The sequence below is a fragment of the Curtobacterium sp. MCLR17_034 genome, assembly GCF_003234485.1.
Lineage (GTDB): Bacteria > Actinomycetota > Actinomycetes > Actinomycetales > Microbacteriaceae > Curtobacterium > Curtobacterium flaccumfaciens.
The window spans coordinates 1-57,671 of sequence record NZ_QKTH01000013.1; the positions used below are offsets into that span (position 1 = coordinate 1).

The window sequence follows — 57,671 nt, forward strand, 5'->3', positions numbered from 1 at the left end:
ACCCCCGCCCACCCGCGATCCGTCGACCGCCGGACCGCCGTCCTCGCCGCGCTCACGCTCGTCGCGTTCGGCGTGGCGGCGACCGCCCGGGTGCTGGTGGACGTGACGACCTCTGCCGCAGCGTCGCCCGCCCGGTACGCCACCGCCGCGATCGCCCCCGAGTCGTGGAACGGCTTCGACACCGCGAACGTCATCGCCGCCGTCGGGGCGAGCTGCGCCGGCGCCGGGGTGCTGCTGTTCGGTGCCGCACTGGTGTCGGCGGTGCGGCGTGATCGCGGCCGCCGGCTGGCGCTGGCCCTCGCGGTCGTGACGCTCGCGATGGTGGTCGGCGCCGTGGTCGCCGGGGTGGCCTCCGGCGAGCAGACCGACTTCGACGCGGCTGCTCACTGGGCCATCCTGCGGACCGCACTGGCGGGACTGGCCGCAGCGAGCCTCCCGGCCCTCTGCCTGGCCGCCCTGCGGGCTCGCGCCCGCCGGACCGGCTGACCCGGCGCTACTTCTTCTTCTCTTCGACGTCGCCGGAGAGCGCCGCGATGAAGGCCTCCTGCGGGACCTCGACCCGACCGATGGTCTTCATGCGCTTCTTGCCCTCCTTCTGCTTCTCGAGGAGCTTGCGCTTGCGGGTGATGTCACCGCCGTAGCACTTCGCCAGGACGTCCTTGCGCATCGCGCGGATGCTCTCGCGGGCGATGATGCGGGCGCCGATGGCGGCCTGGATCGGCACCTCGAACTGCTGGCGCGGGATGAGCTTGCGCAGCCGCTCGGTCATGAGCGTGCCGTAGGCGTACGCCTTGTCGCGGTGCACGATCGCGCTGAAGGCGTCGACCTGGTCGCCCTGCAGCAGGATGTCGACCTTGACGAGGTCGGCGGCCTGGTCGCCGGTGGGCTCGTAGTCGAGCGACGCGTAACCCTGGGTCTTGCTCTTCAGCTGGTCGAAGAAGTCGAAGACGATCTCGCCGAGGGGCATCTCGTAGCGGATCTCGACGCGGTCCTCGCCGAGGTACTCCATGCCGAGCAGGGAGCCGCGGCGCTGCTGGCAGAGCTCCATGATCGCGCCGACGTAGTCCTTCGGGGCCAGGATCGCGGCGCGGACCATCGGCTCACGGACCTCGACGATGCGCCCGGTCGGGAACTCCGAGGGGTTCGTGACCTCGGTCACGGCGTTGTCCTCGGTCGTGACCTCGTAGATGACGCTCGGGGCCGTGGTGATGAGGTCGAGGCCGAACTCGCGGGACAGCCGCTCGGTGATGATCTCGAGGTGCAGCAGCCCGAGGAACCCGCAGCGGAACCCGAAGCCGAGCGCGACCGAGGTCTCCGGCTCGTAGACCAGTGCGGCGTCGGAGAGCTTGAGCTTGTCGAGCGCCTCGCGGAGCACCGGGTAGTCGCTGCCGTCGATCGGGTACAGGCCCGAGAACACCATCGGCTTCGGGTCCGTGTAGCCGGGCAGCGCCTGGGTCGCGGGCTTCTGCGCGCTCGTGACGGTGTCGCCGACCTTGGACTGGCGGACGTCCTTCACACCGGTGATCAGGTAGCCCACCTCGCCGACGGACAGCCCCTTCGTGGGCTTCGGCTCCGGGCTCGAGACCCCGATCTCCAGGATCTCGTGCGTCGACTTGGTCGACATCATCTGGACCTTCTCGCGGGGCGAGATGGTGCCGTCGATCATGCGGACGTAGGTGACGACGCCGCGGTAGCTGTCGTAGACCGAGTCGAAGATCATCGCGCGGGGTGCCGCTTCGGCGTCGCCGACGGGGGCCGGAACACGACGGACGACCAGGTCGAGGAGCTCGGGCACCCCGACGCCCGTCTTGCCGGACACCCGAAGGACGTCCTCGGGCTTGCCACCGATGAGCTGTGCGAGCTCGGCGGCGTACTTGTCCGGTTCGGCCGCCGGGAGGTCGATCTTGTTGAGGACCGGGATGATCTCGAGGTCGTTCTCGAGGGCCAGGTACAGGTTCGCGAGCGTCTGCGCCTCGATGCCCTGGGCGGCGTCGACGAGCAGGATCGCGCCCTCGCAGGCGGCCAGGGAGCGCGAGACCTCGTACGAGAAGTCGACGTGCCCGGGGGTGTCGATCATGTTCAGCGCGAAGGTCTCACCGTCGAGTTCCCACGGCATGCGCACGGCCTGCGACTTGATCGTGATGCCGCGCTCGCGCTCGATGTCCATGCGGTCGAGGTACTGCGCACGCATCGCGCGGTCCTCGACGATGCCGGTGATCGACAGCATGCGGTCGGCCAGCGTCGACTTGCCGTGGTCGATGTGCGCGATGATGCAGAAGTTGCGGATCGCGTCGGCCGGGGTCGCTGCGGGCTCCAGCGGTGCGGATGCTTGTGGGCTCACGGTTCCTCAGGTGGGTCGGACGGTCGCAACAGTCTCCCACGCTTCACCCGACCTGGAGGCACGGCGCGCGTCCGCCACGCACGGTGCGCGTCCGGTGCGCGTTCGGTGCGCCCTCGCGCCGGCGTCCTGGACCCCGCACGGTGCGAGGGCGGCGGGGCCGTGCGCAGTTGACCGCCCGGTGACCGGATGCTGCGCGGCACGGGGCGAGCATCCTCGCACCAGGTGGAGGACTGCGCACCGTGCGCTGTCGTGCCGACCGGCACCGGGCCTCCTGGCCGTGTGGACCGCGCGTCAGACGGTCGCGTGCGCCGGAGCCGGCAGGGCACCCAGGCCGCGCCGGAGGTCGTCCGCGGTGGCTGCGAGGCAGACGCGGATCCAGCCCTCGCCGGTGCGGCCGAAGGCGCTGCCCGGTGCGACGGCGACCCGCTCGCGCTGCAGGAACCCGAGCGCCCACTCGGCGATGTCCCCGTCGGAGGCGTGCGACATGTCGACCCACAGGTAGAACGCCCCGCGCGGGTCGAGGTACCGGATGCCGGCGGCGTCGAGCGTCTCCTTCGCGACCTCGAGGTTCGCGCGGTAGTGCTCCCGGGCGTCGCGCACCGCGGAGTGGTCCCCCACGATCGCCGCGAGGGCCGCGTACTGGTCGGGTTCGGCGACACAGCTGATCATGGCCTCCTGCGTGGTCCGCATCGTCGCGCCGAGCCCCTTCGGCGTGACGAGGTAGCCGACGCGGACGCCGGTCATCGCGTACGTCTTGCTGAGCGAGAACGCCGAGAACACGCGGTCGTCCTCGTCGAGCGCCGCCAGGCTGACGTGCCGGGTGCCGTAGGTGAAGTACTCGTAGACCTCGTCGCTGATGACCCAGAGGTCGTGCCGCTTCGCGAAGGCCAGCAGCGCGCGCAGGGTCTCCTCGCCGAAGACCGAGCCGAGCGGGTTCGACGGCGAGTTGACGACGATCACCCGGGTGCGTTCGGTGACGCTCGCCTCGAGGGCCTGCAGGTCGGGTTCGAACCCGTGCTGCGGCTCCAGCCGGTACGGCACCGGGGTCGCCCCGATGATGTGGGCGTTCATCGTGAAGGTCGTGTAGCCGGGGTCCGGCACGAGCACCTCGTCGCCCGGGCTCAGGGTCAGCGTCATCGCCTGGAACAGTGCCTGCGTCGCACCGATCGTCATCCAGATCTGCTCGAGGTCGGCCTCGATCCGGTTCTCACGGCGGAGCTTGTCGCGGACAGCTTCGCGGAGGGGCGCGATCCCGCCGTTCGGGGTGTACCCGGTGCGGTCCTCGGTCCAGGCACGACGGGCTGCCTCACCGATGTGCGGTGCCACCGGGACGTCCGGCTCGCCGATCACGAGCATCGTGACGTCGGTTCCGCTCGACTGCAGCAGGGCTGCCTGCTCGAAGACCCTCCGGATGCCGGAGGCGGGCACGGTGTCGATGCGCGGTGCGAGGGAGGGCATGTCCGTCACGGTATCCGGTGCGTGTTGCCGTGGGGTTTCGGCGCGGTCGGCCGCGGGCTTCCGCCGATCCGGCGGTGTTTCGTGCTTTGGTGGCAGCCCGCTTGCCTGGTAGTGTTGGTGGCTGGCTTCCGCGTTCCCCGCCCACGGGTGGAACGCGATGCGACCAAGGGCCCCTCTACCCTGCGGTCGCGCCCACCCGTACGAGACGAGCAGGAGCAATTCATGGCGAACATCAAGTCGCAGATCAAGCGCATCAAGACCAACCTCAAGGCCACCGAGCGCAACAAGGCGTACAAGTCGGAGCTCAAGACGCACATCCGTCGTGCCAACGACGCCGTCGCCGCCGGCGACAAGGACAAGGCCGTTGCTGCCCTGGCCCTCGCGTCGAAGAAGCTCGACAAGGCCGTGAGCAAGGGTGTCATCCACAAGAACCAGGCCGCGAACCGCAAGTCGGCCATCGCGAAGAAGGTCTCGTCGCTCTGACGTCCTGACCCTTCTGGTCCGAAGGCCCCGCACCGTTGGTGCGGGGCCTTCGTCGTGCGTGGGGCTTTTGGTTTGGTGCGGTGGTCGGCGTGGGGTGCGTTGGGTTCGCTTCGTGAGCAGAAACGGTCGGGTCGCGAGGGCGCACCCGACCGTTTCTGCTCACGAAGTGCCGGCCGACCGGCGCGGGACAGCCGGGAGGCCCGGCTCGCCTCAGCGGGGCTCGCCGCGTCGGGCGATGGTGCGGACCATGACCTCGAGCGCGTAGTGCGCGTCGCGCGAGCCACCCTTCACCGCGGTGTCCGCCTCGGCGATGCTGATGATCGCGTTGGCCAGCCCGGACTCGCTCCAGCCGGCGACGTCACGCTGCGCGCGCTGCACCTGCCACGGCGCCATGCCGAGCGCCGAGGCCGCCTGCCCGCTCGGACCCCGGAAGGCGCTGACCTTCGCCATCGTGCGGATCTTGCTCGCGAACGCGGCGACGATCGGCACGGGTGCCTCGCCGGTGGCCAGGGCATGCCGCAGCTCGACGATCGCCGGTGCCGACCGGCCCGCGAGCGCGATGTCGGCGACCTTGAACGCGTTCGTCTCGACGCGACCGCCGTAGTACTTGTCGACGACCTTGTCGGTGATCTCCTCGGCCTCATCCGCCAGGAGCTGTCGGCACGCGGCGGCGAGTTCGGCGAGGTCGTCGGCGAACGCGGTCACCAGGGTCCGGACGGCGGAGGGCGCGATCCGGCGGCGTGCGGCGCGGAACTCGGCGTTCACGAAGTCGATGCGGTCGGTCTCGCGCTTGAGTTCGTCGCACAGCACCTCGACCCCGCCGCCGACACCGCTGCGGATCGTGTCGAGGAGCTTCTTGCCGCGCACACCACCCCCGTGCCGGAGCACCAGGGTGACGTCGTCGGCGGGGGCTTGCAGGTACGAGATCGTCTCGGTGATGAAGGCGTCGGTGCACTTCTCGACGTTCGTGACCTGCACGAGTCGCGGCTCGCCGAACAGCGACGGGCTGGCGAGGGTCGCGAGGAGCCCGGGGGCGTACTGGTCGGCTTCGAGGTCGTGCACCTCGAGCGCGGGGTCCTCGCCCTGCAGCAGGTCCTTCAGCACCCCGCGGGCGCGGTCGGCGAGGAACGCTTCGGGCCCGGTGATGAGCACGACGGGCGCCGGACGGATCCCCGACCAGGGCACCTGGTCGATCTTCGCTGCGGCGCGCGCGGGCTTCTTGGCGGCCATGTGGTCCTTCCGGTGGTGCCGGCCCGGACGGTGCCGGGTCGAGTGGTGCACCGTAGATCCTACGGGCGGCCGCCGACGACGAGCGCTCCGTCCACACCCGCACCTCGTCGCTGCCGGACCGGGCGAGCACCACGGTGCCGAGCTCGTCGGTGCGGAGCGGCGGTGTGCCCGCGGCCTCGAGCATGCCGAGGGCCGATGCCGTCGGGTGTCCGTAGGTGTTGTCCGCGCCGACCCCGATGAGCCCGACCCGCGCGGCGAGCCCCCGGTAGAGCTGCGGGTCCTGGTCGGCCGAGCCGTGGTGCGCCACCTTCACGACGTCGATCGGCCCCACCGGAAGCTCCCCGGTGTTCCGGAGCCGACGCTGCGACGACTCCCCCAGGTCGCCGAGGAACACCCCGGTCAGGCACGCCGGACAGGAGTCTCCGTCGGCCGGCCCCGTGACCAGCACGATGCTCGCGTCGTTGCCGGCGGCACGGTTGCCGACCAGCGGCCACACCACACGCCAGGCGAGCGGCCCGAGGGTTCCGGAGACCCGGTCTTGAGCCGTCCGGACGTCGACACCGGCACGCCGGAGGTCGTCGACCACCCGCTCGTCCGACGCACGGCCCACGGGTCCGACCAGGGCGGTCTCGACGGTGCCCGCCACAGCGTCCACCGCACCGACGTGGTCGCGGTCGAAGTGCGTCAGGACGAGCAGGTCGATCCGGGAGACCCCGAGCAGGTCCAGGCACGCCCGGAGCCGTTCCTCGTCGTCGCCGGTGTCCACGAGCGCGACGGCGTCGTCACCGCGGAGCAGCACGGCGTCCCCCTGCCCGACGTCGCACGCGGCGACCGACCAGTCGCCCGGTACCGAGCCCCGGACGACGAGCACCGGGACGGTGACCGCGGCGACACCGACCACGACCACCACACCCGCGGCGAGCAGGAGCCGGGAGCCGAACCGCCCCCGGACCAGCACGGCGACCGCGATGCAGCCGCACACGAGCACGGCGGCGGCCACACCGAGCACCCCGGCCGGCCAGGGTGCCGAGGCGTAGGGCAGGGCCGCCGCCCCGTGCGCGATGCCCCCGACCGCGGCGGCCGGGACCCACGCGACGGCCGCGAGCCCCTGCGCGCCCACCGGCCACACGGGAGCGAGGCCACACGCGGCGAGCCCGATCACCGTGACGACCGGCGCGAACGGCTCCGCCAACAGGTTCGCCGGCACCGCGTAGGTCGGGAGCGCTGCCGACAGCGGGATCGTCACCGGCCAGCACGCCACCTGCGCCGCGACGGGGATCGCGAGTGCTGCGGCGACCGGTCGCCACACACGACGAGCCAGGAGCTCGGTGAGCGGCGGGCCGAGCACCACGATCCCGCTCGTGGCGAGCACGGACAGGGCGAACGCGAACGACCGTGCGAACCAGGGGTCCACGACGAGCATGCCGACCGCGGCGAGGGCGACGAGCGGGACGCCCCGCACCGGTCGTCCGGCCAGGTGCACGACGAGCACCACGACCGCCATCACCGTCGCCCGGACGATCGAGGGGTCGGGCCGCACGAGCACGACGAACACCAGGAGCACGCCGACGGCCGCCGCGGCCCGGGGGCCTCTCGGCAGACCACAGGCGCGGCCGAGGACCACGACGAGCCCGACCACCACCGCGCAGTTCGCCCCGGACACCGCCGTCAGGTGCGTCAGCGCCGAGGTCTCCATCGCCGCCTCGGTCGTCGGGTCGAGGCCGGAGCGGTCCCCGATCGCGAGTCCGCGCAGCAGTGCCGCTCCGGGCTGCGGCAGGTCGGCAGTGGCCCGCACGAAGGCCTGTCGCGCGGTGTCGGTGGCGCCGAGCAGTCCGTCGGGCGGCACCGACGACGGCGTCCCGCGCAGGAACGCCACGAACGCGGTCGCCGATCCGGGTTCGTCCGGCTGCACGGCGGCGGTCACGGTGACCCGGGCACCGGCTGCCAGCACGGCTCCCGGTGCAACGCCGTGCTGGTCGGGGACGAGTCGGACCGGCACGCGGAGCCCGTCGAGCTCGTCGGCGCGCACGAGCGTCGCGGTGACGGAGCGGTCACCCGGCACGAGGTCGCGGGTCAGCACCGCCTCGACGTCGACGCGCGCTGCCCCCGGACCGGCGACGAGCGCACGCAGCGGTTCCGGAGCCCGCCGGGACTCCCCCACGGTGACCGACACCGCGAGCAGCGTCGTCAGGGCCCCCGCGACGAGCAGGAGCCCGGCGACGACCGGCACGACCCCGGTGCCCCGTCGCCACCGGAGCACGATCCCGCTGACGCCGGTGAGGAGCGCCGCGGCCCCACCGACCACGGCTGCCACGTCGGGCACGCCGACGAGCAGGGCGGTCGCGATCCAGGCGGCGGCGACGGGCACCGCGACCCGGATGTCGATCGCACTCGGCGCGAGCTGCACCGTCGCCCCTCAGACCCGCACGCGATCACGGAGCTCGGCGAACCGCACGTCGCCGATGCCGCTGACGTCGAGCAGGTCCTCGACCGTGGTGAACCGGCCGTGCTCGTCACGCCAGGCGATGATGCGCCCGGCCAGCCCCGGTCCGATGCCGGGCAGGGTCTCGAGCGCGGTCTGGTCGGCGGTGTTCAGGTCGACGACGGCCGACCCCTCGCCCCCGGTGCCCGCCGAGCCACCGCCGCTCCCGGCCCCGGCAGCGGCAGCGGCAGTCGGCCCGGCGGCAGCACCGTCCGCCACCGGCCCGAGCGCCTCCGGCACCTCCTGTTGCCCGACCCGCGGCACGTACAACCGCTCGCCGTCCGTCAGCACCCGCGCCAGGTTCAGCCGGTCGAGGTCGGCGTCATCGGTGGCCCCACCAGCACGTTCGAGCGCGTCACCGACCCGGCTCGATGCCGGCAACTCGACCACGCCGCTCCGCCGCACCGCCCCGAGCACGTGCACCACGACGCGCCCGGCACCAGGAGCGGACGGAGCAGCACCGGCAGACGCACCAGCCGACGGCGACGGGCCGCCCGACGCCGCACCGGCCGTCGGCGCCCCACGCACGACGACCCCGCCCGTTCCTCCGGCACCCTCGCCACCACCCGACACCAGCGCCCCGACGAGCACCACGAGGACGGCGACCACCACCACGACCGCCGCCAGCACCACGGCTGCCCGCGGTGACAACGCGAGACGGGACCACCAGGGTCCGGGAGACGACGGGGACGACATGCCCGAACGCTACGGAGCCCGGCCGATCGGCCGGGCTCCGCAGTTCGCACCCGTGGACGGGTGCCGCGAACGCCCCTGCTGTGAGGGACGACGCCAGCGACGGTCGCTACCCCTTGATGGCGATGTTCACGAGCTTCGGCGCCCGGACGATCACCTTCACGATCTCGCGGTCACCGATGTACCGCTGCACGTTCGCCGACGACCGTGCGAGCTGCTCGAGCTCGTCCGCCTCGATCGACTTCGACACCTCGAACGAGTCACGCACCTTGCCGTTGACCTGTACGACGGCGGTCAGGGTCTCCTGCACGAGCAGCGTCGGGTCGGCCTTCCGCCAGCCGTACGTGGCGACGGTGGCCTCGTAGCCCAGCCGCTCCCACATCTCCTCGCCGGTGTACGGCGCGAAGACGCTCAGCCCGAGCGCGATGGTCTCGACGGCCTCGCGCACGGCGGGGTCACCGGCACCGGGGCCGCTGTCGATCGCCTTGCGGGTGACGTTGACCAGGTCCATCAGTCGCGCGATCACGACGTTGAACTTGAACGACTCCATCATCCCGGGGGCGTCCGCGAGGAACCGGTGCGTGACCTGGCGGAGAGCCCGGTCGCCGTCGGCCCACACGACGTCGCGTGCGGACGTGACGTCGAGCGCCAGGCGGTACGCCCGCGCCAGGAACCGTGCGGAGGCGGACGGGGAGACGTCCTCCCAGTTGATGTCGTCCTCCGGCGGGCCGGCGAAGCCCATCACCAGGCGGATGGCGTCGACGCCGTTCGCGTCGAGCTCGTCACCGAGCGAGACGCCGCCCTTCGACTTCGACATCTTCGAGCCACCGGACAGCACCATGCCCTGGTTGAGCAGTGCCGAGAACGGCTCGGTGAAGTCGAGGTACCCGAGGTCGAACAGGACCTTCGTGACGAAGCGGGCGTAGAGCAGGTGCAGGATCGCGTGCTCGATGCCGCCGATGTACTGGTCGACCGGAGCCCAGCGGCGCGCGGCTGCCGGGTCGAACGCCTGGGTGTCGTCGTTCGCCGACAGGAACCGCAGGAAGTACCACGACGAGTCGACGAAGGTGTCCATCGTGTCGGTGTCGCGGAGCGCGGGCGTGCCGTCGACGGGGTTCGGGACGTTCACCCAGTCGGTCGCGCCACCGAGCGGGGACGTGCCCTTGGGCTTGAGGTCGAGCCCCTCGGTGTCCGGCAGCACGATCGGCAGCTGGTCCTCGGGCACCGGGTGCTCGGTGCCGTCGGCGCCGTGGATGATCGGGATCGGGGTGCCCCAGAAGCGCTGGCGCGAGATGAGCCAGTCGCGCAGGCGGTAGGTCTTGGCGGCACGGCCGGTGCCGCGCTCCTCGAGCAGCGCGATGGCAGCGGTGATGGCGTGCTGCTTCGACATGCCGTCGAGCGGCCCGGAGTTGATCATCCGGCCCTGACCGGTCAGCGCTTCGCCGGTGGCGACCGGGTCGAGGGTCGGCACGTCGAAGTCGTCGAGCGTCGCGCCCTCGGGGATGACCGGGATCGCGCCGGTGACGGCGGCGTTCGTGTCGACGACCACCTTGACGGGCAGGTCGAACGCCCGCGCGAAGTCGAGGTCGCGCTGGTCGTGTGCGGGCACGGCCATCACGGCGCCGTGGCCGTAGTCGGCGAGCACGTAGTCGGCGGCCCAGATGGGCAGGCGCTCCCCGGTGAGGGGGTGGATCGCCGACCGGCCGAGCGGCACGCCGGTCTTCGGGCGGTCGGCGTTCTGCCGGTCGATCTCGGACGTCTTCTGCGTTGCCGTCAGGTAGGCGTCGAAATCGTCACGGACCGAGGCCGGCACCGACGGGTCGGCGACGAGCTCAGCCGCCAGGTCGGAGTCCGGCGCGACGACCAGGAACGTCGCCCCGTGGATCGTGTCCGGGCGGGTGGTGAAGACCGTGACGGGCTCGTCGCGGCCCTCGATCACGAAGTCGACGTCGGCACCGACCGAGCGGCCGATCCAGTTGCGCTGCTGCGCGATGACCTTCGCCGGCCACCGTCCCTCGAGCTGGTTCAGGTCGTCGAGCAGCCGGTCGGCGTACTCGGTGATCTTGAAGTACCACTGCGTGAGCTTCTTCTTCACGACGACGGCGCCGGAGCGGTCCGAGGTGCCGTCGGCGAGGACCTGCTCGTTCGCGAGCACGGTCTGGTCCACCGGGTCCCAGTTGACCCAGCTGTCCTTGCGGTACGCCAGGCCCTTCTCGTACATCTTCAGGAACAGCCACTGGTTCCACTTGTAGTACTCGGGGTCCGAGGTGTGGATCTCGGTGGTCCAGTCGAACGACGGCGCGTAGCGCTTGAAGGACGCTTTCTGCTGCTCGATGTTCGCGTAGGTCCAGTCCTTCGGGTCCACCCCGCGCTTGATCGCCGCGTTCTCGGCGGGCAGCCCGAAGGAGTCCCAACCGATCGGGTGCAGCACGTTGAAGCCCTGCTGACGCCAGTAGCGCGCGACGAAGTCCCCGAGCGCCCAGTTCTCGGCGTGCCCCATGTGCAGGTCGCCGGACGGGTACGGGAACATCTCGAGGATGTACTTGCGCGGACGGGTGTCGTCGAGGTCGGTGGTGAAGAGCCCGAGCTCTTCCCAGCGGGGCTGCCACTTCTCCTGGATACGACGGAAGTCGTAGGCGTTCGGGTCCTCGGCGTGCTGCTCGGTGGTCACGGTCGTCAACGATACAAGCCGGGAGGCCCGTCCCGCGTCCGCCTGTCGGCTCACCCGGCGAGCAGGCGCCCGTCCCGCATCCGCAGGGTGCGGTCGACCAGGTCCGGCGCCACCGGGACGTGCGACACGATGACGACCGTCCGGCCCGCTGCGCGGGCCGTGGTGACGAGGTCACGCAGCACGGTGTCACCGAGGTCCGGGTCGACGTCGGCGGTCGGTTCGTCGAGCACCAGCACCGGGAACGCGTGCAGCAGTGCGCGGGCGAGCGCGAGCCGGTGCGCCTGGCCGCCGGACACGAGCACGCCGCGTTCCCCGACCGAGGCGTCCAGCCCGCCTCGCCGGACGACCCACTCCCCCAGGCCGACCCGGTCGAGCACGGCGAGCAGTTCGTCGTCGGTCGCGGTCTCACGGGCGAAGAGCAGGTTCTGCCGCACCGACTGGTCGAACACGAACGGGTCCTGTTCGATCAGGCCGACCCGGGCCCGCACCGCGTCGGGGTGCATCGCCTTCGCCTCGACGCCGTCGAGCGTGTAGGAGCCCTCGTGCTCCACGAACCGGACGAGCGCGTCGACCAGGGTCGACTTGCCGGCACCGCTCGGCCCCTGGAGGACGACGACCTCGCCGGGGGCGAGCGTGAACGAGACCCCGTCGACCGCCGGCTCGGCCGCTCCCGGCCAGCGGACGGTCAGGTCCTGCACGGCGAGCGTGACCGGCCCCTCGACCACGAGCGACGCCGGGTCGGCGTCCTCGTCGGGCTCGGGGACGATGCCGACGGGCACCTCGGCGGGCACGACCTGCTCGACCCGTTCGGCCGCAGCACGCACCCGGCGGAGCGTCAGGACGGCGAGCGGGACGGTCCCGACGACCTCGAAGAGCGCCAGCGGCACGAAGACCGCCAGGGCCCAGAGCGGACCGTCGAGCGCACCGGACACCACGGCGGGGGCACCGACGGCGAGGATCCCGATCACCGCACCGCCACCGACCAGACCGACCAGGGCACCGACGAGCGACTCGACCGTGCCACGGCGCCGGACGGCCCGGGTGACACCCGCGTCGAGCCGGGCGATGTGCGCGAGCCGCTCGTCCAGGGTGCCGTAGGCGGCGAAGACGTCGAGCGTCCGGACGGTGTCGAGCACCAGGTCCGCGACGCGACCCCGGTCGGCGGCGGTCTCGCGGTCCGAGCGCTCGGCGATCGCCCGGGTGACGATCGTGCCGACCAGGGCCGCGACCGCCAGCGCGAGGACGAGCACGAGCGCCGCCGGCACCGACACGAGCGCCACGGCGACGACCGACAGCACCGCGACGACCCCGGCGGAGACGAGCGGCCCGACGACGCGGATCGGCAGGTCCTGCAGCCGGTCGGTGTCGGTCACCAGGCGCGTCATGAGGTCGCCGCGTCCGGTCCGCCCGAGCCCCGCGGGCGCGATCGACGCCAGCCGCCGGTACATCTCCGTCCGCACCACGGCCAGTTGCCGGAAGGACGCGTCGTGCCCGGCGAGCCGGTCGACGTACCGCAGCACGGCACGCCCCAGCGCGAACGCGCGCACCCCGACCATCACGAGCGTCAGGTACAGGATCGGCGGGTGCTCGGCGGCACGGGTGATCAGGTAGCCGCTCGCGGCGAGGAGCGCGACGGCGCAGACCGCGCTGAGCGACCCGGCGGCGACCGCCTTCGCCCAACCCGACCCGTGCGGCATCGCGAGCCGCAGGACGGAGCCGCCACGGGCCTCCCGGCTCATGCGCGCACCTCCCCGCGGACCGTCACGGACCCGCCGGCTCGGACGTCCACGCGGACGTCGGCCGCGGCGACGACCGCTGGTCGGTGGCTGGCGACCACGACGACGGCGCCGTCGGCCGCCAGGCCACGGGCGGCCGCGATGACGCGTTCCTCAGCCTCGGCGTCCAGCGCGGACGTCGGCTCGTCGAGCAGTACGAGGGGCGTGGCGGCGCGACGCGCGCGGTACAGCGCGCGGGCGACGGCGACACGCTGGGCCTGGCCGCCGGACAGTCCGCTGCCACCGGCGCCGACCGGGAGGCCCGGGTCGAGTCCCAGCCCCGCGTCGCCCAGGGCGGTGCGCACGTCGGCGTCGTCGGGGGTCGCGCTGAGCGCGACGTTCTCGGCGATCGTCCCGCGGACGAGACGCGGCCGCTGGTCGGCCCACGTGGTGCGCTCGGCGACGGAGGCACCGGCCGGGCCGGGCACGGTGACGGCACCGTCGTGCGGCAGGACGCCGCGGAGTGCGGCGATGATGCTCGACTTGCCGGAACCGCTCGGGCCGGCCAGCACGACGACGGTGCCGGGCTCGGCGTGCAGGTCGAAGGGTCCGATCACGACGTCGGGTCGGCGGACGGTGAGCCCGCGGACGTCCAGCCCCCGGACGTCCACGGCGGTGGCGGGTGCTGCGGGGTCCGTGTCGGTCCCGCTGCCGCCGCTGCGGCCGGTCGCGGACGGTGATGCGGTCTCGTCGTCGGCCAGCACGTCGAGCACCGCGGCCGAGGCCTCGACGCCGTCCTGGGCGGCGTGGAAGTCGGCGCCGACCTGGCGGATGGGGGCGAAGGCCTCCGGTGCCAGCACGAGCACGAACATCGCGGCCCCGAGGCCGAGCGAGCCGTCCACCAGGCGGATGCCGATCGAGACGGCGACCAGTGCGACGGACAGACTCGCCGCGAGCTCGAGCGCGAAGCCGCTCACGAACGACAGCCGGAGCACGCCGATCGTGCCACGGCGGTACTGGTCGGTGACCGCCCCGATGCGACCGACCTGGCGGCGCGCACGGCCGAACACCTTGAGCGTGGCGAGCCCCTCGACGGCCTCGGTGAAGGCGCCACCGAGCTTCGCGAGGGCGTCCGACTGCTTCCGCTGCAGCGACTGCGTGGCCAGGCCGATCAGGATCATGAAGACCGGGATCACCGGCAGGGCGAACAGGATGATCAGCCCGCTGGTCAGGTCGCCCAGGCCGATCGCGACCAGGAGCATCGGCGTCGCGATCGCGGTCAGCGCGAGCTGCGGCAGGTACCGGCCGAAGTAGGCGTCGAGTGCGTCGAGCCCGGGGCCGAGCGTGGTGGCGAAGCCGGCGCTCGACCGGCCGGCGAGCCACGACGGACCGCGCTCGGCGGCGCGGGCGAGCACCGTCGTGCGCATCTCGCTCTTCACCTTCGCCGCAGCGCGTGCCGCCAGGTCGTCGGTCGCCCACGCGGCCACCGCACGCAGCACGAACGCCCCGCCGAGCAGCGCGAGCGCCTGCCCGAACGCCGCCGGCACCGTGCCCTCGCCGACGGCGTCGACCCCGAGGGTGACGGCCGCGGCGATCCCCCACGCGATCGCGATGGTCGCGAGCGTGCGGAGGACACCCGTGCCGGCGGCGGCGACGATGAAGCCGCGCGCCGTACGGGACAACCGCAGGAGTCGGGGGTCGAGGGGCTTCATCGTCGTCCGCCTAGTGCGCGGCCGCGGTGACCTGGGCGCGGGAGACGCGCTTGCGGAACACCCAGTAGGTCCAGGCCTGGTACGCGAAGACCAGGGGCACGAAGATCAGCGCGACCCAGCTCATCACGGTGAGCGTGTACGACCCGGACGAGGCGTTGTACACGTTCAGGCTGTTCGCGACGTCGTTCGAGGCCGGCATGACGTCCGGGAAGATCGCCGTGAACATCGCGAGCACGATCGCGGCGATGGTGACCGCCATCAGGGTGAAGGCACGCCCCTCCTTGCCCCAGGCGTTGCAGAGCACCGCGAGCACCAGGGCCAGGGCGGCGACCACGGAGAGCACCAGCGAGGCCGGGGTGGCCCGGACGAAGGCCATCGACACCAGGAACGCGGCGCCGACGACGATCGTGACGATGCCGGCCCGGGTCGCCAGGCGCTTGGCGCGGACGCGGATGTAGCCCTCGGTCTTCAGCGCGACGAAGACGACCCCGTGGGTGAAGAACACCAGCAGCGTCGCGGCACCGGTCAGCAGCGCGAACGGGTTGAGCAGGTCGAAGATCGTGCCGGTGTAGTTGTGCCCGGCGTCCATCGGGATGCCACGGACGACGTTGCCGAACGCGACGCCCCACAGGAACGACGGCACGGCACTGCCGACGATGATCATCAGGTCGAAGCGGCGCTTCCACTCGAGGTGCTTGTTCTGGTGCCGGTACTCGAACGACACCCCTCGCAGGATGAGTGCAGCGAGGATGAGCAGCAGCGCCAGGTAGAAGCCGGAGAACATCGTGGCGTACCACTCCGGGAACGCCGCGAACAGGCACGCCCCGGCGACGATGACCCAGGTCTCGTTGAGGTCCCAGACCGGGCCGATGGTGTTGATCAGGACCCGACGGTCGGTGTCGTCCTTGCCGAGGAACGGCAGGGACATGCCGACACCGAAGTCGAATCCGTCGAGGACGAAGTAGCCGACGAAGAAGACGCCGACGATCGCGAACCAGAGAACGGGGAGATCCATCAGGCAGCGTCCATTTCTAGTAGACCGTCACTTCGTGCTTGACCTCGCCGGTCTCCTCGTCGACCTCGTCCGGGTCGGCGGGCCCCTCTTGCGCGACCTTCTTGATGAGCTTGAACTCGACGACGGCCAGCGAGCCGTAGATCAGGGTGAAGACCAGCAGCGAGATGAGGACCTCGAGCCCGGTCACGTTCGGCGACACACCGTCCTTCGTCTGGAGCAACCCGAACACGAGCCACGGCTGCCGGCCCATCTCGGTGAAGACCCAGCCGACGATCATCGCGGCCATCGGCAGCGGCACCGTCCAGGTGGCGATGCGCCACACCCAGCGCTGCGTCGGGAACCGGCCCTTGCGGGTCAGCCACAGCCCGACCAGCGAGACCATGACCGCGCCGACACCGAGGGCGATCATCCAGCGGAACGACCAGTAGGTGACCCAGATGATCGGCTTGTAGTCGCCGGGGCCGTACACCTGCGTGTACTGCGCCTGCAGGTCGTTGATGCCCTCGACCGTGCCGTTGAACGTGTGCGTCGACAGGAACGACAGCAGGTACGGCACCCGGATCGAGAACAGCTCGTGCACGCCGTCGGGCGTGCCGAGCGTGAAGATCGAGAACGAGGCGTCCTTGCCGGTCGCGGTGTTGTACAGCGCCTCGGCCGCCGCCATCTTCATCGGCTGCGTGTCGACCATCGTCAGGCCGAGCTGGTCGCCGGTCAGGACGGTCAGCGCGCCGGCAGCGAGCATGGTCCACATGCCGAACTTGAGCGCCGGCAGCATCGTCTCGAGGTTCTGGTTGCGGGCCAGGTGGTAGGCCGCGACCGAGATGATGACCGCCGCGGCGACCATGAAGCAGGCGAAGAGCGTGTGCGGGAACGCGGCCAGGGCGACCTTGTTGCCGAGCACCGCCCAGATGTCGGTGAGCTCCGCACGGCCCTTGGCCTCGTTCATCGCGAAGCCGACCGGGTGCTGCATGAACGCGTTCGCGGCGATGATGAAGTACGCCGACATGATCGTGCCGGCGCTCACGCACCAGATGCTCGCCAGGTGCAGGCCCTTGGGCAGGCGGTCCCAGCCGAAGATCCAGATGCCGATGAAGGCCGCTTCGAAGAAGAACGCCAGGATGCCCTCGAGCGCGAGCGGTGCGCCGAAGACGTCACCGACGAAGCGCGAGTAGTTCGACCAGTTCATGCCGAACTGGAACTCCTGCACGATGCCCGTCACGACACCCATCGCGAAGTTGATCAGGAAGATCCGCCCGAAGAACCGCGTCAGCTGCAGGTAGTGCGCGCGGCCGGTCCGGTACCAGGCGGTCTGGAACACGGCCACAACGGCTGCCATGCCGATCGTCAGCGGGACGAAGAGGAAGTGGTAGATGGTCGTCAGACCGAACTGCCACCGCGACAGGAGGAGCGGATCGAGGAGGTCGTTCATGCGGCGATTCCGAGACGGGTGGCCGCGCGCTGTTCGTGCACGTCAGTTGCTTCCTGTGGAACGGATACATCAGGTGTCACAGCCCTTGGGACACCCCAACGCTATCGCGCTGCATCACACTTCGACAAGTTGTAGAACGACTCCGTGCACAAACGTGCACAGCCCTTGCACGGCACAACCGTGCGGCACGGATGTTCGCGCTGCCTGCTCCACGAACGACGACAGGCGCCGGGTGCACACCCGACGCCTGTCGCTTTGTTCGGAGGGCTGTGGTTACAGCAGACCCTCGGCCTTGAGCCAGTCCTCGGCGATGGTGGACGCCTTCTCCTTGTCGGCCGTGCTCTTGGTGTTGAGCTCGATCAGGGCCTCGGTCGTGAGCTTCTCGTTGACCGAGTCGATCGCGTCCGCAGCCTTCTCGTTGACCTTCTTCGAGACGACCGGCACGACGTTCTGCGGCAGGATCAGGTTCTCCGGGTCCTTCAGCGTGACGAAGCCGTTCGCCTTGATGCTCGGGTCGGCGGTGTAGATGTCGGCCAGCTGGACGGTGTCGTCCTTGAGCGCCTTGACGGTCAGGGCCCCGCCGCCGTCCTCGATCGCCTTGAAGTCGACGTCGACGCCGTAGACCGACTTGAGCCCCTTCGGGCCGTACGGCCGCGTCTGGTTCTCGGAGTTAGCCCCCACGGTGAGCTTCTCGTCGACGTTCTTCAGGTCAGCCAGGCTCGTGACGTCGTTGTCCTCGGAGAACTTCTTCGTGACGGTGTAGCTGTCCTGGTCGGTCGCGTCGGCCTCGTCGAGGACCCGGAGGCCCTTCGGCAGGGCCGTGTCGAGCCCGTCGTCGATCTGGTCGGCGGTCTTCGCGTCCGAGTCCTTGTCGAAGTACTGCAGCAGGTTGCCGCTGTACTCGGGCATGACGTCGATGGCGCCCTTCTCGAGCTGCGGGATGTAGACCTCACGCTGCCCGATGTTGAAGTTGCGCTTCACGTCGAAGCCGTCCTTCTCGAGGACCTGGGCGTACAGCTCGGCGATGATCTCGTTCGAGTAGTACTGCTGCGAACCGACGACGATGGTCTTCGAGTCGGACGAGTCGCTGGAACCGCTGTCGAGCGGGTCGCTCGACGCGCAGCCGGCGAGGGCGGCGACGACGCCGACCGCCATCGCGGCGGCGACACCGGCGCGGATCTTGGGTGCTGTGATCACGAGGGATTTCCTTCCGGGAGTGGATTGCGGGCTCGCTCACGCGACCCCTGACGCTGTCGGGCCGACGGGTCTGCGGTGCCCTTCGGCACCGCCGCCCGCTGCAGCACGGCGAACACGATCTCGAACGCGATCGCGAGGGCGATCACGAGGATGGAGGCGCCGAGCATCTCGGCGTAGTCCTGGGTCTTCAGGCCGAGGAAGAAGTACCCGCCGAGGCCACCGGCCCCGACGTACGCGGCGAGCGTGGCCGTCGCGACGACCTGCAGCACCGCGGCGCGGATGCCACCGATCAGGAGCGGGAGCCCGAGCGGGATCTCGACCTTCCACAGGATCTGCCAGCCGGTCATGCCCTGGGCCTTCGCGGCGTCGACGACCCCCGGGTCGACGGACTCGATGCCGGAGTACGCACCGGCGAGCACCGACGGGATCGCCAGGATGACGAGGGCGAGCAAGGGAGCCTGCAGCCCGATGCCGAGCAGCAGCCCGAACAGCGAGAGCACGCCGAGCGTCGGGAGCGCCCGCACCCCGCCGGACACCGCGATCGAGAAGCCACGAGCGCGGCGGGTGTGGCCGATCGCGTACCCGACCGGCACAGCGATGACCGCGGCGATGAGCACCGCGAGCAGGGTGATCCAGACGTGCTCCCAGAGGCGCGTGGGGATGCCGTTGTACCCGCCGTAGTTCGTGGGGTCGAACACCCACGCGAAGGCCTGACCGATGATCACGAGGAGACCTCCGCTGCTTGCAGGACTCGGCGAGCCTGTCGGCGTGACACCGAGTTCGTCCGGGTCCACGGCATGACCAGGCGCCCGAGCAGCACGAGGAGGCCGTCGAGGGCGAAGGCGAGCACGAGCACCATCACGATGCCGGAGAGGATCTCCTCGTAGATCCCGCGCCCCAGGCCGTCGGTGAACAGCAGGCCGAGACTCGGGATGCCGAGGACCGCGCCGACCGTGGTCAGCGAGATCGTGGAGACCGAGACCACCCGGAGGCCGGCCAGCAGGACCGGACCGGCGAGCGGGAGCTCAACACGGAAGAACCGCTGCGCTGGCGAGTAGCCCATGGCGGTCGACGCGGACTTGGTCTCGGAGTCGACCGAGGTCAGCCCGTCGACCGTGGAACGGACCATCAGAGCGAGGCCGTACAGCGTCAGACCGATGACGACGTTGATCGGGCTCTGCAGGCCGGTGCCGATGATGCTCGGCAGCGCCACGAACAGGGCGAGCGACGGGATGGCGTAGAGCAGACCGGCGAGGGTCACGATGCTGCTGCCCACACCCGAGGCGAAGCGCGACCCACCGGGGCGCTGCAGCCGGACCACCAGCCACCCGATCGGGATCGACAGCAGGAACGCGACGATGATCGGCGGGATCGCGATCGCGAGGTGGGAGACCGTGTTGTCCCAGATCGTGTCGAGGTTCGCCAGCACCCACTTCACCGGGTGCCCCCACCCTGCGCCGGGGCACCCGGTGCGTCGTGGGACGCTCCGGCCTCTGCTGCTCGGGAGTCGGACTGCGGAACGGCCTCGGCGGCGTCGACGACCCCGACGGGGCCCGTCAGCACGCCGGCTGCACGACCTTCGCCGTCGACGACGATCGGACCGGTCGGGGTCTGCTCGACGCGGAGCGCGCGGCGCCCGCGTCCGGCGCCGATGAACGTGGCGACGAAGTCGTCGGCGGGCGCGGCGAGGATCTCGGCCGGTGTCCCCTGCTGGGCGATCTCGCCGCCCTTCTTGAGGATGACGACCTGGTCGCCGAGCTTGAACGCCTCGTCGATGTCGTGCGTCACGAACACGACGGTCTTGCCGAGTTCGCGCTGCAGGCGGATGAGCTCGTCCTGCAGGTCGTTGCGCACCAGGGGGTCGACGGCACCGAACGGCTCGTCCATGAGCAGGATGTTCGGGTCGACGGCCAGCCCGCGGGCCACACCGACGCGCTGCTGCTGGCCGCCGGACAGCTGTGACGGGTAGCGGTCGGCGAAGGCACGGTCGAGTCCGACGGTGTCCATGAGCTCGAGGGCGCGCTTGCGTGCGTCGGCCTTGGAGACGCCGGTCAGCAGCGGGACGGTCGCGATGTTGTCGACGACCTTGCGGTGCGGCAGCAGTCCGGAGTTCTGCATGACGTACCCGATGTGGCGACGGAGCTCGACGGGGTTGATCCCGGCGACGTCCGAGCCGTCGATCTCGACGGTGCCGGAGGTGGGGTCGACCATGCGGTTGATCATGCGGAGCAGCGTGGTCTTGCCACAGCCGCTGGATCCGACGAAGACGGTGGTGGTCCGGGACGGGATGACCAGATCGAAGTGCTCGACCGCAGTCGTGCCGTCCGGGTAGGTCTTGCGCACCGAGCGGAACTCGATCATGGGGTGCCCTTCTGTTCGGAGGTAGCCCGACTCCGGATGAGAGTACCCGGGGGTGCCGACATCGGTTCGCTGTGACGATCCGTGACGGACCCGCGGCGGTGCACCGGTCGGTGGGGATGCCGACGGGCACGACGGGATCGGCGGGGACGACGCCGCCCGCGCCTCGGTGTTCGGAGGCGCGGGCGGATCGGATCGGTCACCGGCGTGTCGCGCCGGCTGAGTGGGTGATCAGGACGCGGCGATCACCGATTCGAGGTGCGCACGGTTCATCCGGCGGTACTCCTCGATCAGCTCCGTGTCGGGGTGCTCGCGGTCGCGGTGCGCCCGTGCCAGCACCGCGTGACCGGACTCGGCGAGGACGACCCACGCGCGGGTGATGTGCTCGTCGTCCGGCAACCCGAAGCGGTCGCGCATGATCTGGCCCACGGTCGCGCCGAGCGCGCCCATGCGGTCCTCGGCGTCGCCCGTGCCGGTGTCCGCCGGGTCGCCGAAGCGGATGGCCCGGAAACCGGGCTCGGTGCGGTACATCTCGGCGGTCATGTCGATGAGCGCGTCGTTGGCGTCCTGCCAGGTCTCGGCGCCACTGGCGTCGAGCGCCTCGACGAAGCGGGAGGCGAGCCGCTGGGTGCAGCGGATCGCGAGTGCCTCGACCACGGCGATGCGGTCCGGGAAGTACCGGTAGACGGTGCCGATCGACGCCCCCGCGCGCTCGGCGACCATGGCGGTCGTGAGCCGTTCGAACCCGATCTCGTCGATCACCGCGGCTGCGGCGTCGAGGAGGCCGGCGAGGCGCGCCGAACTGCGGGCTTGGACCGGCTCGTTCCTGAGCAGTGATGATCCCCCCGGCAGAGCGTTCGTTACCTCGGTGACGAGCACGTGTTCTCCTCTTGCGCTCCAGCGCGGTTGGTTGGTGTGACGGGGACAACTTTCGCAGAACGCACCTGGAACGTGGCTGCGACTCACCAGTTGCGACGCACCAGTTCTGTGCAGCGCGCGGGTTTCGTCAGCCGCCCGTGGGAGGATGACGCCATGCCCGACCCGACGCCCCACGAGCCGTCGTTGGCCGAGCCGCTCCTGCACCGTGCGGCCCGCATCGAGGACGCCGTCCAGGAGTTCCGCGAGCACCGTGCACGCCGTCGCGGACTCGTCCCGACGGTGGTCCCGTACACCGGCTACGGCGCGCCCGGTTGGGTGCGCATCCTCTGCCGTGTGCTCCTCACGCGCCGGGGTCTCGCCTCGGACGTCTCCTACGCCGGAGTCCGCGGCTGGAAGAGCTTCACGAGCGTGGCCGTCGACCACGCCGAGGTCACCGTCACCGCCGGCGGTGTCTCCCACGTGGTGCAGACCGACCGTGGCGGCGTCGTCGACACCATCGTCCCGATCGACCTCGAGCCCGGCTGGCGCACGGTGCGGCTGTCGGCAGGCGGCGGGCGCGACGTCGAGGCCGACGTGTTCGTCGTGCACCCGGACACCCGCTTCGGGCTGCTGTCCGACATCGACGACACCGTCATGGTGACCTCGCTCCCCCGCCCCATGCTCGCCGCCTGGAACTCGTTCGTGCTGACCGAGCACGCCCGCCGCCCGGTGCCGGGCATGTCCGTGCTGTACGAGCGGATCCTCGCGCAGCACCCCGGCTCCCCGACGGTCTACCTGTCGACCGGGGCGTGGAACGTGGCCCCGACGCTGCAGCGCTTCCTGTCCCGCAACATGTACCCGTCCGGCACGCTCCTGCTCACCGACTGGGGTCCCACCCACGACCGGTTCTTCCGCAGCGGCCAGCTGCACAAGCAGGAGAACCTGCGGCGGCTCGCCAAGGACTTCCCGGACATCCGCTGGCTCCTGGTCGGCGACGACGGACAGCACGACGAGAGCCTCTACGGCGACTTCTCGCGGGAGCACCCGGACAACGTCGCGGGCGTCGCCATCCGGCAGCTGTCCACGAGCGAAGCGGTCCTGGCCGGTGGGCGGTCGCGGGCGCAGGAGCGCTCCCGTGACTCGTCGGCGCCCTGGGTGTACGCACCGGACGGCGCCGGCCTGTGGAGCGAGCTCGCACGGGTCGGCATCATCGAGTCCGACGCCTCAGACCCGGCCTGAGCGACCCCTCATCACGATCTCGGCCCGGAGCCCCCGTCGCCGACCGCGGCGCTCGGGCATCGGGTGTTCGATCGGTCCATGAGCACCGAGCCGGCCGCACCGCCCGAAGCCGCACCACACCCAGCCGCACCACACCCAGCCGCGCCGAACACACCGCCGAACCGCATCGAGGACCACGCCCTGATCGGCGACACCGGCACCGCTGCCCTGGTCGGCCGCGACGGGACCATCGACTGGGCGTGCCTGCCGCGCTTCGACAGCTCGTCCACCTTCGCCTCGCTGCTCGGCACCGAGGACCACGGCCACTGGACCCTGCGACCCGTCGACGACGACGCCACCGCCGAGTGGCTATACCACGGCGACACCCTGGTGCTCTCGACCGTGTGGACCACCCGTGACGGCGTGGTCGAGGTCACCGAGTTCATGCCCGTCGGCGCGCACCGCCCCTCGATCGTCCGCCGGGTGCGTGGGCTCCGCGGCACCGTCGAGCTCCGGCAGACGCTCCGGATCCGCTTCGACTACTCGCGCGCCCTGCCCTGGATCCGGCAGATCGGGGACGACGAACCGGCGCTGCTCGCGACGGCGGGCCCGGGCTCGGTGATCGTCCGTGGGCCGCAGTTCCGCGCCGACGACCACCGGCACACCGCCGTCACGACGATCCACGACGGCGACGTGCTCGACACGGTGCTCACCTGGTACCCGTCGCACCGCGAGCCGCCGGAGCAGCTCGACGTCGACGCAGCCCTCGCCCACACCATCTCGTGGTGGACGGCGTGGACCGCCCCCGCGCAGACCACCGGTCGGTACGCCCACGCCGCACGACGGTCGCTGGTGTTCCTCCGCGCGATGACCCACGGCGAGACCGGCGGCGTCGTCGCCGCCGCGACCACGGGCCTGCCGGAGGACCCCGGCGGCGAACGCAACTGGGACTACCGATACGTGTGGCTTCGCGACGCCTCCCTCGCGCTCGCGTCGCTCATCGCCCACGGCTACCGCGACGAGGCCACGCACTGGCGCGGCTGGCTGCTGCGCGCGATCGCCGGCGACCCCGCCGACGTCCAGATCATGTACGGCATCGCCGGCGAACGCGAGCTGCCCGAACGGGAGCTGCCCGAGCTGCCCGGGTACCTCGGGTCGACGCCCGTGCGGGTCGGCAACGGAGCCTCGACGCAGTACCAGGGCGACGTCTTCGGCGAGGTGCTCGCGGCACTGCACGACGCCCGCGAGCTCGGGGTCGAGGAGAACGCCGACTCCTGGGCGCTGCAGCGGGCGCTGCTCGGGTACGTCGAGGAGCACTGGCAGGAGCCGGACAACGGCATCTGGGAGATGCGCGGCCCCCGGCGCAGCTTCACGCACTCGCGGGTGATGATCTGGGCCGCGTTCGACCGTGGTGTCGCCGCGGTCGAGGAGTTCGGCCTCGAGGGCCCCGTCGACCGCTGGCGTACCCTGCGCGACACCGTCCGCGCCGAGATCGAGGAGCACGGCTGGAACGCCGAGCGCGGTTCGTTCCGCCAGCACTACGACACCGACGAGGTCGACGCGAGCCTGCTCGTCCTGCCGCAGGTCGGGTTCTGCCGCGCCGACGACCCCCGGATGACGGGCACGGTGCGCGCCATCGAGGAGGACCTGCGGGTCGGGGACGACGGCCTCGTGCTCCGCTACCGCACGACGGCCGGCTTCGACGGACTGTCCGGCGCCGAGCACCCGTTCCTGGCGTGCTCGTTCTGGCTGGTGGAGCAGTACGCCGCCTCCGGCCGGGTCGAGGACGCGGAGCGCCTGATGGACGTGCTCGTCGGGTACGCCAACGACGTCGGCATGCTCTCCGAGGAGATCGACGTCGCCACCGGGCACCACATCGGCAACACCCCGCAGGTGCTGTCGCACCTGACGCTCGTGTCGGCAGCGGACGCCATCGAGCGCGCCCGTGGCGCGACCGTCGGGCACCGCACGCGGTTGCCCGTCCACGACGGCGGCACCCGGTCGTGGACGGGCGAGGGTGAGCGCGCCGGCTCCCCCGCCTGACGTCCCGCTCTGCCCCCTGAAGACGCCGTCGTCTTCGCGCGACGCCGCCAAGCCGTCGAGACGCCGCCGGATCTGGCGGCGTCTCGATGACACGACGGCGTCTTGCGATGCTCTGCACGCGACCCCACGACGGACGGGAGGCCCGGTGCCAGCTGGCACCGGGCCTCCGTCCGTCAGGGCGTCCGTTCAGGACGTCAGCAGCGCGTCCGTCAGGACGACGACTCCCAGTCCGCCGGGCCGCGCGAACCGGCGCGGTACTCCTCGAGCGGGACCTCGTCGGCCTTCCAGGCGGCAACGACCGGCTCCACGATCTCCCAGCAGCGCTCGGCCACGTCACCGCGGATGGAGAGCAGCGGGTCGTCGTGGAAGATGCCGTTCAGGACCTCGCCGTACGGGGTGAGCTCGCCGTCGCTGAACGACGATGACAGGGTGACCTGGCCCATCTCGAACGGGTTGCCACCGCCGTTGGCCGAAACGGTCAGCTCGATCTCGTCCGGGTTCAGGACGATGCGGAGCGTGTCCGCCTTCGGGCGACCGCTCAGGCCGGAGGGCAGGCGGGTGACCGGCTTGAAGGTGATCAGCACCTCTTTCCGGCTGTTGCCGAGTGCCTTGCCGGAGCGCAGCGTGAACGGAACGCCCTTCCAGCGGGCCGTGTCGACCTCGACCGAGATCTCGGCGAGCGTCTCGGTGCTCCGCGACTTGTCGACGCCGTCCTCGTCCTGGTACGACGGCAGCTCCTTGCCGTCGATCGTGCCGGCCGTGTAGACGGCGCGACGCGACGCGATCTTTGGGTCGCCGCCCTTGAGCTGGGTCGAACGGAGCACCCGGGCCAGGGACGAGCGGAACTCGACCGCGTCGATGTCCGCCGGGGCGTCCATCGTCACGATGCCGAGGATCTGCAGCAGGTGCGACTGGATCATGTCGACCATCGCGCCGGCCTCGTCGTAGTACTGGGCGCGGTTCTCGAGACCGAGGGTCTCGTCGTAGAAGACGTCGACCTTCTCGATGTTGTCGGCGTTCCAGATGGGCTCGAACAGGCGGTTCGCGAAGCGCAGACCGATGATGTTCAGGACCGTGGTGCGGCCGAGGAAGTGGTCGGTGCGGTGCACGCGCTCTTCCGGGACGAGCTTGAGCACCGTCTCGTTGAGGGCCTGGGCGCTGGCGACGTCGGTGCCGAAGGGCTTCTCGAAGGCCAGGGTCGTGCCCTCGGGGAGCTCGACGTGCTCGAGCGCCTCACAGATGTCGGAGGCGATCTGCGGCGGGAGGGCGAAGTAGAGGATCGGCTCGGAGTCGGCCGCGGCCAGGAGCGCCTCGAGGTGCTTCGGGTCGGTGGGGTCGCCCTGGATGAACTGCGTCGACTCGATGGTCGCGTCGACCTCCGGCCCCTTGACGTCCTGCGACGCGAAGGACTGCGTGACGATGTCCTTCCACTTCTCGGGGCTGCGCTCGCTGCGGCCCGTGCCGATCAGCTGCACGGGGACGGCACGGCCGCTCTGCAGGAACGTGCCGAGGCCCGGCAGGAGCAGGCGGGATGCGAGGTCGCCCGTCGCGCCGAAGATGATGAGGGTGCGCTTGTCGGTCACCTGAGGTGACTCCTTTCGCTGTGGTGGGAGGTCCGCTCCAGTCAAGTCGCGGGCGGGCCCGTTTGTTCCGGATCGGGACCGGAGTTCGTCTCCTGGACGCACTTCGGGCGGCACCGTACTGGTGCCGCCCGAAGTGTCAGGTGCGCTGCAGCGCCGGGTCAGTGCCCGAAGTTGCCGCGGTAGTACTCGTAGACCCAGCCGACCAGGGTGATCGCCACGAGGACGAGCCCGATCGGGACGATCCACAGGCCGGCGGCCACGCCGAGGAAGCACACGGCGACCGCCGCGGCCAGCAGGATGGGCCACCAGGACCACGGGCTGAAGTGCCCGAGCTCGGCGTCGCCGTCCTCGATGTTGGCGTCGGGACGGTCCTCGGGCAGGACCCCGCCCTGGGACGACATGACCTTGCCGAGGTAGAAGGCGATGAACGCCGACATCAGGCCGGTCAGGCCGATCGCGACGGTGCCCACCCACTCGGGCTCGCCGTAGTAGATCATCGCCCACGTGGTGTAGGCGGCGTCCGCCAGGATGAAGAACCCGAAGAGGATCCAGAACAGGTTGGTGTTCGCGCGCATGGCGTTACTTCACCTCGCCCTTCGCGGCGTCGTAGGTCGGGGCATCGGGGGCGTCCTTCGCGGGACCCACACCGATCGGCACACCGGCCTCGGGGTGGTTCAGGTCGAAGGCCGGGGACTCCGAACGGATACGCGGGATCGACGTGAAGTTGTGGCGCGGCGGCGGGCAGGAGGTCGCCCACTCGAGCGAGCGGCCGTAGCCCCACGGGTCGTTCACGGCGACCTTCGGTGCGTTCCGGGCGGTCACGTAGACGTTGAAGATGAACGGCAGGAACGAGATCCCGAGGATCATCGAGCCGATCGTCGACAGCTGGTTCATCCAGGTGAAGCCGTCGTTCGGCAGGTAGGTCGCGTAGCGACGCGGCATGCCGATGACGCCCAGCCAGTGCTGGATGAGGAACGTGGTGTGGAACCCGATGAACAGGAGCCAGAAGTGGATCTTGCCGAGACGCTCGTTGAGCATCTTGCCGGTCCACTTCGGCCACCAGAAGTAGAAGCCGGAGAACATCGCGAAGACGACGGTTCCGAAGACCACGTAGTGGAAGTGCGCGACGACGAAGTACGAGTCGGACACGTGGAAGTCGAGCGGCGGCGACGCCAGGATGACACCGGTCAGACCACCGAAGGTGAAGGTGATCAGGAAGCCGAGGGCCCAGAGCAGCGGCGTCTCGAACGTGACCGAACCGCGCCACATCGTGCCGACCCAGTTGAAGATCTTCACGCCGGTCGGTACCGCGATGAGCATCGTCATGAGCGAGAACCACGGGAGCAGGACTCCGCCGGTGACGTACATGTGGTGCGCCCACACCGTGACCGAGAGGGCCGCGATGGAGATGGTCGCGTAGACCAGGGTCTTGTACCCGAAGATCGGCTTGCGGCTGAACACCGGGAAGACCTCGGAGACGATGCCGAAGAACGGCAGCGCGATGATGTAGACCTCGGGGTGCCCGAAGAACCAGAACAGGTGCTGCCAGAGCAGGGCCCCGCCGTTGGCCGGGTTGAAGATCTGTGCGTCGAACACGCGGTCGAGCCCGAGGCCGAAGAGCGCCGTCGCGAGGACCGGGAAGGCCATCAGGACGAGGAGCGCCGTCACGAGGGTGTTCCACGTGAAGATCGACATGCGGAACATGGTCAGACCTGGGGCACGCATCGTGATGATCGTCGTGATGAAGTTCACCGCGCCGAGGATCGTCGAGAAGCCGGTCATGCCGAGCCCGAAGACCCAGAGTGTGCCGCCGAGCCCTGGTGTGAACGTCGTGTCACTCAGTGGCGCATAGGCGAACCACCCGAACGAGGCAGCGCCCTGCGGGGTGAGGAAGCCGCCGACCGCGATGAGCGAGCCGAACAGGTAGAGCCAGAAGGCGAAGCCGTTCAGTCGCGGGAAGGCGACGTCCGGCGCACCGATCTGGAGCGGCATGATCGCGTTCGCGAAGCCCGAGAACAGCGGCGTCGCGAACATCAGCAGCATGATCGTGCCGTGCATCGTGAACAGCTGGTTGTACTGCTCCTTCGTCGCGACCACGTGCAGGCCGGGTTCGAAGAGCTGGGCACGGATCACGAGGGCCATCACACCTGCGAGCAGGAAGAAGATGAACGACGCGATCAGGTACATGTACCCGATGGTCTTGTGGTCGGTGGAGGTGATCCACCGGACGACGATGTTGCCCTTCCGACCCACCTTCGACGCCTGGAAGTCCGGCGACGAGGTCTGGGTCGGTTGGCCGACGAGTGACGTTGTCATCTGACGAGCCCCTACTTGTTCTCGCTGGACGCCTCGACCGGCGCCTTGTTGTTCGGTTCGTTGGAGTTGGTGTTGTACTCGTCACCGAGCAGGCCGACCTTGCCCTGGTCCTTCAGGGTGTCGAGGTAGTCCTGGTACTGCGCCGGCGTGACGACCTTCACCTGGAAGAGCATCAGCGAGTGGTACTCACCGCAGAGCTCCGCACACTTGCCCTGGTACGTGCCGAGCTTCTCCGGGATGAAGTACTCCCAGTTGGTCTTGCCCGGGAGCATGTCCTTCTTGTAGAGGAAGTCGATGACCCAGAAGGAGTGGTCGACGTCGCGCGAGGAGAGCTCGATCGCGACCTTCTTGCCCTTCGGCAGGTAGAGGGTCGGCAGCTGCGACTCGTCGATCGCCCCGTTGGCGTTCTCTTCTTCCTGGGCCTGGATGCCCTGGTAGTAGACGCTCTCTTCGGGGTTGTCCTTGTTGATGTAGTTGAAGTCCCACGCCCAGCGCTTGCCGTACACGTGCACGGTGGCGTCGGGGTCGGCGAAGGGCTTCTCGATCGCGGCCTGGTCCTTCGCGGTGAAGGCGAAGAAGCCCAGCACCAGGATCAGCGGCACGATCGTGTAGAAGATCTCGAGCGGCATGTTGTACCGCATCTGCACGGGCAGGCCGGTCTGGCCCTTCCGGCGGCGGTAGACGATCGCTGCCCAGATGACGAGGCCCCACACGATGAGACCGACGGCGAGGAGAACGACCCAGCTGGTGGTCCACAGGCCGACGATGCGGCTCGTGTGGTTGGTGACGTCCTTCGTCTCCTCCGTGCCGGGGAGCCATCCGTTCATCTGCTGCTGCGTGCAGCCAGCCAGTGCGATGACCAGACCGACGGCCACCGGGACGGCCGCCCAACGTATACGGCGATTCGAACGCACTGTTACCTCTCGCAAAAGACGTGAGCTTCGGAGGTCAGCCCGTCGAGTCCGACGGCGAGCCGCACGAAGGCGGCGCATGGCTGGCTCCCAGCTTGATTGGAACACTCCTAGCTTACTCGCAGCTCGGTACCGCTCGCGCACACACGACACGGTTCTGGCCTCGATCCGCACGTCTGCGGGCACGATTTCGCCCGGTCGCACCGCGCCCCGGCGCGCCACGTCCGGTCACACGAACGCCAGCGGGGAGCGACCCTTCCGGTCGCTCCCCGCTCGCGTGTCGGATCGCTGGCGATCAGTGGAAGCTGTCACCACAGGCGCAGCTGCCCTGCGCGTTCGGGTTGTCGATCGTGAAGCCCTGCTTCTGGATCGTGTCCTCGAAGTCGATCGTCGCGCCGTCGAGGTACGGGACGCTCATCTTGTCGACGACGACCTCGACCCCGTCGAACTCGGCGGTGACGTCACCGTCGAGCAGGCGCTCGTCGAAGTAGAGCTGGTAGATCAGGCCCGAGCAGCCACCGGGCTGGACGGCGAGGCGCAGGCGCAGGTCGTCGCGGCCCTCCTGCTCGAGCAGGCTCGCCACCTTGCCGGCAGCGGCGTCGCTCAGGAGGACGCCGTGCGACTGCGTTTCGGTCGCCGGTGCTTCGGTGATGGTGTCGCTCATCGCGCGTCTCCCTCCGGGCGGTGCTGGTCACCGCGCCTGGCGTCGATTGTAAGCACCCTCAGCTGCGCGTCGCGAGCCTGGCGAGCAGGATCGTCTCCGACGCGATGGCACGGTGCAGGACGCCGAGGTGCTGCGACTCGTTCGGGCTGTGGGCGCGGGTGTCCGGGTCCTCGACGCCGGTGACCAGGATCTGCGCGTCCGGGAACTCCGCGGCGAGGTCGGACACGAACGGGATCGACCCACCGATGCCCTGCTCGACCGCCTCGGCGCCCCACCCCTCGCGCATGGCCGTGCGGGCCTCCTGGACGGCCCAGCCGGCGGTGTCGACGAGGAACCCGTCGCCGCTGTCCGGCTCGGTGATCTCCATCCGTGCGCCGAACGGGACGTGCTCGCGCAGGTGCCGCTCGACGGCAGCGGACGCCTGCCGGGCGTCCTGACCGGGGGCGACGCGGACCGATACCCGTGCCGAGACCGTGGGCAGGAGGGTGTTCGAGGCGTTCGCGACGCTCGGCACGTCCATGCCGGTCACCGTGATCGACGGCTGGAACCACATGCGGGACAGCACGGCGCCGGTGCCGATCGGGCGGACACCGGGCACGAGCGCGGCGTCGACGGCGAGTTCGTCCTCGGTGCGCTCCGGCACGTCGGCCTCGTACGAGGACAGCCCCTCGACGGCGACCGAGCCGTCGGCGTCGTGCAGCGAGGCGAGCAGCCGCACCATGGGGATCATCGCGTCCGGGGCTGCTCCCCCGAACATCCCGCTGTGGCTGGCGTGCTCGAGCGTGGTCAGGGTGAGCTTGAAGGTGACGTTGCCGCGCAGGGAGACCGTGATCGACGGGACCTCGGTGGACCAGTTGTCGCTGTCCGCCACGACGATGACGTCGGCGGCGAGGTGCTCCTTCTGCTCGCGCAGGAACGTGCGGAACGAGCGGGAGCCGAACTCCTCCTCACCCTCGACGAAGAGCACGATCCCGAGGTCGAGGTCGTCACCGAACTGGGCGTGCACCGCGCGGAGCGACGCGATGTGCGTCATCACACCGGCCTTGTCGTCCGAGGCGCCGCGGCCGTACAGGCGATCGCCGCGGAGGGTCGGCTCGAACGGCGGCGTCTCCCACAGGGCCTCGTCGCCCTGCGGCTGCACGTCGTGGTGGGCGTAGAGCATCACCGTCGGCTTGCCGTTCCGCGCCGGGCGCACCGCGAGCACCGCGGGCTGGCCGAGCTCGGTCTCCGCGTCGGCCTCCGCGACGTCGGCCGTCGACCCGGACACCGCGGACCGCACGATCCGGACGTCGTCCGCGCCGAACACCCCGGTCGACCGGGCGAGGTCCGCGACGGCCTCGGCACTCGCGCGCACGTTCGCCGGGTCGAAGGCTGACCAGGACACCGACGGCAGGCGCACCAGCGCGGACAGGTCGGCGATCGTCGTGGGCAGTGCACCCTGCACGTGTTCGCGCAGGGCGTCGAGGAGCGCGGGGTCGGTCGCGGGGCTGTGCTGTTCGCTGTCGGTCATGCCCGGTAATCTAGAGGAGATCCCGCACGCACACCGCCGTTAGGAACGCACCGTGGCGAAGGCAGCCCCCAAGACCAACACGACCGTCAACCCGACCGAGGCCGAGCTCCTCGAGCAGGGCAAGGGCCGCCCCACGCCGTCCCGCCGCGAGCGAGAGGCAGCGAACCGCCGCCCCCTCGTCGGCAACACGCCGGTCGACAAGAAGGCCGCCCGCGCCCGCCTCAACTCGGAGCGCGAGCGTGCCCGGGTCGGCATGGCCAACGGCGAGGAGCGCTACCTGCCGGCGAAGGACCGCGGTGAGCAGCGACGCTTCGTCCGCGACTGGATCGACGCCCGCTGGAACGTCGGCGAGGTCATGATGCCCGTGCTCGTGCTGTTCCTCATCGTCGGGTTCGCGGCCGCGCAGACGGTCATCGCCTCCTACTCGCTCCTGCTCGTGTGGGCGTTCGTGGCGCTGTTCATCATCGACTGCGTGGTGCTGTGGCTGTCGCTCCGCCGCAAGCTCACCAACAAGTTCGGCGAGCTCCAGCGCGGCACGTTCCTCTACATCCTCACGCGGGCGTGGCAGCTGCGCTTCCTGCGGCTGCCGAAGCCCCAGGTCCGGCGTGGGCAGTACCCCACGCTCTAGCCACACGCACACGACGAAGCGCCGCCCGGCCTGCCGGGCGGCGCTTCGTCGTTCCCGCTCCCCCACTCCCCACTCCCCCGCTCGTGCTTCGTGAGCAGGAATGGTCGGGTGGGCGCGGCGCACCCGACCATTGCTGCTCACGAAGCGGCCGTGGGCGCGCCCACAGGACGGACTGGAGGCCCGTGGCGGTGTCGCCACGGGCCTCCAGTCCGTCAAGTGGTCGCGTCTACCGCGCGGCGCGACGCAGCCGCCGACGGCGCAGCCGGTTGATGCGCGCGGCCCAGGTCGGTCCCTCGTAGAGGAACGCTGTGTAGCCCTGCACGAGCGTCGCGCCGGCGTCGATGCGGTCCTGCACGTCCTGCTCGGTGGTCACACCACCGACGGCGATGACGCAGAAGTCGGCGGGCACCGCGGCGCGGACGCGACGCAGGACCTCGAGCGAGCGAGCGGCGATCGGCGCACCGGAGAGGCCCCCGGCACCCATCGCCTCGACGTCGGACGGATCGGCGGTCAGCCCGTCGCGGGAGATCGTCGTGTTGTTCGCGATCACCCCGGACAGCCCGAGCTCGACCGCGAGGCCCGCGATCGCGTCGATCTGCTCGTCGGTCAGGTCCGGTGCGATCTTGACGAGCACGGGCGTCCGGCCGGCGGCGTCGCGCACCGCGGACAGCAGCGGTCGGAGCTGGTCGAGTTCCTGCAGTCCGCGCAGACCGGGCGTGTTCGGCGAGCTGACGTTGACCGCCAGGTAGTCCGCGAACGTCGCGAGCCGACGGGTGGACTCGAGGTAGTCGTCGATGGCGTCCTCGACGGAGACCACCCGGCTCTTGCCGATGTTCACGCCGATGACGGGGCGACCGGGGTTGCGGCGGGCGCGCTCGAGGCGCCGGGCGGCCGCTGCGGCGCCGTGGTTGTTGAAGCCCATGCGGTTGATCAGGGCGCGGTCGCCGATCAGCCGGAACAGGCGCGGGCGCTCGTTGCCGGGCTGCGGCTTGGCGGTGATGGTGCCGACCTCGACGTGGCCGAATCCGAGCAGGCCGAGACCGGCGATGCCGCGGGCGTCCTTGTCGAACCCGGCCGCGAGACCGAAGCGCGACGGGAAGTGGATGCCCATCGTGGTGATGCCGTCGGCCGCCGCGGGACGGCAGTACCGCTCGACGACGCCGCTCAGGAACGGCACGCGGGGCAGCCCCGCGATGACGGCGAACGCCAGGTGGTGGGCACGTTCCGGGTCCATGTTCGCGAACACGGAGCGGAACACGACGCGGTAGCCACCGCGCACGATCCGTTCGGCGATGCCGCTCACGCGCGCGTGCCGGACGATGTGGACGACCCGGCGGCCGTGTCGGATGCCCCGTGGTGGTCGCGGCGGAGCTGACCGATGGCGTCCTCGAAGTCCTCGAGCGAGTCGAACGCCTGGTAGACGCTCGCGAACCGCAGGTAGGCGACCTCGTCGAGCTCCCGCAGGGGTGCGAGGATCGCGAGGCCGATGTCGTTCGCGTCGATCTGGCTGGATCCGGAGGACCGCACGGTCTCCTCGACGCGCTGCGCGAGCACGGCCAGGTCACCGTCGGTGACCGGGCGCCCCTGGCACGCCTTGCGGACGCCGGAGACGATCTTGTCGCGGCTGAACGGCTCGGTGACACCGTTGCGCTTCACGACGTTGAGCGATGCGGTCTCGGTGGTCGAGAACCGTCGACCGCAGTTGGGGCACTGACGACGGCGGCGGATGGAGGTTCCGTCGTCGCTCGTCCGTGAGTCGACGACGCGGGAGTCCGGGTGGCGGCAGAAGGGGCAGAACATGTCGTTCCCCAGGCTATCGGTTCGTGCGCTCCGTCACGGCGGCCCCGTGCGCGGGGAGCTGCTCCTCGGTGGACAGGGCGACGATGTGCGGCGCGACCTCGGCCAGGGCCTGGGGCGTGTACCGGACGATCTGCTGGGGTCGCAGGAACGTCGACGCGGACAGCCCGGACCCGAACCGGGCCTGGCCGCCGGTCGGCAGCACGTGGTTGGACCCGGCCAGGTAGTCCCCCAGGCTCACCGGCGTGCTCGGACCGACGAACACCGCACCGGCCGCGTCGATGTCGGCCAGCACGGCGTCGTCGTCGACCGTCTGGATCTCGAGGTGCTCCGGCCCGTAGGCGTTGCTCACGGTCGCGGCGTCGGTCAGCGAGTCCACCAGGACGATCGCGGACTGCGGTCCGTCCAAGGCGGTCTGGAGGCGCGCAGCCGTCCCGAGCACCGCCGTGCGTTCCGGGATGGCGGCTTCCACCGCGTCGGCGAACGCCGCGGACGTCGTCACCAGCACGCTGCCGGCCTGCTCGTCGTGCTCGGCCTGGCTGATGAGGTCGGCGGCCACGAAGCCGGCGTCGGCGGTGTCGTCCGCGATCACGAGGATCTCGGTCGCCCCGGCCTCGGAGTCGATGCCCACCACCCCGCGCACCAGGCGCTTGGCGGCGGCGACGTAGTTGTTGCCCGGACCGGTGACCAGGTCGACCGGCTCGAGGTCGATCTCGGCGACGCCGTACGCCAGCGCTCCGACGGCTCCGGCGCCGCCCATGGCGTAGACCTCGTCGATGCCGAGCAGCCCCGCCGCGGCGAGGATCGTCGGGTGCACCGCGCCGCCGTGGTCGCGCTGCGGCGGCGACACGAGGGCGATCGAGGGCACGCCCGCGACCTGGGCCGCGACGACGTTCATCACGACGCTGGACGGGTAGACAGCCTTGCCACCGGGCACGTAGAGCCCCACCCGGCGCATCGGCTGCCAGCGCTGGTGGACCTCGGCGCCGTCGGCCAGGGTCGTCACGGACGGGGCGGGGATCTGCGCGGCACTCGCGGCCCGGACGCGGCGGATGGCCTCGTCGAGTGCCGCTCGAACCTCGGGGGTGAGCCCGGCCACGGCGGCGGTGATCTCGGCAGCGGGCACCCGGACGTTCGCGGGAGCCCCGCCGTCGAAGCGCTCGGCCTGGTCGTGCAGGGCCGCGGCCCCGCGGTGTCGGACGTCCTCGATCAACTCGCGCGCGGCGTCGACCGCGTGGGTCACGTCACCGGCGGCGCGGGGCATGAGTCGGAGGAGTTCGGCACGGGCGGGGAGGCCGCCGCGGAGGTCGATTCGCTGCATCATGAGGGGTCCGATCCTACCGAGCCGAACGCCGACGCCCAGTAACGTGAGGGCTGATGAACTTCGAGAAGGCACGGCGCCTCGTGAGCGACCTCGTCCGGGTGAACGAGCGGTACGCACGCGACGGCCACTACCGCAACGACGTCCGTGAGCGACTCGGCCGGACGGTGTCCCGGGTCGACGTCGGTGTGGCTCGGCGGGAACGCGATCGTGCGCCGCTGGCCGCGCGCCCGTTCGACGGCCTGGTGGAGACGAGCCTGTCGCTCGCCGGCATCCGCACCGTGGACCGCGATCCCGAGGTGGTGCTCGTGGTCGACGAACTCCGCGAGGGTGCCGCCTTCGCCGGGGTGCAGACCGCCCTGGCCGTCGCACTCGCGCTCGGCGACCGGCTCGGCCGGCGGGTCCGGGTCGTCATGGTCCGGTGGACGACACCCGGCAACAGTGCCGCTGCAGCCGAGGCGCTCGTCGCCGACCGGTTCCCGGAGTCGCGGGTCGACGGACGTCCCGGCGTCCGCGTGGTCCGGCGCGAGGACGTCCTGGACACCGAGTTCGGCCGCGACGACGTCTGGGTCGCCACGCACTGGAAGACCGCGCACCCGATCGACGTCGCCGTCACCGCCGGTGTCGTCCCCCGACACCGCGTCGTGTACTTGGTGCAGGACTACGAACCCGGCTTCAGCCCGTGGTCGACCGAGTACGCGGTCGCCGCCTCGACCTACCGCGCCGGCTTCCGGATGCTCGTGAACTCCGAGCCGCTGCGCCGGTACCTGGCCGACGTCGAGGGCCTCGACGTCCCCTCCGAGCACACCTTCGCACCGCACCTCGACCTCGAGCTGCTCGAACGCGTGGCCGCTGCCCGCAAGCACGAGGACGTGGTCCGGGTCCTCTTCTACGGCCGTCCGAGCAAGCACCGGAACCTGTTCCGCCTCGGCGTCGCCGCGCTGCGGGTCGCGGTGCAGGAGCTGGCCGACGACGGCATCCGGGTCGAGTTCCACTCGGCCGGTGAACAGCACGGCGACGTCGAGCTCGACGGGGGCCGGGGCGACGTGAAGCTCGTCTCGCACGGCACCATGCCCTGGGACGACTACTTCCGGTTCATCGCATCGACGAACGTGGTGCTGTCGCTCCAGCACAGCCCGCACCCGAGCCACCCGCCGTTCGACGGCGCGGTGTCCGGCGCACGCGTCGTGACGAACGAGTTCCGGGGCACCCGGGCGCACCTGCACCCGAACCTCGAGGCGGTCCCCGCCGACGCCCGTTCCCTCGGCCTGGCCGTCGCCGACGCCGTCCGGCAGGCAGCTGCGGACGGCCCGACCGGGCACGTGCCCCTGGCCGCGGGGGTGCTCGGTGGCCCGCTGGGGACCGCCGTCGACGCCCTCGCACGTGCACTCGAAGCAGAGGAGTCCACCCGATGACCCGCTCCACCCTCGTCGTCGTGCCCGTGTACGGCGACCTCGACTCCCTGCTGCGGTGCGTCGACGGGCTCCTCGAGCACCTCGACACCGAGCGGCACCGCGCGCTGTTCGTCAACGATTGCGGGCCCGAGGCGGACACCATCGAGCGGGCGCTGCTCGACCGGATCGGCGACCGCCCCGGGTTCCGGTACGAGCGGAACGACCACAACCTCGGGTTCGTCGGCACGTGCAACCGTGCCGTGGACGAACTCGACCGCGGCGCCGACGACGCCGGCACCGAGGCCGTCCTGCTCCTCAACAGCGACGCCGTGCCGACGGCGGGGTTCCTCGACGCGATGCTCGCGGTCCTCGACGAGGACCGCACCGGTGTCGTGACCGCGCGCAGTGACAACGCGACGATCGCGAGCATCCCCTACCGCCTGACCAACCGGGGAGCCGCCCGCACCGAGGACCGCACGCGACGGGTCTGGGGCCAGCTCGCACCACTCCTCCCGGTGTCCCAGGTCCTGCCCGTCGCGATGGGCTTCTGCTTCCTCACCCGCCGGGAGCTGATCGCCGAGCACGGTCTGTTCGACGAGGCCTTCGCGCCCGGATACGGCGAGGAGAACGACTACTGCCTCCGGATCGCCGCCCACGGCTGGCTCGCCAAGATCGCCAACCGCGCGCTGGTCCTGCACGCCGGCGGCAAGAGCTTCTCCGGCAACCGCAGCGCCCTGCGCGCCGCGCACCAGCGCGTGCTCGAGGGTCGCTACCCGTTCCTGCCGGACGCAGTGGCCGCGTACCAGCGGCACGGCATGACGGCGACCGAGCGGTTCGCCGACGTCCTCGTCCCCGCGGGGCAGCGCCCGCGGCTCGCCGTGGACCTGCGGCACGTCGAGGACGCCGACACGCTCGTCCGCCAGGTCGACGCGGCCTTCGGGGACGGCTTCGACCTGGAGGCCCGGCTCCCCGCCGGTACGTCGGCACCGGCCGCGTGGACCGTCACCACCGGAGACCCCAGCCCGGACGACCTCGTCACGGTCGCCGTGCTCGTGGACCCGGCGCCCGCGGACGTCGTCGCGGCCAACCGGCGGGCGCTCCACCTGGTGGTCGTGCGGGCCGCGCAGAACGCGGTGCCGTGGTCGTCGCGAGCGCACCGGACGGGCGCCGACACCCTCGCGGCCGTCGTGGACCACTTCGCCGTGGTCGTCGCACCGGGCGCGGTCACCGACGCCCGTGCACGCATCGAGGATGCGCTGACGGCCCCGCTCGCGGGCACGGCCGACGCGCTCGAACGTCGGTGGGCGGCGCTGCTCCCCCTCGACCTCACGGCCGCCGACGTCGCCGCGGCCAGCGCAGCGGACGAGGTCGTGCGCCTGCGCCGGGAGCTCACCGACCTGCGCGCGAGCAGGTCCTTCCGCACCGGCCAGGCGATCGCGAAGGTCGCCGCACGACTGCCGGGGCGCCGCTGATGGCCGAGGCGAAGGGCATCGGCCGCGTCGCACGGCGCCTCGCACGACCCTTCCGCGGCCCGGATCGACCACTGACCGTGACCGACCGGCTCGACCGCTGGGCCCGGCGGATCGCCGAGTTCGAGGTACTGGACCGCGCGTACTTCGAGGCACAGACCGGACGGACGTTCGACACCGACGCCGACGCCGTCGCGTTCTACGTGCACAACGACGGGCAGCGTGGGCTCTCGCTGCACCCGCTCATCGAGCACGAGTGGATGCGCGAGCACCAGCCCGTCCCCGCGATGTCCTGGTACGACGCCCTGCACCAGGAGGGCCCCGAGCTCTTCCAGACCGGGCCGCTCTTCGACGCAGGCGTGTACGCCGCCTCGGTGCCGGGAGCCGACCGCCCGGCGACCACGCTCGATGCGCTCCGGCACTTCCTGCGGAACGCGACCGACGCGACCACGCTCCCCGTGCCTCCAGGCCGCCGTGGCGACGCTCCCACCTGGGCCGCCGCACGCGACGCAGCCGTCGCCGCTGCGCGCGCGTTCGCCGGTGCGCAGCACCGCACCCGGCGGCGCTACCGGTCCACGTGGGACGGGCCCGAGGTCGCCGAGGCCCTCGGCCGGTACCCGCGCGGTGTCGCGCGGCGCGACGCGGAGCAACCGCTCGTGTCGATCGTGATGCCGGTGTACCGGCGCGCCGACGTGGTCGGTGCGGCGATCGCTTCGGTGCGAGCGCAGCAGCACACGAACTGGGAACTCCTCGTGGTCGACGACGGGTCCGGCGACAACACCGTCGACGTCGTGCGCGGGCTCGCTGCCGAAGACGGGCGCATCCGGCTCCTCGAGCGGGAGAACGGCGGTGCCGGCGCCGCACGGAACACCGGACTCGCGGCCGTGCGTGGCGACTTCGTCGCGTTCCTCGACGCCGACAACACCTGGCGTCCGGAACACCTGACCGCGGCCCTCGCGGCTCTGCTCGAGACCGACGGGCCCGCCGTGCACACGGGTCTGCGGATGGTCGGCGCGAACAACGCGGACGACCGGACCGCGCCCGTCGAGACGTACCGCGGCGAGGACGGCACGCTCGACGACCTGCTCGCGGGCAACTTCATCGACCTCAACGCGCTCGTGGTCCGCCGTGACGTCGCCGCAGGGGTCGGCCCGTTCGACGAGACGCTCCGACGCTGGATCGACTGGGAGTGGCTGCTCCGCATCGGGCAGCGGTTCGGGGTGCCTGCGTACGTGCCCGTCATCGGCGTCGACTACGACAACGTGCGGGACCAGCGACGGGTCTCCTCCGCCCAGCCCGCGTCGTGGCAGGAGGTCGCGCTCGCCCGCCACCGCATCGACTGGGACGCCCTGGCGTCCGCAGCACCGACACGGGACACCGGACTCGTCTCGGTCGTCGTGCCGGTGTTCCGCGACTGGACGATGACCCGGCGCGCCGTCGATGCCGTCCTCGGCGCGGCCGACCACGACGGCGACCGCGTCGAGGTCGTCCTGGTCGACAACGGCTCTCCGCGATCGGTCTCCGCGATCCTCGGTGCCTGGTTCCGTGACGAACCCCGGGTGGTCCTGCAGCGCGAGGACCGGAACCGGAACTTCGCCCTGGGCAGCGACCTCGGACTCGCCCGGTCCTCGGGCGGCACCGTCGTCATGCTCAACAACGACACCGAGGTCACCACCGGCTGGCTGCGGCCGCTGGTCGGCGCGTTGGACGACCCGTCGGTCCTCGGCGCGCAGCCCCTGCTCGTGTACCCGGACGGCGTCGTGCAGGCCGCCGGCACGGTCTTCGGCGGGGACAAGGTGCTCCCCTGGCACTTCCTCGGCGACCACCCGCGACACGACGCCGACCGCGTGTTCGGGTCGGGCTCCGCCGGCGCAGTGCGGTTCTCGGCGATCACCGCAGCCGCCGCGGCGTTCCGTGCCGCCGACCTGATCCGCTGGCACGGGTTCGACCCCGTGTACGCCAACGGGCTGGAGGACGTGGACCTGTGCCTCCGCGCGCTGTCGACGTCACCGGCGGGCTGCGCCTTCGTCGTCGTCCCGTCGTCGGTCGTCGTCCACCACGAGAGCCGCACCCCGGGCCGGGACGACGCCCGCGTCGACAACCGCCGCATCTTCGACGAGCGGTGGCGCGGGCGGTACCCCGACGCCGACGCCGACGCCCGGTACGACGCAGCCGGACTGCGCTACCTCGGAGTGGACCCCGGGCTCCCCAAGGGCCACGGCGTGATGGTGCGGTCCTCGCGACCGGTCGTCGTCCGGGAGGAGGGGGCTGCAGGCTTCCGTGTCGCCGTCAAGCACGACGGCACGCGCGTCGCGGACGTGTCCGCACTGGCCACCGCACTCGAGGCCGCGGGACACGTGGTGCAGGTCGACATGCCGACGTCCTGGTACCGGGGATCCAGCGGATTGGACGAGGTGACCGTGCTGGTCGTGGGGGCACCGTCTTCGGGGCCGGGTGGTTCGTCGTTCGTGCCGCAGCCGGGGGCGCGGAACGTCGTGTGGCTGGCTGAGGGGCAGTCCGTCGCGGACGGGGACTTCGCCGTCGTGGTCGGGGCTGCGGCGGAGGCGGGGCAGGTCGTCCGGTCGCTGTGAGCGCTTCCCGACGCGCGTGGCGAGCGGACACCACGAGCCCGCGGAGCTGAGCGCGTTTCGACTCTGAGGCGGATTCTTCGGGCACGTTCACCAGGTTCCGAGACAAACGAGGCCTGCTGTTCACCTTGCCGGAGCAGGCTGCTCGCATGTCGCTCCTCTCGGATGCAATGCGGTCGACCTTCACGACCAAGTGCGCTGTGTGCGGCGCGGTCATCCGGAAGCGCGATGCGCTCGACCACGAGGGGCTGGCGTTCTGCTCGGTCCTGCACGAGGCCGAGTACATCGTCGCGACGCTGGACTGAGCGCCCCCGACCTCATCTCACTGGTTGAGACCCATCGTCGCCGCTGCCTGCCGGATGAACAGGCGCATGCGGACCGCCGCCTCTGCGGAGACGTGCGGGAGGGGGTGTTCGCCGTCCTCGGACATGCCGCCACCCCACGAGTTGTTGGAGGCTCGGGCGAAGGCGAACGGATCCGCGACCACCCACCCTCGTCGCGATCCGAGGTCGAACAGGTGCCGGTTCGCCACGACCCCGTTCGCGCGCTGGTTCACCGTGCCGTTGGTGCGGTTGTTCGGCGGGACCAAGCAGATCAGGGGTGTCTGACACTCCGCGAACCGCACGATCTTCTCGATGTTCGAGGTCATCTCCTCGAAGGGCACGCCCTCCCGGACGTCGTTCATGCCGATCATGACCACGAGCACGTCGGCCAGCGAACGACGGACCTGACCGAACGCACGCTCGGACGTCGCACCCTCCTCGGCGAAGCCACCGACCAGCCGCAGACGGCGATCGCCGAGCTGGTCACGCCAAGACTCGGGGCGGGCCGTGACCGAGTCACCCGACACGGCGAAGGTCAGCGATGTATCGGTGGTGATCTTGGATCGAGCTCTGAACATCCCTCGATGCTATCGACCGGAGCACCGGCGACCCCTCCTAGGATCGCCATGTGGCTCCAACAGCGCACTCGCGTCCTCGCGACGGCCGTCCACCGCGGCTCGCGGTCTTCCCCGTCTACCGCGACAACCCCTACCTGAACCTCATGCTCCTGGCTCCACGAGCCTCGGGGTGGGACGTCCTCGAGTCCGCGAGGCTCGAGCGTTTCGAGCACGACCTGAGCTCCCTCGGCACCGGAGACGTCGTGCACGTGCACTGGACAGCTCCGATCGTGCAGCGTGCGGACGACGCCGCCGAGGCCGTTGCCCGACTCGCTCGGTTCCGGGCCGCGGTCGACGGAGCGCGGGCACACGGTGCCCGAGTCGTCTGGACGATCCACAACGCGCTCGCACACGACGTCCGGCACGAGGAGCACGAGATCGCGCTGAACCGCTACTTGGCCGCGACCGCGGACACGGTGCACGTCATGAACTCCCGCACGAGCGACGTGGTGGCACCGTTCTACGACCTCTCCGGGCGAACGGTCGAACACCTCCCCCACCCGAGCTACCGCGGTATCTACGACGGCAACGGGTCCCGGACGGAGGCACGAGCACGTTTCGGACTCGATGACGACGACGTCGCCGTGCTCTTCTTCGGACAGATCCGTCCGTACAAGGGAGTCGACGTCCTGATCGAGGCTCTGCAGCAGGCGTCCGCCACCGGCCGGTTCGTCCTCCTGCTCGCCGGGAGGACGTCGGCCGAGGACGAAGCGACCATCGATCGGCTCCTGCCCGAAGGGCTCCGCACCGTCCGTCACCACGACTACGTGGCCGACGCCGAGGTCAAGCGCTGGTTCGACGCCGCGGACATCGCGGTGCTGCCGTACCGGCGCGTCCTGAACTCCGGCAGCCTCCACCTCGCCGCGACCTTCGGCGTGCCGGTCGTGCTGCCCGACGAAGCGCACCTCCGGAGCGACTTCGGCGGTGAAGCCTGGGTCCGGTGGTTCGAACCCGGTGATGCCGGCGCGCTCGCCCGGGTGCTGTCGGAGCCGTTGCCGGAACGCGGTGCCGCACTCGGGTTCACGGCCCGGCTCGCGCCGTTCGCGGTCTCCCGCCGGTACGAGGCGCTCCTGCGGCACACGACGGCCGGCCTGCCGACGCGGACCGCCACGCGCCCTGAGGCATAATCAACCCTTGTTGCTGGCTCATGCTCGATCGAACGGAGAACTCGGTGTCACGGATCAAGGTGGCCATCATCGGCTCGTGCGTCACGCGAGAAGCGTTCATCACACGGAACAACCCGCACTACAAGGACGTCTACGACCTCGGTCCGCTCGCGTGGCAGACCGGTCTCGTGAGCTTCCTGTCGGCACCCGTCGCTCCGGAGATCGCGCAACAGATCCAGCCGGGTGACAAGGTCAACGAGCACGGGGCGCGCACGATGGCGCGCGACATCGCCAAGTCGGACCGCGCAGAACTCGAGTCGTTCGCGCCCGACTACCTGCTGTTCGACCTCTACTCCGACGTCCGGTACGGGCTCGCGCGGATCGGCGACGCGACCATCACGAACAACCCGAACAGCTTCCGGAAGACGGACTTCTTCGCTGCGGGTGAGAGCTTCACGACCCTGCACATGGCGAACGCGAGCGCCGAGTACGTGCCGCTCCTCGAGCAGGCCGTCGACGAGCTCGTGGCATGGCAGCGACAGGCGCTCCCGGAGACGACTCTGGTGTTGAACTGCTTCCGGTACAGCTCGTACTACCGGACGAGCACCGGCGACCTGGAGTTCGTGAAGTACCGCGGAGACCAGAAACGGGATGACCTGTACAAGCGGCTGCTGCGGGAGAACGACCGGTACGACTCGCTCTACCGTTCGATCGCTGCCCGCCACGACCTCCGCACCATCGACAACCGCGACCGTTCGTACCACTCCGACGGCGCGCACCCCTACGGCATCTCGCCCTGGCACTTCGGACGACCGTTCTTCCAGGACTTCATGGCCGACCTCGACCGCATGGTCATCGGCGATGCCCTGACCGCCGGGCACCCGGCCGACGAACTCGCCGGCCTCAGTTCCTGAGCACGGCGCGCGTTGCGCGCAGGAGCCGTCGGGCGAAGTGCCCGCTCGGCACCCGACGGTCGACGAGGAACCGCCAGCCGTCCGCACGGTCGGCCAGGGGCTGCAGTTGCACGCCGCTCGGAACGGGCGGGATCGGCATCCTCGCGGTCACGACCGGGAAGTCGAGCCGGAGACCACGGAACGAGATCCGGACCACGGCACGGTGTCTGCCGGTGACTACGTCGCCGTTCTCCAGGCGCAGCGACCAGCGGGACGAGCGGTGATCGACCCGGAGGACGGCCTGGGTACCCGCTGCCCCGGCTCCGGTCACAGTGGCGTTTTCGGTCGGGGTTGCGGTCAGGACCATGTCGAGGGACACACCGTCAGGCACCGGCCCGGCCACTGATCCGCTCAGGGTCAGGCCGCCTGCGTCCGGGTGCGCCTCGTCGACGACGAGCGGTGCGAGGTGCCGCACCGTCGAGACCAGCTGCACTGCGAGCGGGTCCTGCCCGTGGACGGCGCCCGCCATCGCACGCAGGAGTTCGGAGCTCCCTTGGACCCCTGCCGTCAGCGGGCCCAGGTCCGTGACGGCGGATCCGAGCACCGACACGTCGGTGTGCTCCGCGCGGTTCGCCAGCAGGACCAACGGCCCGTCGTTGACGAGGGATCCGCGATCGAGTGCGAAGACGGCTGCCCCTCCGAGCACACCGACCGAGTTGATCACGTCCACCCAGGCGCGGAGCAGCACCGGCGGCACGTCGCGGTCGTCGCGCGCGTCGTGCAGCGCAGACGCGAGGCGCACGGCGATCTCCCCCGCTCCGTTGGCCACCGCGAACCAGAGCGCTCGTCGCTCGGCACGGAGCGCCTGACGATCTTCGGTCGGCACGACCGCGAGCAGATCATGCACCGCCCTGATGACCCGGTGCAGGTCGTGCGCATCCGGCTGGCCGCGGAGGAACCGTTCGAGGTGGACGTACCCGTCGGCGTCGAGGACGACCTCGGCGTGCGCGCGGCGGACCTCCGGTGCGGCATCGGCGAGGAGTGATGCCACCTCGATCTCCTGATCGAAGTAGCTCAGCACGCCGTCGATGCCCGACGCCCTCGCGGTCATGGACGAGGCTCCCGGACGCTCGCGGTACAGGTAGACGACCTCCGGCACCACCGCGACACGGTCCGTAGCGAGGAACGCGCGGACCATCGGCACGATGTCGTTGGAGCGCGGGGCGTTCGGGAACCGGACGCCCGACGCGCGCAGGAAGTCGGTGCGGAAGACCCGGTTCCAGCATGCGCGGTTCGCCAAGAGCCTCGGCATGGCCTGGAGGTTCGTCACCGACTCGGTCAGGACGTCGTACCAACTCGACATGGGCTCCCAGGTCGACCCGGAGCTGAACTTGAGGTGCCGTCCGAGCGCGATCACGGCGTCGCTGCGCTCGGCTGCGTCGATGAGCGCCCGGTACGCCCCGTCAGGTACCAGGTCATCACCGTCGGCGAACACCACGTACTCGCCCTGCGCGAGGTCTATCCCCTGGTTGCGGGCGGCGCCTCCCCCCGCTGCTCGGGATCGGTACAGTCGCACACGGGGGTCGCGGGACGCGATCCGCTCCACGATCGCGACCGTCTCGTCGTTGGACCGGTCGTCGATGACGATCACCTCGAGGTCGACGTCCTGCCGCAGGACACAGTCGAGCTGCTCCTCGATCCACGGCGCGACGTCGTGCACCGGCATGACGACGGAGAGCTGTGCACTCAAGGCCGACTCCTCGTCCTGAGCACGGCGGCGACGCGGCGCAGTGCCGACTGTGCGACGGCCACCTCGACACGGTGGATCCGCCTGTCGCGCAGCGTGAACTCGACGCTCCACCGGTCACCGGGCCGAGGCCTCGCCGACGAGACGACCGTGTCCGATGACAGCACGCCCCGGTGCACTGCCGTCCGGGTTCCGTCGCGCTCGAGCACGATGGTCCCCGGTGCCGGGTGCTCGAGACCCGTCATGCTGATCCGGAGACCACCACGGTGTCGGTCGGCGGTCGCACGGACGCGACGGTTGCGTCGGAGGAACACGACATCGTCCACTGCTCCGTCCCGCAACGCGGACAGCACGACCTGTTCGTGCTCGTCCAGCCCACGGCCGACGAACTCGTCCCAGAACGCCGCGACGAGCTCTGGACGGACAGGGAGCGGATCGCCGCGCTGTGCGGCATCGACGACCGGCCGGAACAGGCGTTCGCGCCACAGGTCTGCGCCGCGCTCCGTGTCGGGACCGAGCGCCCGCTCGCACACGGCGGCGAGGCCGCGCCACCGCATGACGACGTCCTCTGCCGGGCGGTCGAACGTCTCGACGAGCTCGGCCGCGAGTCCCGGCTCCTTCGCCCGGAGCAGGGCGTAGGCGGTGCCGGGGTACGCGCTGAGGTCGTCGAACTCCGTCTCGTCGACCCAGGTGTCGATCCACCGCACGAAGTCGGCGAGCAGGCGGGCGCCGACCGGGTCGAGCACGCCGATCCCGCGGACCCGCGTCCACGCCTCTCGGCGGATCAGCCGCCGTCCGAAAGCCTCCGTCGCCCCGTCCGCCCCGTGTGCCGCGTACGTCTCGACTGCTGCACGGGTCTGTTCGAGCCAGTCGTCCAGGTCGTCGCCCCGGCCGATGCCCGACGTCACCGACCCGTCGTGTCGACGGTGGCGGTACACCACCTCGGGCAGCACGTCGACCCTCGCTCCCACCGCGAGCCGCGCCCACCAGGAAACGTCCTCGCAGGTGGTGCCGGTCGGGAACTCGACGCCGGTCTCGAGCAACCACGTGCGGTTGAAGACCTTGTTCCAGGGTGTGTGGTCGAAGGCCAGCTGCGGCGTGTCCGAGAGTCGGAGGCCGGTCCCCCCGGTCGTCCAGAGTGCGTCGTCCGTCGTCCAGTAGGTCGACTCGCGCCCGTCCCCGGTGAACTGCTCAGCCCTCCCGCTGACGATCTCCGGACCGGACTCGGTGAACACGGCGAGGAGCCGTTCGTAGGCAGCGGGCGGCACGAGGTCGTCGGCGTCCGCGAACGCGACGAAGTCGCCGGTCGCGACGCCCAGCCCGGTGTTCCTGGCGTTGCCGGCTCCGCCACGTTCCCCGATTTCGAGCACGACGATGCGCGGGTCTTCGGTGGCGAGCGACCGGACGGACTCCGTCACCCCGGAGCTGAGCCCGTCGAGCACGAGGATGATCTCGAGCCGACGGTGGGTCTGCGACCGGAGCGCCTCCAGCGCGACGTCGAACCACGGGCCGACGCTGCCGACCGGCACGACGACCGACAGCAGAGGAAGGGGTCCGCCCACAGCACTTCTCCTGGAGTTCATCACGTTCGGGTTGCGCAGTGCGCGACGAGCCAACCTCGACTTCAGCCCTAAACTATCGCAGCACGTGCATCACGACGACAGGGAGCCGATCGACCGATGGACTCAGCGATCCGGACCACACCACTCATCTCCGTCGTCGTGGCGGCGCTCGACGTGGAACGGTACCTCCCGACGCTCCTGCGGTCGTTCGAACGGCAGACGTTCGACCACGACAGTGTGCAGTTCGTGTTCGTCGATGACGGGTCGACCGACTCGACGGGGTCGCTCCTCGACGACTGGGCCAGGTCCGCTGGAGCCGACGTGACCGTGATCCACCAGGACAACGCCTGGATCGCCGACGCACGGAACACCGGATTGGCCCGTGCCACCGGGCAGTGGGTCACCTTCGTCGACGCCGACGACGAGCTGGAGGAACGGTACTTCGAAGAGGTCGCGAAGTTCATCGAGTTGCACGCGTCGGACGATGTCGCGCTCCTCGCGGCCCATCAGCTCCTCCTGGACGACGACGGCGGCGTGACGGACGGGCACCCGTCCCGCAAGCGCTTCGAGAAGGGATCGCGCATCGTCGACATGCGGTTGGACCCCGTCGTGCAGACCGGCGTGAACGCGGCGTTCATGCGTCGTGACCTCGTCGAGGCGGCGGGTCTCCGGTTCGACGGTCGTGTCCGACCCACGTTCGAGGACGCCCACTTCGTCGCGCGCTACCTGCTCCGCAACGGACTGCACCGGATCGGTCTGATGGCCTCGGCCAAGTACCGCTACCGTCAGCGCGGCGATGGCAGCTCCACCATGCAGACCAGCCACGAGGACCGACGGAAGTACACCGACGTGCTCCGTCACGGTCACCTCGGGCTCCTCGACGAGGCGTCGGCGACCGGACGCATCGATCGTTGGGTGGCGAACACCGTCCTCTACGACCTCGTCGGGTACTTCCGGCGCGAGCGTGCGATCCGGTCGCCCTCGGCCCTCGCCCCCGCTGATGCGTTCGACGAGTTCCACGAGCTGGCGGCTGCGGTCCTGCAGCGGGTCGGTCCGGAAGCGGTGCGCTCCTTCGACCTGCTGCCCGTGGAGTTCGCGGTGCGGCGGGCGATGCTCGTCGGGTACCGGGACGAACCGGACCGCCCGAACACCGTCAACCTCGCTCAGGTCGATGAGGCCCACCAACTCGTGCAGCTCCAGTACTGGTTCACCGGCGAGATCCCGGCGGAACAGATCGCTGTCGACGGACACGAGGTCGTCCCCGAGTTCGAGACCGTCCAGGACTTCGTCTTCTACGGTCGGCCGCTGGTTCGCCGGCGCGTGATCTGGATCCCCCGCGGCCACGTCACCGAGATGCACGTGGACGGACAGCAGGTCGTCTTCGCCCGGGGTGAAGTGCCGAACCACTACGCAACCCTGACCCGCCGCCAGCTCGAACCGCAGATCCTGGCGCAGCGCCGACGCGTGGTCGATCCCAACGAGGTGGAGCTGACCAACAAGCAGCACGTCTGGCGAGCGGTGCGCGAGCGTGCGATCACGACCCGGAACTCCCTGCAGAAGACCGCACTCCGGAACGCCCTGGCACCGACGCTGGCCCGCACGCGACGCGCACGCGAACGGTTCCAGGGCGCGTGGGTGTTCATCGATCGGGACACGGACGCGAACGACAACGCGGAACACGCCTACCGGTACGTTCGACGGCACCGTCCGGACATCAACGCCTACTTCGTGCTCAACCGCGATTCCAAGGACTGGGACCGCCTGCAGCGCGAGGGGTTCCGGATGATCGCATTCCGGTCGCTCGAGTGGGTGCAACTGATGCTCCACGCCGAGCACGTCGCGTCGTCGCACATCGCGGACTTCGTCACCAAGCCCCTGCCCGCGTCGAAGTTCGGGCAGCCGCGGTTCCACTTCACCTTCCTGCAGCACGGCGTGATCAACTACGACCTGTCGCGGTGGCTCAACTCGAAGCGACCCGACCTGTTCGTGGTCTCGACCCCGCAGGAGCGGGACGCGATCGCGGGCCACGGGCAGTGGATCTTCTCCCAGCACGAGGTCGTCCTGACCGGGCTGCCCCGCTTCGACGCGCTCCTCGAGAAGAGCCGGGCGAAGCAGGAAACCGAGCGCGACCTCATCCTCGTCATGCCCACCTGGCGTCATTACCTCGTCGGGGCGCAGGTCGCAGGATCCGGAGCGTGGGAGCGTGACGACCGGTTCATGCAGAGCCGTTTCGCCAAGGAGTACACGGCGCTCATGTCGTCGCCGGAGCTCCGCGCACTCGCGAAGCGGACCGGGAAGCGCCTCGCGCTCATGCCGCACCCGCTCCTCCGTCCGTACCTGACCGACTTCCACCTGCCCGACGACGTGGAGATCCTCGACTTCGCCGTCGACGGTGTGCAGGACGTCCTCGCGCGGAGTGCCGCGTTCGTGACCGACTTCTCGTCGCTGGCCTTCGACGCCGCCTTCATCGACGTCCCGGTGGTGTACTTCCACTTCGACCTCCGCGAGTTCTTCGGGGGCTCGCACAGTGGTCGTCGCGGGTACTTCGACTACGACGAAGCCGGGTTCGGCGAGGTCACCGGGTCCGTCCGGGAAGTGGAAGGCGCTGTCGAACGGATCGCAGAGGCCGGGTTCCGCCCGTCGGACACGTTCCGGGAACGGGCGCGACGGACCTTCGTCACGCGGGACGGGCGCAATTCGGAACGCGTCATCCAGATGATGGAGTGGTTGACGGGCGGACCACGACCAGCCGAGCCCGAGGCCGAGGCCGCGCTGCCCGCCGAGGATCAGTCCTCGGCTTCGGTGAGCTCCCAGAACGGCGAACGCTCGACCGTCGACGCGTCCGGCTTGTAGAAGGGCTCCTTCAGCGAGAGGTGCGGCCGCTCCCAGGCGACGTCGCGCCGCACGACCCGTGCCGGTGTCCCGACGGCGATGCAGTTGTTGGGGACCCGGCCCGTCACGATCGACCCGGTCCCGATCACGGAGCCGCGCCCGACGGTGGTACCGCCGAGGACCGTGACGCCGAGTGCGAGCCAGACGTGGTCACCGATGTCGATCGACCTCGACACGTTGACCCGCGCTCCGGTGCGGACGTCGAAGATCGGGTGCGCGTCGTCCGCCCGGATCTGGACGTGCGAAGCGATCATGACGTCGTCGCCGATCCGCACGGTCGTCCCCTCCGTCGCCGAGATCACGCAGTTGGCGGTGGTGGATGCGTTGGCGCCGACGAGCACGGACGAGTCCTGCCCGATCCTGATGTTCGCGACGAACGCCGGCGCACCGTGGTTCTCCGCGATGTCGAGGAGACCGTTGTCACAGTCCATGCTCACCACGATCCGCCCGAGACGCGCACGTTGGTGGACCCGCACGACGTTGTTCGACCCGCGGAACGTGATCTTGACGTTCCCCCGTTTCGGGCCGGCGTACTCGATACGGTTCCCGCGGTCGTCCGAGTAGGCCGACAGCTCCTCAACATCCGTTTGCACGGTTCCAGCCTAGGTGCAGCGCAGGAGCACGCTCAGACGGTCGCCTCGTACGCCGACACGACCTTCTTGGTCGGGCCGATCATCTTCAGCTCGCCCTCGTTGAGCCAGGCGACCTGGTCGCACATGTCCTTGACGGTCCCCATGGAGTGCGAGACGAGGATGACCGTGCGGCCTTCGTCCTTCATCTCCTTGAACTTCGTCTGGCAGCGCTTTCGGAACGTCGCGTCGCCGACGGCCAGCACCTCGTCCACGACCAGGATGTCCGGCGTGACCGCGACGGCGACGGAGAACCCGAGCCGCACGTACATGCCGGACGAGTAGTTCTTCACCGGCTGGTCGATGAAGTTGCCCACACCGGAGAACGACACGATGTCGTCGAACTTCCGCGCCACTTCCTTGCGGCTCATCCCGAGGATCGAGCCGTTCAGGAACACGTTCTCGCGACCGGAGAGCTCGGGGTGGAACCCAGAGCCGACCTCGAGCAGTGACGCCTGCTTGCCACGCGCGGTGATCGAGCCCTCCTCCGGCCAGAGGATCTTGGCGAGGCACTTCAACAGCGTCGACTTACCCGACCCGTTCTTGCCGATGAGGCCGAACGTCGATCCGTGCGGGACCTCGAACGACACGTCCTTCAGCGCCCAGAAGTCCTCGTGCACCGACTTCTTCCCGCGCATGACCATGCTCTTCAGCGAGTCGTTGCGCTCGTGGTACATGCGGAAGCGCTTGGAGACGTGTTCGACGGAGACGGCGGAGTCGTTCACAGGAGTTCAGCCAGCTTCTTCTCGTTGCGGGAGAACACGACGTAGCCGATCGCGAGCGAGGCGCACCCCGCGATGGCACACGCGACCAGGTCGGTCCAGTTCGGGAGGCGGTTGTCGTACATGAGGTTCCGAAAGACCTCGGAGAACCGCTCGATCGGGTTGAGCTTGTAGACGTGGATGATCCACGGGTGTCCGGCCTTGTTGGCGGCGTCCTCGACGAGCGAGAGCGGGTAGATGATCGGCGACAGGTACATCCACATCTGCAGTGCGATGCCGACCAGGTGCTGCATGTCGCGGAAGTGCACGTTGATGATCGAAAGGATCAGCCCGAGGCCGGCGGAGAACATGGCGAGGAACACCATCGTCAGGGCGATCAGCGGCAGGTAGAGCCAGAAGTTCGACCCGGCGATCGCGAGCGCGATGAGCAGCACCCCCATCTCCACCAGCCACGTGAACCCGAAGGACCCGACGGCCGCGAGCGGCAGGGTCATCCGCGGGAAGTACACCTTCTTGATCAGTGAGCCGTTGGCGACGATCGACGTCATGCCGGAGTTGATGACGTTGCGCGCGAAGATCCAGGGCAGCAGCCCGCACATGAGCCAGAGCGGATAGATGTTCAGCCCGCTGGGGTCACCGACCTCGAGTCGTGCCCGGAAGATGAACGAGTACACGATCGTGTAGATCAGCATCGTCGCGAGCGGGTTGATCAGGGACCACAGTTGCCCGAAGACCGTGCGGCGGTACTTGCCCTTGACCTCGCGGGCGGTGAGGTTCGCCAGGAGTTCCCGCGACGACATGAGCTCGTTCAGGTACGTCATGCTTCGGGTGCAGGCTCCTCCGGGGCGCAACGCAGCGCTCCTCACAGGGATTCGGGGACGAGACATTCTCGCACAAAGGTTGCACTTGCCACGTTCGACTCGGTGATGCATGTCCGCTGCGGGTGCCGCGGAGACGAACACCTGGTGAAACCTGAGTAGGGTTGGTGGGTGATCGTCAGCTTCGCCAACCACTCCACCGCGCCGGTGAACCTCGGCGGGGCGGAACGGTCACTCATCCGCTTCGTGGAGGACTGGCAGGCGCAGGACCCGGCCATGACGCCGACCTTCATCACCAAGGCCCCGCGCGGCAAGTTCATCGATGCCCTCGAAGAGCGTGGCTGGTCCTACGACGCGCTGCGGTTCCGCGGCTGGGCCCTGCCGAGTCCACAGCCCGCACCGGCTGCCGAACGCGCCGCCTTCGCGACCGTCGACTACGCCGCCGTGAACGCGATCATCCGGAAGTACGAGCGCGAGCGCCCGGACCTCGTCGTCACCAACACACTCGTCGCCCCGTGGGCGTCGTTCGCCGCCGCGGTCCTCGGGATCCCGCAGGCGTGGTTCGTCCGAGAGTACGGCGACCTCGACCACGGTCTGCAGTTCCAGACGGGCCGTGCGGGCGTCCTCGGCGACATCGGCCTGCTGTCCGGGGCCGTCGTCACCAACTCCGAGGCGATGCGCGACCACCTCGTCCAGTACATCCCCGCCGACAAGCTCTCCGTCGCCTACCCGACGGTCGACACGAGCCGACTCTTGGCGACGAAGGACGACACGCCCGCCGTTACACCCTTCCCGCAGGCGCAACCCGGCCTCCGGATCACGGTCCTCGGCCGCGTCGAGGAGTCCAAGGGTCAGCACCGCGTCGTCGATGCGCTCGGGGCGCTGCGCCGACGAGGCGTGACCGCAAGCGTCTGCTTCGTCGGGAGCTGGAAGCACCCGGGTGAGGACCAGCGGCTCACCGACCGCGCCCGCGCGCTCGGTGTCACCGAGCACGTCGTGTTCGCTGGCGAGCAGCACACGCCCGCGCCCTTCATCCAGGCGGCCGACGTCTGCGTCACACCGTCCACCATCGAGGCCTTCGGTCGCACCACCGCCGAGTACATGGCGCTCGGCAGGGCCGTCGTCGCCACGCGCCAAGGCGGCAGCGCGGAACTCGTGGAGCCCGGTGTGACCGGCGCGTTGGTCGAGGCAGACGACACGAACGCCCTCGCCGACGCGCTCGCCGCGTACGCGGCCGACCCGGACACGGCCAGGAGGCACGGTGCGGCTGCACCGGAACGTCTCACCACCGTCACGGGTGCAGGCCACGACAACGCGGCGGCCATCGCACGGTTGGTCGCGCTGGTCGGCACCGAGGGCTACCGGCTCCCCCAGGCGGCGCGCTACTGGTTCGAGCTGCCCGGCGCGTACGCCTCGCTCGGTGCGACGAGCGCCAGAGCCGCCGTCGGACTCCTCGCGAGCCGCGTGCGATCCCGCTCGGGGGCCGTCGGCCGACTCCTCGCCCGGCCGGGCGTCGTCGTCCGGAAGCTGGCTCGGCGATGACGCGCGACCGTCGTCCGGTCACGATCGTCGTCCCGATCTACGACGACCTCCCCGGTCTCGAGCGCTGCATCGAGGCACTGCTCGAGACGGTGGACTTCGCCGTCGACCGCGTGCTCCTGGCGAACGACATGGGCCCCCGCGTCGACGCGATCGAGGCCCGGGTGCTCGAGCTCGTCGGTGACCACGAGGGGTTCGAGTACACCCGCAACAGCCGCAACCTCGGCTTCGTCGGCAACTGCAACCGGGCGGTCCTCGAGCTCGACCGCACGGGCAACGACGTCCTGCTCCTCAACAGCGACACCGTCCCGATGCCGGGGTTCCTGGACGAGATGACCGCGGTCCTGGCCTCGGACGAGTCGATCGGCGTCGTGTGCGCGAGGAGCGACAACGCCACGATCGCGTCCTTCCCCTACGCGCGGCGGAACCCGCGCGCGAGCCTCACACCGCGCCGCACCCGCGAGCTGCACGGCCGGACGAAGTACCTGCTCCCGCGGCACACGGTCTCCCCGGTGGCGATGGGCTTCTGCTTCCTCATCCGGCGCGAGATGGTCGACCGTTTCGGCTTGTTCGACGACGTCTTCTCCCCCGGCTACGGCGAGGAGAACGACTTCTGCCTGCGGATCAACGAGCACGGTTTCACCTCGGTGTTGGCGAACCGCGCGTTGGTCCTGCACACGGGCTCGACGAGCTTCAGCGGGGATCGCGGTCCCTCGCTCCGGCTCGAGCACGAGCGGATCCTGCTCGAGCGCTATCCCTTCTACGGCGGCGCGATCGCGCTCTTCCTCGCCCGGTACCGTGACGCCGTCGACGTGTTCGCCGATGCGTTCCTGCCCGACGACGACGTCGTCCGCGTGGCGCTGCACCTCCCCGCCGACCTGACCGACGAGGTCATCGCTCGGACCCGCAGCACCCTCGCTGCAGCGCCGGATGACGTCGTCGTCACGGTCATCGTCGCGAAGTCGCAGATCCGGGACGCCCGTGAGGCGTTCCCGGGCGCTGCGATCGCCGTCGGGGGCCGGCCACGGCAGATCTTCGACGTCGCGGTCGCGCTCGGTGCGCTGACCACGTTCGCGCAGCTCTCCGCGCTCAACGCCAACGCTCCCCGCTGGATCCTCGTCGACCCCGTGTCGCAGGACGTCCGGTGGTCACACGCGGTCGCGAACCACCGTGCTTCGGCGATCGACCGCATCCTGCGCCGCTTCGAGAACCAGAGCACGAGCTGGCGTGACGGGGACGACCTCGTCCGGCTCGTCCGCACAGCCGCCGCGAACGAGATCGACCCGGCGTCCCTGCGTGCTCGCTGGCACGCGGTTTCGGACATCGCCGAAGCGACCGGCCTCCTGGTGCACCGCGCGACGGTGTCGGTCCGACGCCTCGCCGCGCTCACGTTCGGTGCGCGCAACCCGCGCATCGTCGCCCGCCTCCGCGCGATCGCCGGCCGCGGCGCCTGAGCGACGACCGACGAGCGGACGGGAGGCCCGTGGCGGCGCCGCCACGGGCCTCCCGTCCGTCACGCGAGTGCGTTGACGACCGCGCGGTGTCGCGCGATGCTGGCCACGTCGAACGCACCGAGCAGGTGCAGCGTGGCGATCCGGAACACGAGGGCGCGCAAGAGCAGCTGCCGCCACTGGTGTTCGCCCTCGCCGAGATCGTCGAGGCGGTCGACGGACACGCCGTGCCAGCAGACCGCGTCGACCGCAGCGATCGCGGCTCCCGTGCCGGCCGGACGCCAGTACGGTGGCCAGTCGATGATCGCGGGCGCGAGTCCCTCCGCGAACAGGACGTTGCCCAGCAGGTCCCCGTGGATCAGCTGCGCCGGCGCGTGGACGGGACGGAACGCCGCGGCCAGGCGATCGAGGGTCGGGTCGGTCGGCAGTGGTACCTCGCCCCAGGCCATGCGGTCGGCGCGACGCCACGGGTCGTCGGTCTCGGGGTCGGCCGTCCGGAGGAACGCGGGGCACCCGACGCCGGCGACTGCGCGGTGGAAGGCCCGACCCGCTCGGATGACGTCGTCGACACGGGTCTCGTCAGCGGCCCCGGCGACGAACTCCCACGCCTCCCACTCCCCGCACCGCCAGGCACCGGCGCGAGTGGGCACCGGTCTCGGAGTCCGGAACGCCGACGTGTGGCCCAGGTCCGCGAGCACCGCAGCGCGCCAGTCCGTCACGAGCGCACCGTCGTGGGGCCGGAGGACGATGTCGCCCGCCCGCCAGGAGCGGCCGCGGCCGCCCACGAGTGGCACCGGTGTGGCTGTTCCCGCACCGAACGCGGCGAGCACTCCGGGGTCCGGTGGTGCCGGCTGGCCGTCGGTCACGCGGTCCGCAGGATCTTCACCATCGGCCGGCCCTTGGCGACCTCGTCGACGAGCTTGTCGAGGTACCGGATCTGCCGCATGAGCGGGTCGTCGAGCTCCTCGATCCGCACCCCGCAGATCACCCCGGTGATGAGCGGGGCGTTCGGGTTGAGGTGCGCGCCGGCGAAGAAGTCCTCGAACGTGGTCCGGTCGGCCAGGTGCTGCGCGAGCGCCCGCCCGTCGAAGCCGGTCAACCACTCGATGACGGTGTCCAGCTCCGCCTTCGTGTGGCCCTTCCGCTCCACCTTCGCCAGGTAGTGCCCGTAGACGTCCGCGACGGGCGTCCCGAAGATCCGGTGACCGGCCATGGTCGCTGCTCCTACACCAGGCAGCGGGGTCCGAGCAGGCTCTTCAGCTCGCCGAACAGGTCGGGGGTCAGGTTCACCGGGAACGGCAGCTCGAAGGTGCGCGCGACGTCGTCCTTGAGCAGCTTCAGCCGGACTTCGGTGTCACCCTGGTGGCGGCCGAGCACGGCGGCGAGTTCCGTCACCGTGGTCGTCGTGGCCTGGCGTTCCGGCAGCGACAGGGTGAGCGGGCCAGAGCCCATCGCGTCGCCGACGTTCGGCTGGAACATGCTCACCGCGTGCAGGGCCTTGCCGTCGTCGCGGACGTTGACGCGGCCGCGCAGGACGACGATCGAGTCGGGCACCAGGGACGGGCCGAACTCCTGGTAGGTCTTGCCCAGGAACATCACGCCGATCTGGCCGCCGAAGTCCTCGATGTCGACGATGCCGTACGGGTTGCCGCTCGTCTTCGCCACCCGGTGCTGCACGCTCGTCAGCAGGCCGGCGACGGTCACCGTCTCGCCCTCGATCGAGTCGTCGGCGGTGAGCAGGTCGGCGATGGTGATCGACTGGTGCTTCGCGAGCTCGATCTCGAGCCCGGCGAGCGGGTGGTCGGACACGTAGAGCCCGAGCATGTCCCGCTCGAACGCCAGCTTGTCGCGCTTGGACCACTCCGGACGGTCCGGCACCTGGGACACCGCGGCACTCGGGGCGTCCTCGGCTGCCTCGGCGAAGAGCGAGTCGAAGTCGAACCCGACGTTGCCGTGGGCCTCGTCGCGCTTGACCTTCACCGCGCCCTCGACCGCGCCCTCGTGGATCTCCACCAGGGCTCGGCGGGTGCCACCGAACTCGTCGAAGGCACCGGCCTTGATGAGCGACTCGACCGTGCGCTTGTTCGCCGACGAGATCGGGATCTTGCGCAGGAAGTCGTGGAACGACTCGAAGGCGCCCTTCTCGGTCCGCGCCTTGACGATGTCGTCGACGACGTTGAACCCGACGTTGCGGATGGCACCCATGCCGAAGCGGATGTCGTCGCCGACTGCGGCGAAGAAGCCGATCGACTCGTTGACGTCCGGCGGCATCACCTTGATGCCCATCC

Annotated in this window: 46 protein-coding genes and 1 pseudogene (1 of these 47 running past the window's edge); 14 read left to right on the forward strand and 33 right to left on the reverse strand. The window is 70.4% G+C overall.

What is annotated here, in order from left to right:
* A partial coding sequence (locus DEI98_RS18725; RefSeq protein ID WP_181438040.1) for a hypothetical protein occupies window positions 1-486 on the forward strand: 486 nt, incomplete at its 5' end.
* A gap of 7 nt (window positions 487-493) precedes the next feature.
* Here the strand turns inward: DEI98_RS18725 and lepA are convergent.
* Together lepA and DEI98_RS12945 are read right to left on the reverse strand one after the other, a co-directional pair.
* Window positions 494-2,341 (reverse strand): translation elongation factor 4, encoded by a 1,848-nt coding sequence (gene lepA, locus DEI98_RS12940; RefSeq protein WP_017886664.1) that lies wholly within the window; start codon window positions 2,339-2,341, stop codon window positions 494-496.
* 291 nt (window positions 2,342-2,632) lie between these two features.
* The gene (locus DEI98_RS12945) at window positions 2,633-3,799 is read right to left on the reverse strand and encodes a pyridoxal phosphate-dependent aminotransferase (protein ID WP_111100999.1); all 1,167 of its coding nucleotides are present in this window, start codon (window positions 3,797-3,799) and stop codon (window positions 2,633-2,635) included.
* Between the two features lie 222 nt (window positions 3,800-4,021).
* On the opposite strand from DEI98_RS12945, the gene rpsT reads away from it, so the two are divergent.
* Entirely contained in the window at window positions 4,022-4,282 is a 261-nt protein-coding gene (gene rpsT, locus DEI98_RS12950) for a 30S ribosomal protein S20 (RefSeq protein WP_017886662.1), read from the forward strand.
* 210 nt (window positions 4,283-4,492) lie between these two features.
* Here the strand turns inward: rpsT and holA are convergent, their stop codons facing one another.
* The 13 genes and pseudogenes from holA to DEI98_RS13015 all read right to left on the reverse strand — a co-directional run bounded on the left by holA (window position 4,493) and on the right by DEI98_RS13015 (window position 21,663).
* Window positions 4,493-5,512, reverse strand: a complete 1,020-nt coding sequence (gene holA / locus DEI98_RS18915) for a DNA polymerase III subunit delta (protein ID WP_027465301.1) — start codon at window positions 5,510-5,512, stop codon at window positions 4,493-4,495.
* 628 nt (window positions 5,513-6,140) lie between these two features.
* Window positions 6,141-7,919, reverse strand: a pseudogene (locus tag DEI98_RS19005) (ComEC/Rec2 family competence protein); the annotation flags it as partial.
* A gap of 9 nt (window positions 7,920-7,928) precedes the next feature.
* The gene (locus DEI98_RS12965) at window positions 7,929-8,690 is read right to left on the reverse strand and encodes a ComEA family DNA-binding protein (RefSeq protein ID WP_111100964.1); all 762 of its coding nucleotides are present in this window, start codon (window positions 8,688-8,690) and stop codon (window positions 7,929-7,931) included.
* Window positions 8,691-8,796: 106 nt separating this feature from the next.
* The gene (gene leuS / locus DEI98_RS12970) at window positions 8,797-11,358 is read right to left on the reverse strand and encodes a leucine--tRNA ligase (RefSeq protein ID WP_111100965.1); all 2,562 of its coding nucleotides are present in this window, start codon (window positions 11,356-11,358) and stop codon (window positions 8,797-8,799) included.
* A gap of 50 nt (window positions 11,359-11,408) precedes the next feature.
* Window positions 11,409-13,097 carry a thiol reductant ABC exporter subunit CydC gene (gene cydC, locus DEI98_RS12975; protein ID WP_111095419.1) on the reverse strand — a complete coding sequence of 563 codons (1,689 nt, stop codon included), beginning with the start codon at window positions 13,095-13,097 and terminating at the stop codon, window positions 11,409-11,411.
* Window positions 13,094-14,785 (reverse strand): thiol reductant ABC exporter subunit CydD, encoded by a 1,692-nt coding sequence (gene cydD / locus DEI98_RS12980; protein ID WP_111100966.1) that lies wholly within the window; start codon window positions 14,783-14,785, stop codon window positions 13,094-13,096. The genes cydC and cydD overlap by 4 nt, the downstream gene beginning before the upstream one ends.
* A 10-nt stretch (window positions 14,786-14,795) precedes the next feature.
* Entirely contained in the window at window positions 14,796-15,800 is a 1,005-nt protein-coding gene (cydB, locus tag DEI98_RS12985; RefSeq protein ID WP_111100967.1) for a cytochrome d ubiquinol oxidase subunit II, read from the reverse strand.
* A 16-nt stretch (window positions 15,801-15,816) separates the two neighbouring features.
* A complete protein-coding gene (locus tag DEI98_RS12990; RefSeq protein WP_071405716.1) occupies window positions 15,817-17,229 on the reverse strand; it encodes a cytochrome ubiquinol oxidase subunit I in 1,413 nt (470 codons plus the stop codon).
* Between the two features lie 273 nt (window positions 17,230-17,502).
* On the reverse strand, window positions 17,503-18,426 hold the full coding sequence (locus DEI98_RS12995; protein WP_110864635.1) for an ABC transporter substrate-binding protein: 924 nt from the start codon (window positions 18,424-18,426) through the stop codon (window positions 17,503-17,505).
* Window positions 18,423-19,151, reverse strand: coding sequence for an ABC transporter permease (locus DEI98_RS13000; RefSeq protein ID WP_071405717.1), 729 nt, complete (start codon window positions 19,149-19,151; stop codon window positions 18,423-18,425). The genes DEI98_RS12995 and DEI98_RS13000 overlap by 4 nt, the downstream gene beginning before the upstream one ends.
* Complete coding sequence (locus tag DEI98_RS13005) at window positions 19,148-19,864, reverse strand: ABC transporter permease (protein WP_110864634.1); 717 nt, start codon at window positions 19,862-19,864, stop codon at window positions 19,148-19,150. The genes DEI98_RS13000 and DEI98_RS13005 overlap by 4 nt, the downstream gene beginning before the upstream one ends.
* On the reverse strand, window positions 19,861-20,787 hold the full coding sequence (locus DEI98_RS13010; protein ID WP_027465271.1) for an ABC transporter ATP-binding protein: 927 nt from the start codon (window positions 20,785-20,787) through the stop codon (window positions 19,861-19,863). The genes DEI98_RS13005 and DEI98_RS13010 overlap by 4 nt, the downstream gene beginning before the upstream one ends.
* A 228-nt stretch (window positions 20,788-21,015) precedes the next feature.
* Window positions 21,016-21,663, reverse strand: a complete 648-nt coding sequence (locus DEI98_RS13015) for a TetR/AcrR family transcriptional regulator (protein ID WP_071248156.1) — start codon at window positions 21,661-21,663, stop codon at window positions 21,016-21,018.
* A gap of 153 nt (window positions 21,664-21,816) precedes the next feature.
* Between DEI98_RS13015 and DEI98_RS13020 the strand changes: the two genes are divergently transcribed.
* A complete protein-coding gene (locus DEI98_RS13020; protein WP_110864632.1) occupies window positions 21,817-22,881 on the forward strand; it encodes an App1 family protein in 1,065 nt (354 codons plus the stop codon).
* A gap of 78 nt (window positions 22,882-22,959) precedes the next feature.
* Window positions 22,960-24,903 (forward strand): glycoside hydrolase family 15 protein, encoded by a 1,944-nt coding sequence (locus DEI98_RS13025; RefSeq protein ID WP_258370858.1) that lies wholly within the window; start codon window positions 22,960-22,962, stop codon window positions 24,901-24,903.
* Window positions 24,904-25,112: 209 nt separating this feature from the next.
* Here DEI98_RS13025 and DEI98_RS13030 read toward each other — a convergent pair whose 3' ends face one another.
* From DEI98_RS13030 to DEI98_RS13055, 6 genes are all read right to left on the reverse strand, one after another.
* Entirely contained in the window at window positions 25,113-26,486 is a 1,374-nt protein-coding gene (locus DEI98_RS13030; RefSeq protein WP_071405720.1) for a glucose-6-phosphate dehydrogenase, read from the reverse strand.
* A 158-nt stretch (window positions 26,487-26,644) separates the two neighbouring features.
* Window positions 26,645-27,061 (reverse strand): cytochrome c oxidase subunit 4, encoded by a 417-nt coding sequence (locus DEI98_RS13035; protein WP_027465267.1) that lies wholly within the window; start codon window positions 27,059-27,061, stop codon window positions 26,645-26,647.
* A 4-nt stretch (window positions 27,062-27,065) separates the two neighbouring features.
* On the reverse strand, window positions 27,066-28,802 hold the full coding sequence (ctaD, locus tag DEI98_RS13040; protein WP_258370859.1) for a cytochrome c oxidase subunit I: 1,737 nt from the start codon (window positions 28,800-28,802) through the stop codon (window positions 27,066-27,068).
* 11 nt (window positions 28,803-28,813) lie between these two features.
* Entirely contained in the window at window positions 28,814-29,716 is a 903-nt protein-coding gene (gene coxB / locus DEI98_RS13045) for a cytochrome c oxidase subunit II (RefSeq protein WP_111100968.1), read from the reverse strand.
* A 292-nt stretch (window positions 29,717-30,008) separates the two neighbouring features.
* Entirely contained in the window at window positions 30,009-30,377 is a 369-nt protein-coding gene (locus tag DEI98_RS13050) for an iron-sulfur cluster assembly accessory protein (protein WP_035808216.1), read from the reverse strand.
* 58 nt (window positions 30,378-30,435) lie between these two features.
* Window positions 30,436-31,887: a dipeptidase gene (locus DEI98_RS13055; protein WP_071405429.1), complete on the reverse strand. Its 1,452-nt coding sequence runs from the start codon at window positions 31,885-31,887 to the stop codon at window positions 30,436-30,438.
* Between the two features lie 52 nt (window positions 31,888-31,939).
* On the opposite strand from DEI98_RS13055, the gene DEI98_RS13060 reads away from it, so the two are divergent.
* Window positions 31,940-32,515: a DUF3043 domain-containing protein gene (locus tag DEI98_RS13060; protein WP_110864629.1), complete on the forward strand. Its 576-nt coding sequence runs from the start codon at window positions 31,940-31,942 to the stop codon at window positions 32,513-32,515.
* Between the two features lie 226 nt (window positions 32,516-32,741).
* Here the strand turns inward: DEI98_RS13060 and DEI98_RS13065 are convergent, their stop codons facing one another.
* The 3 genes from DEI98_RS13065 to hisD are packed head-to-tail and all read right to left on the reverse strand — an operon-like array spanning window position 32,742 to window position 35,636.
* Complete coding sequence (locus DEI98_RS13065; RefSeq protein ID WP_111100969.1) at window positions 32,742-33,818, reverse strand: quinone-dependent dihydroorotate dehydrogenase; 1,077 nt, start codon at window positions 33,816-33,818, stop codon at window positions 32,742-32,744.
* A complete protein-coding gene (nrdR, locus tag DEI98_RS13070; protein ID WP_111100970.1) occupies window positions 33,815-34,315 on the reverse strand; it encodes a transcriptional regulator NrdR in 501 nt (166 codons plus the stop codon). The genes DEI98_RS13065 and nrdR overlap by 4 nt, the downstream gene beginning before the upstream one ends.
* A gap of 13 nt (window positions 34,316-34,328) precedes the next feature.
* Complete coding sequence (hisD, locus tag DEI98_RS13075) at window positions 34,329-35,636, reverse strand: histidinol dehydrogenase (RefSeq protein WP_111100971.1); 1,308 nt, start codon at window positions 35,634-35,636, stop codon at window positions 34,329-34,331.
* Window positions 35,637-35,689: 53 nt separating this feature from the next.
* Here hisD and DEI98_RS13080 point away from each other — a divergent pair, with 53 nt between their 5' ends.
* The 4 genes from DEI98_RS13080 (at window position 35,690) to DEI98_RS18735 (ending at window position 41,389) form a co-directional block, all read left to right on the forward strand.
* Window positions 35,690-37,048, forward strand: a complete 1,359-nt coding sequence (locus DEI98_RS13080; RefSeq protein WP_111100972.1) for a hypothetical protein — start codon at window positions 35,690-35,692, stop codon at window positions 37,046-37,048.
* Window positions 37,045-38,499, forward strand: coding sequence for a glycosyltransferase family 2 protein (locus tag DEI98_RS13085; protein WP_111100973.1), 1,455 nt, complete (start codon window positions 37,045-37,047; stop codon window positions 38,497-38,499). Before DEI98_RS13080 ends, DEI98_RS13085 begins: the two co-directional genes overlap by 4 nt.
* Window positions 38,499-41,087 (forward strand): glycosyltransferase, encoded by a 2,589-nt coding sequence (locus DEI98_RS13090; protein ID WP_111100974.1) that lies wholly within the window; start codon window positions 38,499-38,501, stop codon window positions 41,085-41,087. Before DEI98_RS13085 ends, DEI98_RS13090 begins: the two co-directional genes overlap by 1 nt.
* A 146-nt stretch (window positions 41,088-41,233) precedes the next feature.
* Window positions 41,234-41,389, forward strand: coding sequence for a hypothetical protein (locus DEI98_RS18735; protein WP_175529707.1), 156 nt, complete (start codon window positions 41,234-41,236; stop codon window positions 41,387-41,389).
* A 17-nt stretch (window positions 41,390-41,406) separates the two neighbouring features.
* Here DEI98_RS18735 and DEI98_RS13095 read toward each other — a convergent pair whose 3' ends face one another.
* Window positions 41,407-41,985 (reverse strand): SGNH/GDSL hydrolase family protein, encoded by a 579-nt coding sequence (locus tag DEI98_RS13095; protein WP_111100975.1) that lies wholly within the window; start codon window positions 41,983-41,985, stop codon window positions 41,407-41,409.
* Between the two features lie 50 nt (window positions 41,986-42,035).
* Between DEI98_RS13095 and DEI98_RS13100 the strand changes: the two genes are divergently transcribed.
* Window positions 42,036-43,151 (forward strand): glycosyltransferase, encoded by a 1,116-nt coding sequence (locus tag DEI98_RS13100; RefSeq protein WP_111100976.1) that lies wholly within the window; start codon window positions 42,036-42,038, stop codon window positions 43,149-43,151.
* A 20-nt stretch (window positions 43,152-43,171) separates the two neighbouring features.
* Window positions 43,172-44,044 (forward strand): DUF6270 domain-containing protein, encoded by an 873-nt coding sequence (locus tag DEI98_RS13105; protein ID WP_111100977.1) that lies wholly within the window; start codon window positions 43,172-43,174, stop codon window positions 44,042-44,044.
* On the opposite strand, the gene DEI98_RS13110 is transcribed toward DEI98_RS13105, so the two are convergent.
* The gene (locus DEI98_RS13110) at window positions 44,034-45,773 is read right to left on the reverse strand and encodes a glycosyltransferase family 2 protein (RefSeq protein ID WP_111100978.1); all 1,740 of its coding nucleotides are present in this window, start codon (window positions 45,771-45,773) and stop codon (window positions 44,034-44,036) included. The two genes, DEI98_RS13105 and DEI98_RS13110, sit on opposite strands and share 11 nt — an antisense overlap.
* The gene (locus DEI98_RS13115; RefSeq protein ID WP_181438041.1) at window positions 45,770-47,332 is read right to left on the reverse strand and encodes a glycosyltransferase; all 1,563 of its coding nucleotides are present in this window, start codon (window positions 47,330-47,332) and stop codon (window positions 45,770-45,772) included. Before DEI98_RS13115 ends, DEI98_RS13110 begins: the two co-directional genes overlap by 4 nt.
* Window positions 47,333-47,449: 117 nt before the next feature.
* Between DEI98_RS13115 and DEI98_RS13120 the strand changes: the two genes are divergently transcribed.
* Window positions 47,450-50,185, forward strand: coding sequence for a CDP-glycerol glycerophosphotransferase family protein (locus DEI98_RS13120; RefSeq protein ID WP_111100980.1), 2,736 nt, complete (start codon window positions 47,450-47,452; stop codon window positions 50,183-50,185).
* Here DEI98_RS13120 and DEI98_RS13125 read toward each other — a convergent pair.
* From DEI98_RS13125 to DEI98_RS13135, 3 genes are read right to left on the reverse strand one after another with little or no spacing between them, the layout of a single operon-like run.
* On the reverse strand, window positions 50,119-50,817 hold the full coding sequence (locus DEI98_RS13125) for an acyltransferase (protein ID WP_258370861.1): 699 nt from the start codon (window positions 50,815-50,817) through the stop codon (window positions 50,119-50,121). The genes DEI98_RS13120 and DEI98_RS13125 overlap by 67 nt on opposite strands.
* Window positions 50,818-50,849: 32 nt before the next feature.
* The gene (locus DEI98_RS13130; RefSeq protein ID WP_258367169.1) at window positions 50,850-51,578 is read right to left on the reverse strand and encodes an ABC transporter ATP-binding protein; all 729 of its coding nucleotides are present in this window, start codon (window positions 51,576-51,578) and stop codon (window positions 50,850-50,852) included.
* The gene (locus tag DEI98_RS13135) at window positions 51,575-52,396 is read right to left on the reverse strand and encodes an ABC transporter permease (protein ID WP_111030339.1); all 822 of its coding nucleotides are present in this window, start codon (window positions 52,394-52,396) and stop codon (window positions 51,575-51,577) included. The genes DEI98_RS13130 and DEI98_RS13135 overlap by 4 nt, the downstream gene beginning before the upstream one ends.
* Window positions 52,397-52,564: 168 nt before the next feature.
* On the opposite strand from DEI98_RS13135, the gene DEI98_RS13140 reads away from it, so the two are divergent.
* Both DEI98_RS13140 and DEI98_RS13145 read left to right on the forward strand, forming a co-directional pair.
* The gene (locus DEI98_RS13140; protein ID WP_111100981.1) at window positions 52,565-53,935 is read left to right on the forward strand and encodes a glycosyltransferase family 4 protein; all 1,371 of its coding nucleotides are present in this window, start codon (window positions 52,565-52,567) and stop codon (window positions 53,933-53,935) included.
* Window positions 53,932-55,386 carry a glycosyltransferase family 2 protein gene (locus DEI98_RS13145; RefSeq protein ID WP_111100982.1) on the forward strand — a complete coding sequence of 485 codons (1,455 nt, stop codon included), beginning with the start codon at window positions 53,932-53,934 and terminating at the stop codon, window positions 55,384-55,386. The genes DEI98_RS13140 and DEI98_RS13145 overlap by 4 nt, the downstream gene beginning before the upstream one ends.
* Before the next feature lie 59 nt (window positions 55,387-55,445).
* Here the strand turns inward: DEI98_RS13145 and DEI98_RS13150 are convergent, their stop codons facing one another.
* The 3 genes in view from DEI98_RS13150 to dnaE are tightly spaced (at most 11 nt apart) and all read right to left on the reverse strand, a layout consistent with a single transcriptional unit that may run on beyond the window.
* A complete protein-coding gene (locus DEI98_RS13150) occupies window positions 55,446-56,249 on the reverse strand; it encodes a hypothetical protein (RefSeq protein WP_111100983.1) in 804 nt (267 codons plus the stop codon).
* Window positions 56,246-56,596: a DUF2200 domain-containing protein gene (locus DEI98_RS13155; protein WP_111100984.1), complete on the reverse strand. Its 351-nt coding sequence runs from the start codon at window positions 56,594-56,596 to the stop codon at window positions 56,246-56,248. The genes DEI98_RS13150 and DEI98_RS13155 overlap by 4 nt, the downstream gene beginning before the upstream one ends.
* Window positions 56,597-56,607: 11 nt before the next feature.
* Window positions 56,608-57,671, reverse strand: the 3' end of a protein-coding gene (gene dnaE / locus DEI98_RS13160) for a DNA polymerase III subunit alpha (protein WP_375334817.1). The gene runs 2,416 nt beyond the window's last position; the window shows 1,064 of its 3,480 coding nt (coding positions 2,417-3,480); the start codon falls outside the window, past its right edge — the gene reads right to left on this strand; it ends in the stop codon at window positions 56,608-56,610.

Excerpts from the sequence above, each read along its gene's own strand:
- DEI98_RS13050 (WP_035808216.1), bottom strand. The coding sequence starts at position 30,377 with ATGAGCGACACCATCACCGAAGCACCGGCGACCGAAACGCAGTCGCAC.
- nrdR (WP_111100970.1), bottom strand. The coding sequence starts at position 34,315 with ATGTTCTGCCCCTTCTGCCGCCACCCGGACTCCCGCGTCGTCGACTCA.
- DEI98_RS13105 (WP_111100977.1), top strand. The coding sequence starts at position 43,172 with ATGCTCGATCGAACGGAGAACTCGGTGTCACGGATCAAGGTGGCCATC.
- cydD (WP_111100966.1), bottom strand. The coding sequence starts at position 14,785 with ATGAAGCCCCTCGACCCCCGACTCCTGCGGTTGTCCCGTACGGCGCGC.
- holA (WP_027465301.1), bottom strand. The coding sequence starts at position 5,512 with ATGGCCGCCAAGAAGCCCGCGCGCGCCGCAGCGAAGATCGACCAGGTG.
- cydC (WP_111095419.1), bottom strand. The coding sequence starts at position 13,097 with ATGAGCCGGGAGGCCCGTGGCGGCTCCGTCCTGCGGCTCGCGATGCCG.
- DEI98_RS13155 (WP_111100984.1), bottom strand. The coding sequence starts at position 56,596 with ATGGCCGGTCACCGGATCTTCGGGACGCCCGTCGCGGACGTCTACGGG.
- DEI98_RS13145 (WP_111100982.1), top strand. The coding sequence starts at position 53,932 with ATGACGCGCGACCGTCGTCCGGTCACGATCGTCGTCCCGATCTACGAC.
- rpsT (WP_017886662.1), top strand. The coding sequence starts at position 4,022 with ATGGCGAACATCAAGTCGCAGATCAAGCGCATCAAGACCAACCTCAAG.
- DEI98_RS13055 (WP_071405429.1), bottom strand. The coding sequence starts at position 31,887 with ATGACCGACAGCGAACAGCACAGCCCCGCGACCGACCCCGCGCTCCTC.
- DEI98_RS12945 (WP_111100999.1), bottom strand. The coding sequence starts at position 3,799 with ATGCCCTCCCTCGCACCGCGCATCGACACCGTGCCCGCCTCCGGCATC.
- cydB (WP_111100967.1), bottom strand. The coding sequence starts at position 15,800 with ATGGATCTCCCCGTTCTCTGGTTCGCGATCGTCGGCGTCTTCTTCGTC.
- hisD (WP_111100971.1), bottom strand. The coding sequence starts at position 35,636 with ATGATGCAGCGAATCGACCTCCGCGGCGGCCTCCCCGCCCGTGCCGAA.
- DEI98_RS13025 (WP_258370858.1), top strand. The coding sequence starts at position 22,960 with ATGAGCACCGAGCCGGCCGCACCGCCCGAAGCCGCACCACACCCAGCC.
- DEI98_RS18735 (WP_175529707.1), top strand. The coding sequence starts at position 41,234 with ATGTCGCTCCTCTCGGATGCAATGCGGTCGACCTTCACGACCAAGTGC.
- DEI98_RS13035 (WP_027465267.1), bottom strand. The coding sequence starts at position 27,061 with ATGCGCGCGAACACCAACCTGTTCTGGATCCTCTTCGGGTTCTTCATC.
- DEI98_RS13095 (WP_111100975.1), bottom strand. The coding sequence starts at position 41,985 with ATGTTCAGAGCTCGATCCAAGATCACCACCGATACATCGCTGACCTTC.
- DEI98_RS13135 (WP_111030339.1), bottom strand. The coding sequence starts at position 52,396 with ATGACGTACCTGAACGAGCTCATGTCGTCGCGGGAACTCCTGGCGAAC.
- DEI98_RS13020 (WP_110864632.1), top strand. The coding sequence starts at position 21,817 with ATGCCCGACCCGACGCCCCACGAGCCGTCGTTGGCCGAGCCGCTCCTG.
- ctaD (WP_258370859.1), bottom strand. The coding sequence starts at position 28,802 with ATGACAACGTCACTCGTCGGCCAACCGACCCAGACCTCGTCGCCGGAC.
- DEI98_RS12965 (WP_111100964.1), bottom strand. The coding sequence starts at position 8,690 with ATGTCGTCCCCGTCGTCTCCCGGACCCTGGTGGTCCCGTCTCGCGTTG.
- DEI98_RS13010 (WP_027465271.1), bottom strand. The coding sequence starts at position 20,787 with ATGATCGAGTTCCGCTCGGTGCGCAAGACCTACCCGGACGGCACGACT.
- DEI98_RS13120 (WP_111100980.1), top strand. The coding sequence starts at position 47,450 with ATGGACTCAGCGATCCGGACCACACCACTCATCTCCGTCGTCGTGGCG.
- DEI98_RS13085 (WP_111100973.1), top strand. The coding sequence starts at position 37,045 with ATGACCCGCTCCACCCTCGTCGTCGTGCCCGTGTACGGCGACCTCGAC.
- DEI98_RS13080 (WP_111100972.1), top strand. The coding sequence starts at position 35,690 with ATGAACTTCGAGAAGGCACGGCGCCTCGTGAGCGACCTCGTCCGGGTG.
- DEI98_RS13090 (WP_111100974.1), top strand. The coding sequence starts at position 38,499 with ATGGCCGAGGCGAAGGGCATCGGCCGCGTCGCACGGCGCCTCGCACGA.
- DEI98_RS12990 (WP_071405716.1), bottom strand. The coding sequence starts at position 17,229 with ATGAACGACCTCCTCGATCCGCTCCTCCTGTCGCGGTGGCAGTTCGGT.